This window comes from Actinomadura atramentaria DSM 43919 (assembly GCF_000381885.1).
In the GTDB taxonomy this organism is placed as follows: Bacteria; Actinomycetota; Actinomycetes; order Streptosporangiales; family Streptosporangiaceae; genus Spirillospora; species Spirillospora atramentaria.
The window spans coordinates 140,408-197,513 of the sequence record NZ_KB907209.1 but is presented as its reverse complement, the minus strand read 5'-3'; the positions used below and the strand labels follow the sequence as shown (position 1 = coordinate 197,513).

Annotated in this window: 50 protein-coding genes (2 of these 50 cut by a window edge); 19 read left to right on the top strand and 31 right to left on the bottom strand. The window is 75.3% G+C overall.

The window, feature by feature from the left end; all coding sequences use genetic code 11:
• On the top strand, positions 1-86 hold the end of the coding sequence (locus G339_RS0104850) for an endo alpha-1,4 polygalactosaminidase (protein ID WP_019629953.1). 805 nt of this gene lie to the left of the window's left edge; 86 of the gene's 891 nt are visible here — the last part of the coding sequence; its start codon lies beyond the left edge, outside the window; the stop codon is at positions 84-86.
• Between the two features lie 276 nt (positions 87-362).
• On the top strand, positions 363-1,535 hold the full coding sequence (locus G339_RS0104845; protein WP_019629952.1) for an aminotransferase class V-fold PLP-dependent enzyme: 1,173 nt from the start codon (positions 363-365) through the stop codon (positions 1,533-1,535).
• Here G339_RS0104845 and G339_RS36405 read toward each other — a convergent pair.
• Positions 1,525-2,526 (bottom strand): LCP family protein, encoded by a 1,002-nt coding sequence (locus G339_RS36405; RefSeq protein WP_019629951.1) that lies wholly within the window; start codon positions 2,524-2,526, stop codon positions 1,525-1,527. The two genes, G339_RS0104845 and G339_RS36405, sit on opposite strands and share 11 nt — an antisense overlap.
• Before the next feature lie 2 nt (positions 2,527-2,528).
• A complete protein-coding gene (locus tag G339_RS0104835) occupies positions 2,529-3,116 on the bottom strand; it encodes an RNA polymerase sigma factor (RefSeq protein WP_019629950.1) in 588 nt (195 codons plus the stop codon).
• A gap of 2,715 nt (positions 3,117-5,831) precedes the next feature.
• Here G339_RS0104835 and G339_RS0104830 point away from each other — a divergent pair.
• Positions 5,832-7,151 (top strand): D-alanyl-D-alanine carboxypeptidase family protein, encoded by a 1,320-nt coding sequence (locus G339_RS0104830; RefSeq protein WP_019629949.1) that lies wholly within the window; start codon positions 5,832-5,834, stop codon positions 7,149-7,151.
• A gap of 142 nt (positions 7,152-7,293) precedes the next feature.
• Here G339_RS0104830 and G339_RS0104825 read toward each other — a convergent pair whose 3' ends face one another.
• From G339_RS0104825 to G339_RS0104815, 3 genes are read right to left on the bottom strand one after another with little or no spacing between them, the layout of a single operon-like run.
• On the bottom strand, positions 7,294-8,727 hold the full coding sequence (locus G339_RS0104825) for a pyridoxal phosphate-dependent decarboxylase family protein (RefSeq protein WP_019629948.1): 1,434 nt from the start codon (positions 8,725-8,727) through the stop codon (positions 7,294-7,296).
• A complete protein-coding gene (locus tag G339_RS0104820; RefSeq protein ID WP_026341138.1) occupies positions 8,720-10,042 on the bottom strand; it encodes an MFS transporter in 1,323 nt (440 codons plus the stop codon). Before G339_RS0104820 ends, G339_RS0104825 begins: the two co-directional genes overlap by 8 nt.
• A complete protein-coding gene (locus tag G339_RS0104815; protein ID WP_019629946.1) occupies positions 10,039-10,677 on the bottom strand; it encodes a TetR/AcrR family transcriptional regulator in 639 nt (212 codons plus the stop codon). Before G339_RS0104815 ends, G339_RS0104820 begins: the two co-directional genes overlap by 4 nt.
• Positions 10,678-10,822: 145 nt before the next feature.
• Between G339_RS0104815 and G339_RS0104810 the strand changes: the two genes are divergently transcribed.
• Positions 10,823-11,614 (top strand): ATP-binding cassette domain-containing protein, encoded by a 792-nt coding sequence (locus G339_RS0104810; RefSeq protein WP_019629945.1) that lies wholly within the window; start codon positions 10,823-10,825, stop codon positions 11,612-11,614.
• 3 nt (positions 11,615-11,617) lie between these two features.
• Here G339_RS0104810 and G339_RS0104805 read toward each other — a convergent pair whose 3' ends face one another.
• From G339_RS0104805 to G339_RS0104795, 3 genes are all read right to left on the bottom strand, one after another.
• Entirely contained in the window at positions 11,618-12,847 is a 1,230-nt protein-coding gene (locus G339_RS0104805; protein WP_033322401.1) for a PucR family transcriptional regulator, read from the bottom strand.
• 133 nt (positions 12,848-12,980) lie between these two features.
• Positions 12,981-13,643, bottom strand: coding sequence for a TetR/AcrR family transcriptional regulator (locus tag G339_RS0104800; protein WP_019629943.1), 663 nt, complete (start codon positions 13,641-13,643; stop codon positions 12,981-12,983).
• A 206-nt stretch (positions 13,644-13,849) separates the two neighbouring features.
• Positions 13,850-14,401: a TetR/AcrR family transcriptional regulator gene (locus G339_RS0104795; protein ID WP_019629942.1), complete on the bottom strand. Its 552-nt coding sequence runs from the start codon at positions 14,399-14,401 to the stop codon at positions 13,850-13,852.
• Between the two features lie 140 nt (positions 14,402-14,541).
• Here G339_RS0104795 and G339_RS0104790 point away from each other — a divergent pair, with 140 nt between their 5' ends.
• The gene (locus tag G339_RS0104790; RefSeq protein WP_019629941.1) at positions 14,542-15,759 is read left to right on the top strand and encodes a sensor histidine kinase; all 1,218 of its coding nucleotides are present in this window, start codon (positions 14,542-14,544) and stop codon (positions 15,757-15,759) included.
• A gap of 305 nt (positions 15,760-16,064) precedes the next feature.
• Here the strand turns inward: G339_RS0104790 and G339_RS0104785 are convergent, their stop codons facing one another.
• Positions 16,065-16,304, bottom strand: coding sequence for a hypothetical protein (locus tag G339_RS0104785; RefSeq protein WP_019629940.1), 240 nt, complete (start codon positions 16,302-16,304; stop codon positions 16,065-16,067).
• A 1-nt stretch (position 16,305) separates the two neighbouring features.
• A complete protein-coding gene (locus G339_RS0104780) occupies positions 16,306-17,196 on the bottom strand; it encodes an RpnC/YadD family protein (protein ID WP_019629939.1) in 891 nt (296 codons plus the stop codon).
• Positions 17,197-17,345: 149 nt separating this feature from the next.
• Here G339_RS0104780 and G339_RS0104775 point away from each other — a divergent pair, with 149 nt between their 5' ends.
• From G339_RS0104775 to G339_RS0104760, 4 genes are all read left to right on the top strand, one after another.
• The gene (locus G339_RS0104775) at positions 17,346-18,011 is read left to right on the top strand and encodes a response regulator (RefSeq protein ID WP_019629938.1); all 666 of its coding nucleotides are present in this window, start codon (positions 17,346-17,348) and stop codon (positions 18,009-18,011) included.
• 89 nt (positions 18,012-18,100) lie between these two features.
• Positions 18,101-18,697: a response regulator gene (locus tag G339_RS0104770; RefSeq protein WP_019629937.1), complete on the top strand. Its 597-nt coding sequence runs from the start codon at positions 18,101-18,103 to the stop codon at positions 18,695-18,697.
• 195 nt (positions 18,698-18,892) lie between these two features.
• Complete coding sequence (locus tag G339_RS0104765) at positions 18,893-19,480, top strand: DUF6230 family protein (RefSeq protein WP_019629936.1); 588 nt, start codon at positions 18,893-18,895, stop codon at positions 19,478-19,480.
• Positions 19,481-19,484: 4 nt separating this feature from the next.
• Positions 19,485-20,603: a DUF6114 domain-containing protein gene (locus G339_RS0104760; protein WP_157407351.1), complete on the top strand. Its 1,119-nt coding sequence runs from the start codon at positions 19,485-19,487 to the stop codon at positions 20,601-20,603.
• A 29-nt stretch (positions 20,604-20,632) separates the two neighbouring features.
• Here the strand turns inward: G339_RS0104760 and G339_RS0104755 are convergent, their stop codons facing one another.
• The 3 genes from G339_RS0104755 to G339_RS0104745 form a co-directional block, all read right to left on the bottom strand.
• Positions 20,633-22,003 carry a serine/threonine-protein kinase gene (locus G339_RS0104755; RefSeq protein ID WP_157407350.1) on the bottom strand — a complete coding sequence of 457 codons (1,371 nt, stop codon included), beginning with the start codon at positions 22,001-22,003 and terminating at the stop codon, positions 20,633-20,635.
• 244 nt (positions 22,004-22,247) lie between these two features.
• Complete coding sequence (locus tag G339_RS32560) at positions 22,248-23,906, bottom strand: serine/threonine-protein kinase (RefSeq protein ID WP_019629933.1); 1,659 nt, start codon at positions 23,904-23,906, stop codon at positions 22,248-22,250.
• A 65-nt stretch (positions 23,907-23,971) separates the two neighbouring features.
• Positions 23,972-25,636, bottom strand: coding sequence for a serine/threonine-protein kinase (locus G339_RS0104745; protein ID WP_033322309.1), 1,665 nt, complete (start codon positions 25,634-25,636; stop codon positions 23,972-23,974).
• Positions 25,637-25,815: 179 nt separating this feature from the next.
• Between G339_RS0104745 and lysX the strand changes: the two genes are divergently transcribed.
• Both lysX and G339_RS39725 read left to right on the top strand, forming a co-directional pair.
• Positions 25,816-29,103 carry a bifunctional lysylphosphatidylglycerol synthetase/lysine--tRNA ligase LysX gene (gene lysX / locus G339_RS0104740; protein ID WP_019629931.1) on the top strand — a complete coding sequence of 1,096 codons (3,288 nt, stop codon included), beginning with the start codon at positions 25,816-25,818 and terminating at the stop codon, positions 29,101-29,103.
• Complete coding sequence (locus tag G339_RS39725) at positions 29,100-30,857, top strand: GNAT family N-acetyltransferase (RefSeq protein ID WP_019629930.1); 1,758 nt, start codon at positions 29,100-29,102, stop codon at positions 30,855-30,857. The genes lysX and G339_RS39725 overlap by 4 nt, the downstream gene beginning before the upstream one ends.
• On the opposite strand, the gene G339_RS0104730 is transcribed toward G339_RS39725, so the two are convergent.
• The 11 genes from G339_RS0104730 to G339_RS0104680 all read right to left on the bottom strand — a co-directional run bounded on the left by G339_RS0104730 (position 30,799) and on the right by G339_RS0104680 (position 41,824).
• On the bottom strand, positions 30,799-31,557 hold the full coding sequence (locus tag G339_RS0104730; RefSeq protein WP_026341134.1) for an AMP-binding enzyme: 759 nt from the start codon (positions 31,555-31,557) through the stop codon (positions 30,799-30,801). The genes G339_RS39725 and G339_RS0104730 overlap by 59 nt on opposite strands.
• 342 nt (positions 31,558-31,899) lie before the next feature.
• Entirely contained in the window at positions 31,900-32,766 is an 867-nt protein-coding gene (locus G339_RS0104725; protein WP_019629929.1) for an SDR family oxidoreductase, read from the bottom strand.
• 113 nt (positions 32,767-32,879) lie between these two features.
• Positions 32,880-33,644, bottom strand: coding sequence for a MerR family transcriptional regulator (locus G339_RS0104720; protein ID WP_019629928.1), 765 nt, complete (start codon positions 33,642-33,644; stop codon positions 32,880-32,882).
• A 53-nt stretch (positions 33,645-33,697) separates the two neighbouring features.
• On the bottom strand, positions 33,698-36,718 hold the full coding sequence (locus G339_RS0104715; protein WP_019629927.1) for a DEAD/DEAH box helicase family protein: 3,021 nt from the start codon (positions 36,716-36,718) through the stop codon (positions 33,698-33,700).
• Positions 36,719-36,889: 171 nt separating this feature from the next.
• Positions 36,890-37,105: a PspC domain-containing protein gene (locus G339_RS0104710; RefSeq protein WP_019629926.1), complete on the bottom strand. Its 216-nt coding sequence runs from the start codon at positions 37,103-37,105 to the stop codon at positions 36,890-36,892.
• 137 nt (positions 37,106-37,242) lie between these two features.
• A complete protein-coding gene (locus tag G339_RS39720) occupies positions 37,243-37,968 on the bottom strand; it encodes an HAD family hydrolase (protein ID WP_019629925.1) in 726 nt (241 codons plus the stop codon).
• Positions 37,965-38,609 (bottom strand): MBL fold metallo-hydrolase, encoded by a 645-nt coding sequence (locus G339_RS39715; protein WP_019629924.1) that lies wholly within the window; start codon positions 38,607-38,609, stop codon positions 37,965-37,967. The genes G339_RS39720 and G339_RS39715 overlap by 4 nt, the downstream gene beginning before the upstream one ends.
• Before the next feature lie 129 nt (positions 38,610-38,738).
• Positions 38,739-39,032 carry a hypothetical protein gene (locus G339_RS0104695; protein WP_019629923.1) on the bottom strand — a complete coding sequence of 98 codons (294 nt, stop codon included), beginning with the start codon at positions 39,030-39,032 and terminating at the stop codon, positions 38,739-38,741.
• 96 nt (positions 39,033-39,128) lie between these two features.
• Positions 39,129-40,088: an LLM class F420-dependent oxidoreductase gene (locus tag G339_RS0104690; RefSeq protein ID WP_019629922.1), complete on the bottom strand. Its 960-nt coding sequence runs from the start codon at positions 40,086-40,088 to the stop codon at positions 39,129-39,131.
• Between the two features lie 9 nt (positions 40,089-40,097).
• Positions 40,098-40,865 (bottom strand): SDR family oxidoreductase, encoded by a 768-nt coding sequence (locus G339_RS0104685; RefSeq protein ID WP_019629921.1) that lies wholly within the window; start codon positions 40,863-40,865, stop codon positions 40,098-40,100.
• A 74-nt stretch (positions 40,866-40,939) separates the two neighbouring features.
• Complete coding sequence (locus tag G339_RS0104680) at positions 40,940-41,824, bottom strand: LysR family transcriptional regulator (RefSeq protein ID WP_019629920.1); 885 nt, start codon at positions 41,822-41,824, stop codon at positions 40,940-40,942.
• Positions 41,825-41,904: 80 nt separating this feature from the next.
• On the opposite strand from G339_RS0104680, the gene G339_RS0104675 reads away from it, so the two are divergent.
• The 4 genes from G339_RS0104675 to G339_RS0104660 are packed head-to-tail and all read left to right on the top strand — an operon-like array spanning position 41,905 to position 45,499.
• Positions 41,905-43,113, top strand: a complete 1,209-nt coding sequence (locus G339_RS0104675; RefSeq protein ID WP_033322394.1) for an MFS transporter — start codon at positions 41,905-41,907, stop codon at positions 43,111-43,113.
• A 19-nt stretch (positions 43,114-43,132) separates the two neighbouring features.
• Positions 43,133-43,588: a Zn-ribbon domain-containing OB-fold protein gene (locus tag G339_RS0104670; protein ID WP_019629918.1), complete on the top strand. Its 456-nt coding sequence runs from the start codon at positions 43,133-43,135 to the stop codon at positions 43,586-43,588.
• On the top strand, positions 43,585-44,784 hold the full coding sequence (locus G339_RS0104665) for a lipid-transfer protein (RefSeq protein WP_019629917.1): 1,200 nt from the start codon (positions 43,585-43,587) through the stop codon (positions 44,782-44,784). The genes G339_RS0104670 and G339_RS0104665 overlap by 4 nt, the downstream gene beginning before the upstream one ends.
• 40 nt (positions 44,785-44,824) lie before the next feature.
• Entirely contained in the window at positions 44,825-45,499 is a 675-nt protein-coding gene (locus tag G339_RS0104660; protein WP_019629916.1) for a TetR/AcrR family transcriptional regulator, read from the top strand.
• 7 nt (positions 45,500-45,506) lie between these two features.
• Here the strand turns inward: G339_RS0104660 and G339_RS0104655 are convergent, their stop codons facing one another.
• Positions 45,507-45,908 (bottom strand): DoxX family protein, encoded by a 402-nt coding sequence (locus G339_RS0104655; RefSeq protein WP_019629915.1) that lies wholly within the window; start codon positions 45,906-45,908, stop codon positions 45,507-45,509.
• Between the two features lie 658 nt (positions 45,909-46,566).
• On the opposite strand from G339_RS0104655, the gene G339_RS0104650 reads away from it, so the two are divergent.
• Positions 46,567-46,866, top strand: a complete 300-nt coding sequence (locus G339_RS0104650; RefSeq protein ID WP_026341130.1) for a WhiB family transcriptional regulator — start codon at positions 46,567-46,569, stop codon at positions 46,864-46,866.
• Here the strand turns inward: G339_RS0104650 and G339_RS0104645 are convergent.
• Entirely contained in the window at positions 46,863-47,699 is an 837-nt protein-coding gene (locus G339_RS0104645) for an SAM-dependent methyltransferase (RefSeq protein ID WP_019629913.1), read from the bottom strand. The genes G339_RS0104650 and G339_RS0104645 overlap by 4 nt on opposite strands.
• A gap of 392 nt (positions 47,700-48,091) precedes the next feature.
• On the opposite strand from G339_RS0104645, the gene G339_RS0104640 reads away from it, so the two are divergent.
• The 3 genes from G339_RS0104640 to G339_RS0104630 are packed head-to-tail and all read left to right on the top strand — an operon-like array spanning position 48,092 to position 51,319.
• Positions 48,092-48,685, top strand: coding sequence for an ATP-binding cassette domain-containing protein (locus G339_RS0104640; RefSeq protein ID WP_019629912.1), 594 nt, complete (start codon positions 48,092-48,094; stop codon positions 48,683-48,685).
• Entirely contained in the window at positions 48,682-50,715 is a 2,034-nt protein-coding gene (locus G339_RS0104635) for a YhgE/Pip domain-containing protein (RefSeq protein WP_019629911.1), read from the top strand. Before G339_RS0104640 ends, G339_RS0104635 begins: the two co-directional genes overlap by 4 nt.
• 16 nt (positions 50,716-50,731) lie before the next feature.
• Complete coding sequence (locus G339_RS0104630; RefSeq protein WP_019629910.1) at positions 50,732-51,319, top strand: TetR/AcrR family transcriptional regulator; 588 nt, start codon at positions 50,732-50,734, stop codon at positions 51,317-51,319.
• Between the two features lie 39 nt (positions 51,320-51,358).
• Here the strand turns inward: G339_RS0104630 and G339_RS0104625 are convergent, their stop codons facing one another.
• From G339_RS0104625 to G339_RS0104605, 5 genes are all read right to left on the bottom strand, one after another.
• Positions 51,359-52,120 (bottom strand): amino acid ABC transporter ATP-binding protein, encoded by a 762-nt coding sequence (locus G339_RS0104625; protein ID WP_019629909.1) that lies wholly within the window; start codon positions 52,118-52,120, stop codon positions 51,359-51,361.
• On the bottom strand, positions 52,029-52,958 hold the full coding sequence (locus G339_RS32550; RefSeq protein WP_019629908.1) for an amino acid ABC transporter permease: 930 nt from the start codon (positions 52,956-52,958) through the stop codon (positions 52,029-52,031). The genes G339_RS0104625 and G339_RS32550 overlap by 92 nt, the downstream gene beginning before the upstream one ends.
• A gap of 157 nt (positions 52,959-53,115) precedes the next feature.
• Positions 53,116-55,092, bottom strand: coding sequence for an ATP-binding protein (locus tag G339_RS0104615; protein WP_019629907.1), 1,977 nt, complete (start codon positions 55,090-55,092; stop codon positions 53,116-53,118).
• Positions 55,093-55,096: 4 nt separating this feature from the next.
• The gene (locus G339_RS0104610) at positions 55,097-56,701 is read right to left on the bottom strand and encodes a carboxyl transferase domain-containing protein (protein WP_019629906.1); all 1,605 of its coding nucleotides are present in this window, start codon (positions 56,699-56,701) and stop codon (positions 55,097-55,099) included.
• A protein-coding gene (locus tag G339_RS0104605) for an MFS transporter (RefSeq protein ID WP_026341129.1) crosses the window boundary here: on the bottom strand, positions 56,698-57,106 show its end. The gene runs 785 nt beyond the window's last position; 409 of the gene's 1,194 nt are visible here — the last part of the coding sequence; its start codon lies off the right edge, out of view; the stop codon is at positions 56,698-56,700. The genes G339_RS0104610 and G339_RS0104605 overlap by 4 nt, the downstream gene beginning before the upstream one ends.

The following is a 57,106-nucleotide window of genomic DNA, read 5'->3' as shown; positions in this document are numbered from 1 at the left end:
CCCGAATCGCCGTCACCCGACGAGACCGGGACGTCCTCCCCACCGGAACCCCCGGCCACCGCTACCGCGCCTGCACGACCCCCTGACCGCCGCCCACGCCGGGCGTCCGGCGGCTGCCGGCAATCGACCTCGCGGTGCTCCGAACCCGCCGCTCAACCAACGACAAACCGCGCCCGAGATCGCGCCGCCGCCCGCCCGCGTCGGCGGGGCGGGCGCGGCGAAGGACCGGCGGGCTCGGTGGGCTCCCGCCCCTGTGGGGAGCGCACCGCGGCCGTCGAGCGCGCCGACGATGTCACACCGGTCGGACATTTTTCGGCGCCCTCGGGTGAGGTTGTATGGAACGGACCCACCAGGGAGTGCATGTGAGCATCGACATCGCCCGAGTGCGCGCGGAGACGCCCGGCTGCGCGCACGTCGTCCACCTGAACAACGCGGGTTCGGCGCTGCCCGCGCAGCCCGTGCTGGACGCCGTCGCGGACCACCTCAGGCTGGAGGCCGAGTCCGGCGGCTACGAGGCCGAGGACCTCAACGCCGACCGGATCGCCGCCTTCTACCCCGCCGTCGCCGCGCTGATCGGCGCGCGCCCCGACGAGATCGCCTACGTCGAGAACGCCACCCGCGCCTGGGACCTGGCGTTCTACGCGGTGCCGTTCGCGCCGGGCGACCGCATCCTCACCACGACCAGCGAGTACGCGAGCAACGCCATCGCCTACCGGCACGCCGCCGACACGCACGGCGCGCGCGTCGAGGTGGTCCCGGACGGCCCGGACGGCCTGGTGTCCCTGGACGCGCTGGCGGCGGAGCTGGCGCGCGGCGGCGTCCGGCTCGTCTCGCTGAACCACGTCCCGACGCACAACGGCCTGGTCAACCCGGTCGCGGAGGTCGGCAAGCTGTGCCGCGCGGCGGGCGTGCTGTTCCTGCTGGACGCGTGCCAGTCGGTGGGCCAGATCGCCGTGGACGTCGCCGAGATCGGCTGCGACCTGCTGTCCGCGACGGGCCGCAAGTTCCTGCGCGGTCCGCGCGGCACGGGGTTCCTGTACGCGCGGCGCGAGATCGTCCCGACGCTGGTCCCGCCGCTGATCGACCTCCAGGCCGCCCGGTGGGATCCGGCGGGCTCGTTCGCGCTGCGCGAGGACGCGCGGCGGTTCGAGACGTGGGAGCGGTTCGTGGCCGGGCAGGTCGGTCTCGGCGTCGCCGCCCGCTACGCGGCGGATCTGGGCATCGCGGCGGTCGAGGAGCGCGTCCGCGCGCTCGGCGCGGGGCTGCGCGCGCGGCTCGCGGACCGGCCGGGCGTCACCGTCCGGGACCGCGGGCCGAATCCGTGCGGCATCGTCACGTTCACGATCGACGGGCACGAGGCGACGGAGGTCCGCGACACGCTGCGCGCCGCGAGGATCAACGTGAGCGTCGCCGTCCCGAGCGGCCACGGCTACGGCACCGCGACCGCCCGGGACGTCGTCCGCGCGTCCGTCCACTACTACAACACCGAGGACGAACTGGACGCTCTCGTCGGCGCGCTCCCCGTCACCGCTTGAACGGGCGCAGCGCGGCGGCCGTCCGCGCCTCGTCCACGACGAGGGTGCCGGGATCGGCGGGGTTGATCCGGGTCGGAAGGACGGCGTAGTCCGACCGGTTCGGGTTCACCTTCTCCAAGCCCTTGGCGAGGCTCTTCAGCGCGACCGAGTCGTCCCCGCCCAGGACCGTCACGGACGACGACGCCGCGGCGACGAACCGCGCCATCGCGACGGGATTGCCGAACTTCTGGTGCGCGCGCGCCAGCAGCGCCTTCATCAGCCGCTGCTGGCGCTCGACGCGCGCCAGGTCGGAGCCGTCGTCGAGGCCGTGCCGCACCCGCGCGTAGGCGAGGGCCTGGCGGCCCTTGACCAGGTGGCGTCCGGCCCCGAGGCGCAGCCCGCTGTTCCGGTCGTCCACGGCCTTGGGCAGCGTGATCTCGACGCCGCCGAGCGCGTCCACCATCTTCGCGAACCCGGCGAAGTCCACCTTGACGGCCTGGTCGACGCGCACCGACGTCAGCGATTCGACGCGCTTCACCGAGCACGACAGGCCGCCGGTCAGCATGTACGTCATCCGCGGCGAGGCGAGCTTGGCGTTCGGGCAGGTGACCGGGCTGGACACGACGTCGCGCGGGATGCTGAGCACGCTCGCCCGGCCGCGGTCCGCAGGCAGGTGGACGAGGACGATCGAGTCGGCGTTCGACGCGCCGCCGTTCCGGCCGTCCGCCCCGATGACCAGGACGTTCACCGCGCGGGCCGGGCCGCTCTCGGTCCGCGCGACCGTCCCGAGCGCGTGCCGGCCGCCGTCCCCGCCGCGCAGCAGCACGGTCGGGACGAGCACCAGCGCGGCCGTCACGGCGGCGGCCGTCGCCATGATCGCCGGGGCGAGCCACCGGCGGCGGCGCGGCGCGGCCGCCCCGCCCGCCAGCCGGGAGCGCTGCCGGACCAGCGTCGGCGGCGGCTCGTGTTCGAGGTCGCGGCCGAGATCGCGGAGCAGGTTCAGGTCGTCCATCGCTACGCCTCCTCGCGCATCGGGTCGGTGTCGCCGAGCGCCGCGCGGATCTTGCGCCGCGCCCGGTTGAGCCGGGACCGGACGGTCCCGACGGGGATGCCGAGCGCCGCGGCGGTCTCCGCGTAGCTCAGATCCGCCCAGGCGACGAGCAGCAGGACGTCGCGGTCGCGGCGGGGCAGCGCGGCGAGCGCGCCGGCGAGCACCGGCCGGACCCCGGCGGCGGCGACGGCGTCGTCCACCGCGTCGTCGGGGAAGGGGACGGCGTGCTCGGCGGGGCTGCGGCGCAGCGCGCGGTAGCGGGCGGCCTCGTCGCGGTGGTGGCGCGCGACGAGCTTGGTGACGATGCCGAACAGCCAGGGCCGGGCGTCCGGGCGCTCGAGGTCGTACCGGGCGCGGCGGCCGAACGCGGCCAGGAACGTGTCGCCGACGATGTCCTCGGCCTGCTCGGGGCCGAGGCGGCGCGACACGTACCGGTACAGCATCGGCGCGTACCGGTCGAACAGGGCGGCGAACGCCTCCGGGTCGGCGTGCGACCTGCGGATCAGCTCCGCGTCGGTCTCCGTCTCCGGGACGGCGGGAGCTGCGGTCATCGCGCGCGTCCGGACGGCGCGGGGGCGGGTCGGGGGTCGTGCATGGGAGGGCCGGCCTTCCCGGTGGGGGGACATGACGGGGATGTATCGCCACGAACCCGCCCCGGAGTTCACGGTTCCGGTCATTTTTCCTTGATCGCTTATGCAGAACGAAGTGAACCTAACGGCTAAGCTGCGCATCCTTGTAAAGGAGGACACGGGGGGTTCGTCGGCGAGACCGCTGCGTCCGCGCGTGTGGATGGGGCAGCAGGTCGAGGAGGCAGCGCCGTGAACGAACCCGAGCGGAAGGCCGACCGGACGGAGACCGCCGAGTTCTCGGCGCCGCCCCGCCGAGGCCGCCACGCCCGCCCGGCCCCGCCGGCCGCCCCGGCCGCCGAGCAGCCGTCCGACGACCCGGCCCGGCCCGCTCCCGAGGAGCCCCCGGCCGCGGAGCCGACCCCCCTCACCGCCCGACCGGGGGAGCCCTCCCCCGAGTCGACCCCGCCGAACGACGACCCGGCGGAACCCGCCGCCCGACCGGCCCCGCCCGCCGATCGCCGCCCGGCACCCCCGAACGACGACCCGACGACTCCGGCGGACGACCACCCGACGACTCTTGCTTCCCAGGCGGCACCCCCAACCAGCGACCGGGCGACTCCCCCCACGGCTCAAGCAACTCCCCCGCCGAGCGACCCGGCAACTCGCCCCGCGGGTCACCCGACCACGCCCAACTCCGGGCCGGCCGACCGACTCCCGCACCCGAACGCCCAACCGGCGACCCCGGCACCACGGTCGACGCCGCCCGACGACCGCCCGCAAGCGCCCGCCCCCGCGACGACACCCCCCAACGACACCCGAACGACGCCCGCGCCCACAGAACCCGCCGCGCAGGACGCACCCCCGAACGGCCGATCGACAGCGCCCGCGCAGGACACACCCCCGAACGGCCAATTGACGCCCCCCGCAGGGGACGCACCCCCCGACGGCCGGTCGGCGGCGCCCGCGCAGGACGCGCCCTCGAACGGCCGATCGACGTCCCCCGCCGCGCAACCGACCACGCGCCCAGGCGACACGACCCCGCCGCCCCGGCAGACGCCCCCGGCTGCTCGTTCGACACCGCCCGGACCACCTCCGACGCCGCCCACCGCACAGGAAACGGACCCGGCCGACCGGCCCGCACAACCCGGCAGCCACCCGGCCACGCCCGCCGCGCAGCCCACCGCGCAGCCCGCCCCGGCCACGCCCCAGCCGACCGAAGCCGCCGCACACCCAGGCCCGCCCGCCAACCCGGCGACGCCGCCCAACGAGCAGGCGCCCCCGCGCGACACGCACCCCACCCTGACCGCTTCCCAGCGCTCTCCGCGACCGAGCCCGCCGAGCGACCAACCAGCCAGGCCCGACAACTCACCCCCACCCAGCGGGCAGCCCATTACAACCCGCCAGTCCACTCCACCCGGCGGGCAGCCCACCGCTCCCCGCCAATCCACGCCGCCCAGCGCGCATTCGGCCCCGCGCCCGGTGCCATCCGCGCCGGACGCGCCGCAGAAGCCAGAAGCCCCCGCGCAGACGGAACCGCCCGCCGCGCACACGACGCCGCGCACCGGGCACCCTGGCGCGCCCGGCCACTCCACACCGCCCGGCGAGCAGCCCAACGCCTCCCGCCACTCCACGCCACCCAGCGGACACTCGACCCCGCGCGCTGCACAGCCCACATCGGACGCGCCGCAAACGCCAGAAGCCCCCGCGCAGACAGAACCTCCCACCGCGCACACGACGCCGCGCACTGGGCACCCGGCCACGCCCGGCCGCTCAGCGCCGCCCAGCGGGCAGCCCATTACAACCCGCCAGTCCACTCCGCCCGGCGGGCAGCCCAACGCTCCCCGCCAATCCACCCCGCCCGGCGGGCACCCGGCCCCGCGTGCTGTGCCGTCCGCGCCGGACGCGCCGCAGATACCTGGAGCGCCCGCGCAGGCGGGGCCGCCCGCTACCCGCGCGACGCCGCCCGGCGGCCGACCGGCCGCGCCCGAGCGGTCGGCGGCGCACGGTGACCAGGCGGCCGGTCCCGAGCGGTCGACACCGCCCGGTGGGCGTCCCGTCGCGTCCGATCGGTCGGCGTCCCTCGGCGGGGAGCACGCTGCGCCCGCCGGGGGTGAGCAGGTCGCGGGAGATGTTCCCTCGAACGCTTCTCCGGCGGCCGATGGGCCGCTCGCGACGCGGCCCGAGCCGTTGCCGCGGGCTTCCGCGCCGGGGCGGCCGCCGTCGCGGTCGTCGTCGCAGGCGCAGCCGACCGTGGAGGAACGGCTACCCTCGGCCGGGTCGCCGCCCACCGCGCCCTCGGACCGGTCGCCGCGCCGGTCGCCCGACGCCGCCCGGCCCTACGGCACAACGGGCAGAGCGGGAGCGGACGAGCGGCCGAACGTCCGTGGTTCTGGACCGTACGGCACGGCCGGGCCGGACGGGCGGCCGGGGAACGGTGCGTCCGAGCCCTATGGCTCGACGGGCGCGGAAGCTCGGCCGAGCACCGGCGAGCCGTACGGCGCCGCTGACGTGACCCGTACAGACGGACGCCTGAGCGGCGGCGCATCCGGACCGTGCGGCGCCGCGGGCGCGACCGGCACCGATGAACGCGCTGGCGAATCTGGGCCGTTCGGCGCGACCAGCACGGACGAGCGGTCGGGCGTTGGCGCGTCCGGGCAGTTCGGCGCGGCCGGCACCGACGAGCGGCCGACTGCCGGCGTGTCCGGGCAGTGGAGCACGCCCTGGGCCGGGGGCGGGCAGGCCGCCGTGCCGCCTCGGGGGGCGGAGCCGCGCGAGTACGGCGGGTACGACGAGTACGGGCCGCACGACGGACACGACGACGAGCCCCGGCGGCGGCGCTGGCCGTTGTTCGCCGTGCTCGCGGCCGTCCTGGTCCTCGTCGGCGTCGTCGCCGCGCAGCTCCTGCGCCCCGTGCCCGCGCCGACGCTGGAGCTGGCGCTCCCCGCGTCGCACACGTTCGCGGGCGGCGCGCCCGTCCTGCCACTGCCGGCGGACGGGCAGGCCGCCGTCTACGTCGAGGGCCTCGGCACGATGGGCTCGTCCGGCGGCACGGCCCCGACGCCGACCGCCAGCGTCGCCAAGGTGATGACCGCGTACGTCTATCTGCAGGAGCACCCGCTGGCGACCGGCGAGGCCGGCCCCGTCAAGACGGTGTCGCAGCAGGGCGTCGCGGAGATGCCGGGCCGCCGCCAGCGCGGCGAGTCGCTGCTCGGCATCACGGCGGGCCTGCGGCTCAGCGAGCGCAAGGCGCTGGAGGCGCTGCTGATGATCTCCGCGAACGACGTCGCGCACGAGCTGGCCCGCTGGGACGCGGGCACCGACGAGGCGTTCGTCGCGAAGATGAACGCGGCCGCGCGGCGCCTCGGCATGACGTCCACGACGTACACCGACCCGAGCGGCTACGACGCGGGCACCGTCTCCACGGCCGCCGACCAGGTGAAGCTGCTGTCGGCGGCGATGCGCGTCCCGGCGTTCGCGGAGGTCGTCGCGAACCGCGCGTACGTGCCCGACGACGGCGGCCCGGCCCGCCCGAGCGGGAACCTGCTGATCGGCCGGTACGGCGTCGTCGGCGGCAAGACGGGCTACACCGACAAGGCGGGCGGCAACTACGTCTTCGCGGCGCGCAAGCGGGTCGGGGCGGTCACCACGACGATCATCGGCGCGGTCATGGGCCAGCACTCGCCGAGCGCGGTCGGCGCGATCCAGGTCGGCCAGCGGCTCGTCGCGGCGGCCGAGACGGCGCTGACGGCGGAGCGCGTCGCGAAGGCGGGCGACACGGTCGCGCGCGTGGACGACGGTCTGGGCGGGACCACCCCGCTGCGCGCGGCGTCGTCGGTGACGGTCGTCGGCTGGCGCGGCCTGACCGTCCGGCTCGGCGTCGCGGGCGACCCGCCGCGCACGGCGGCGGCGGGCCGCAGCGTCGGGACGCTGACGGCGGGCCCGGGCCGGTTCGCGCTCACCACCGCCGACGCGCTGACCGGCCCGTCCCTCCCCCACCGCCTCCTGCGCCTCGGCTAGACGGCGGTCTCGAAGTCGCGGCCCGCGGTCCTCGCCTGACGGCTCCGGGACTTGGCGGGCGCGGCATCGCTTCGCGATCCGGCCGGTGAAGCCCGCTTCCGGCCTCGCTTCACCGGCCGGGTGACGCGTTCGGGCTGAGGCCCTAGACGGCCCCCGCGTACAGCGCGGACAGGAAGCGGATCAGCAGGGCCTCGCGGGTGGCGGCGGGCAGCGCGTTCAGGACGGCGTTGACCGTCGCCATCCCGCCGCCCGAGCCGACGCCGCCCGCGCCCGCCGCCGCGAGGAGTTCGGCGAAGCCCGCGTCGTCGAGCGCGTCCAGGTCGAGCGACGCGAGGACGTCCGCGAGCCCGTCGGGAACCGGCGCGGGCCCCGCCGCGCGCGCGGCCGAGACGGCGGCGCGGAACGCGGCCAGCATCGCGTCCACGTCGGTGACGCCGGTCAGCGTGAAGTGCAGGTTCGGCGGAATCCCCTGGTAGGAGAGCTGCGGCTGGAAGAACCAGCCGAGCCGCCGCGCCTCGTCCGCGACGACGAAGACGTCCAGCGCGGGGTCGTCCGACGCGACGGCGACGAGCGGCGCGACCGGCGTCCCCAGCACCCGCAGCCCCGGAATGGCGGCGACGCCGGAGATGAGCCGTTCGGCGGCGGCCATCGCGTCGGCCGCGAGCCGCCGGTACCCGTCCGCGCCGAGCGCCCGCAGCGTCAGCCAGGCCGCGCCGAGCGGCCCCGCGCTCTTGCTGCTCTGCACGGTCGCGTTGATCACGGTGTAGCCGGGCCATTCGGCAGACGCGAAATACGCGCGGCGGCGCAGCGCCGCGTCGGCGAACAGCACGACCGACGCGCCCTTGGGCGCGTACCCGTACTTGTGCAGGTCGCACGAGATCGACGTGACACCCGGAACCGACAGGTCGAACGGCGGCACGTCCGCGAGCCACGGCAGCACCCACCCGCCGACGCACGCGTCCACATGACAGCGCACGCCCGCGTCCGACGCGAGGCGCGCGATCTCGACCACCGGGTCCATGACGCCCTGTGGATAAGACGGCGCGGACGCGACGACCAGCACGGTGTCCGGCGTGATCGCGGCGGCCATCGCGGCCGGATCGGCGCGGAACGTCACCCCGTCCACCGGAACGGCCGCGATGTCCATCCCCAGGTAGTGCGCCGCCTTGTGGAACGCCGGATGCGCGGTCGCGGGCACGACGATCCGGGGCCGCCCCGCGACGGGAGCGGCGTCCCGCGCCGCCTTCACCGCGAGCATGATCGACTCGGTGCCGCCCGAGGTGAAGATCCCCGGCGTGTCCGGCCCGCCGCCGAGCCGCCCCGCGACGGCCGCGACGACCTCGCGCTCCAGCGTCACGATGCTCGGGAACGCGGTCGGGTCGAGGCAGTTGACCTCCAGCATCTCCAGGTAGGCGCGCGCGGCCGCGTCATGGATCACGGCCTGACCGGTGTCGTACACGTACGCGGCGACCTTCCCGCCCCGGACGGGCAGGTCGCCCGCGCGCAGCGCGGCGAGGTCGGCGAGCAGGGCGTCGGCGGGACGCCCGGTCTCGGGGAGCGGTTCGGGCTCAGGCATCGGTCTCCTCGGTCGGGGCGAGCCGCCGGTAGGCGAGCAGCGCGGGGACGCTGGCGAGCAGCAGCAGCGCGGGGACGAGCGTGTACCCGGCGGTGAGGCCGGTCAGCGCGGAGCCCGGCTGCGCGACGGGGTCGTCCAGGTCGGACGAGCGGAACGCGGTGACCGCCAGCACGGCCGCGTACACGCCGGGCCCGAGCGCCATCGCGCCGGTCTCGGCGGCCGTCCACAGCCCGGTGAACGCGCCGGACTGCGCCTGCCCGGTGCGCGCCGCGTCCGCGCGGACGGTCTCGGGCAGCAGCGACAGCGGGAAGAGCTGCACGGCCGCGTAGCAGACGCCGACGAGCGCGGTCGCGGCGAGCACGGCGGCCCGCGCCCCGCCCGCCACGGCCGGGTACAGCGCGGCGGCCGCGGCGGCGAACAGCGCGACGGCGGCCAGGTAGCACGCGACCGTCCCGAACCGCCGCGCGAGCGCGCGCCACGCCGGGACGGCGAGCGCGCTCGGCCCGACCAGGCAGACGAACATCACCGAGGTCAGCCCGTAGTCGCCGAGCCGGTACGTCGCCGCGTACGGCGCGCCCGCGAGCATCACCGCGACGGCGAGGGACTGCGCGGCGAACGCGGCGAGCAGCGCGAAGAACGGCCGGTTCCCGCGCGCGGCGCGCAGCGCGGCGGCCAGCCCGAGCGGGCGCGGGCCGGGCCGGGCGGCGATCCACCGCGTCGAGCGGGCGCTGGCGAGCATCGCCGCGCCGAGCACCGCGCCGATGACGACGCCCATCAGCGCGTAGCCGCCGCGCCCGCCGCCCGCGCCGTCCGCGACGGCGGGCGCGAGGCCGCCCGCGAGCAGGATGCCGACGGTGAGGCACACGACGCGCCACGCCATCGCGCGCCCGCGCTCGCCGGGGCTGTCGGAGATTTCGGCGGGCAGCGCGACGTACGGCACCTGGAAGCACGCGAACGCGGACGCGGCGAGCAGGAACGCGCCGCCCGTCCAAACGGCCGCGAACGCGGGGTCCGCGACGGGCACGGCGAACATCGCGGCGAACAGCAGCGGCAGCGCGGCGGCGCCGAACGTCAGCAGCCGCGTGCGGCGGCCGGTGCGGACGGCCTCCCGGTCGCTGGCCGCGCCGACGACCGGGTTGAACAGGACGTCCCACGCTTTCGGAACGACGAGCACGGCCCCCGCGACGGCGGCCGCGACGCCGAGCACGTCGGTCAGGTAGTAGAGCAGCAGCAGACCGGGCACGGCCGAGAAGATCCCGGTTCCGATAGACCCGACGCCGTAGCCGAGGAGCCGGCCGCGCGGCAGCCCGCTCACGCGCGCGCCCCGCCGCCGCCCGGCACGCCGCACCCCGGGCCGAGGCCGAGCATCGCGTCGTTGAGCCGGTGCAGGTGCGCGCGGAACCGGGCGACCTCGGCGGGGTCGTCGATGCCGCGCCGCCCGTCCGGGCCGGGGACGCCGCCCCGGCAGAAGCCGTGCGTACACCAGATGACGGTCATGACGGCGTACTCGGCGTCCGCCGCGCCGTCCCCGGCCGCCGCGCGGACGAGTTCGGCGGTCCGCTCGATGAGCGGCCGCGCGTACCGGCCCTCCAGGTCCGCGATGTCGGCGGCGTCGGACTGCCAGCGGTGGACCCACAGCGCGGGCACCTCCGGATGCGCCACGCAGAAGTCCACGTAGGCGTCCAGGAGTCGGCGCAGTCCCGCCGCGTCGGCCGCGCAGGACGCGGCGGCGGCGTCGAGCGCGGCGCGTTCGGCCTGGTGGGCACGTTCCATGACGGTCAGATAGAGGTCGCGCTTGCCGCCGACGTGGTACGCGACGGTCGCGATGTTGAGCCCGGCGGTCTCCGCGATGAGGCGCGTGGACGTCCCGTCGTAGCCGAACGACGCGAACAGCCGGGTGGCGACGGCGATGATCCGCTCGCGCGGATCGTCCGGGGACGGGGAGGTCATGGCTCACCGTAGGCGGCGCCGCGTATCCCAGTCAATCGCTTGATGGAGACCATGACGGTTTGCTCTTTGTTTACTACGCTCCGTGTTCAGAGCCCATCCATGCGGGAACAGGCCCGGCGGACGCCCCGAGGGCTCGGAGAACCCCATGACGCACGAACCCCGCACCCCGTTCCCCTACACCGAACCCGGCGTGGCCACGCTCCGCTCGGGCTCGCTCGTCGCGGCCGCCGCGCCGGGCCCGCCCGAGCCCGCGGTCCTCCGCGCCACCGGCCTCCGCAAGACCTACGACCCGGCCGCCGGACCCGTCCTGGACGGGATCGACGCGGCGTTCCGCGGCGGCGAGCTGTGCGCGCTCACCGGGCCGTCCGGCGCGGGCAAGAGCACGCTGCTCGCCTGCCTGGCCGGGCACGAGCCGCCGAGCGGCGGCGGCGTCCGGCTCGTCGACGGCCCCGGCCCCGGCACGCCCGTCCGCGGCCCGTGCCGGACGCTCGTCGGATACGCGCCCGCGCACGCGCGGCCGTTCCCCCGGCGGACGGTCGCCGCGTTCGCGCGCTGGACGGCGGCGCTCGCCCGCGTCCCGTTCGACCCGCACCACCTCGCGCGGATCGCCTGGCTGCTCGGCCTCGGCGACGCCCTCGACACGCGGGCCGCCGACCTGCCGCCCCGCGACGCGCGGCTCGCGCTGTGCGCGGCGGCGCTGCTGCCCCGCCCCCGGCTGCTCGCCGTGGACGCGGCACCGGCCGGGCCGGGCGGCGCGGACGCGGCGTTCCTGGACCGGCTGCGCCGTGCGGCGGGCGGCCTCGGCACGGGCGTCGTCGCGGTCGCCGCCGACGCGGCCGCGGCCGCCGTCGCCGACCGCGTCGTCGCGCTCGCGGACGGCCGCCTCACCGAATCCGGCGCGGCGGACGGCGCCGACGACGCGGCCGAGGCGGGCTGACGCTCAGTCGCGCGCGTCCGCCTCGGCGTCGCGCGCGGCGTCCGGCCCGTTCAGCCACACCGTCAGGACCATCTCCATCTCCAGCCGCGTCTCCGGGTCGTAGAGCTGCTCGCCGAACAGCTCCTCCAACTGGTGGAGGCGGTACCGGACCGTCTGCGGGTGGACGTGCAGCCGCGCCGCGACCTCGGTGGCGTTGAACCCGTTCTGCAGGCACGACAGCAGCGTCCGCACCAGCCGCTCGCGGTGCCGCGGCCGGACGCCGCGCAGCGGCGCGAGCCGCAGTTCGGCGACCGCGCGGACCAGTTCCTCGTCCTTGAAGACGACCAGCGTCGGCATGTGGTCGGCGCACCGGACCAGGCCCTCGGACGGCAGCACGCCGCGCCGCGCCAGCGGCAGCGCCTCGCGCGCCCAGCGCATCGACTTGGCGGCGTCCTCGACGCGGACGGTCGGGCCCATCGCCGCGACCCAGTCGCGCAGCGCGCCCTCCAGCATCCGCGCCCGGCCGGGCCCGTCCGGGTCGGGGACGAGCAGGCACGGCTCGCGCCGGTTCAGGTCGGCCAGCACGTCCGGCGGCAGCGACGGGTGCGAGAACGTCTCCCCGCTCCGCTCGTGCAGCACGACCGCCGCGACGGTGCGCGGCACCCGCCACTGCGCGAGCCGCGCCAGGTCCGCGACGGCCTGCGGCGCGGCGGCGGGCTCGGCGAGCAGCAGGTCCAGCAGCCGGCGGCGGCGGTGCTCCAGCTCGCCCGCCTCCTGCTCGCGGGCCTTGGTGTAGCCCTCGGTGGCGGCGCGGGCGATCTCGTCGAGGAACGCGAAGATGCCCTCGGCGATGCTCGCGAGCGTCCGCCGGGAGATGTTGTACCGCTCCGATTCGGCGGCCAGCCGCCGCCACGCGACGCGCGCGCCGAGCCGCAGCGACGTCTGCAGCACGTCCAGGCTGCGCCCCTCGCGCGCCTCCGCCCAGCCGATCTCCCGGTAGACGGCCGCGACGGGCTCCCAGGAGCTGTCCGGGTCCATGATCAGGTCGACGAACTGGCGCAGCGCGCCCTCGACCGCGAGCCGGACGAGCCGCGCGTACTCCTCGTCCTGCGGGCGCGCGTACTCGGGGACGCCGGCCAGGATCTCCTCGATCATCTCCTCGGCCAGCCCGTCCAGATGCGGGCGGAACAGCTCGGAGATCTCACCGGGCACGCCCACCCAGGGCTTGAGCGGCGACCGCTCCTCGATCGACATCGTCACCGTCGGCACCTCCCGCCCCTTCGTGGGTCCGGGGCTGCGAGGGACGGTACCCGCGCCGTTGCGCGGAGGCTGCGGTCTCACCGACGCATTAGGCCGCCGGTGTTGTCAACGGGATGACAAGTGCCGCTCAGGGCGCGGCGGCGAACGCCCCGCGCAGCACGAGCCGCCCCGAAGTGCGCACGAGCGCGCCGACCTCGTCCGGCGGGCGGCGCAGCGACGTCAGGCTGACGAGCGCGGCGAGCAGCACGTGCCCGAGCACGACCTCGACGTCGTCGCGCTCGGGGACGGGGTCGCCGATCGCCGCGGACAGCCGGTCGCGCAGGTAGAGGAACAGTTCGGTGCGGGCCTCGTCGACGCTCGGGTCGTCGGACGTCGCCGCCTGCACGATCGCGGACGCGAGCGTCAGGTTGTCGGCGGCGACGAACACGATCCGCTCCAGCAGCGCCGACAGCCGCTCGACGGGCGTGTCGCCGAGCGCGTCGCCGAACGACGGCCCGGCGCCCGCGTCCAGGCCGTCGATGACGCTGCGCGCCCACGCGCCCGCGACCTCGGTGAGCAGGTGGTCCTTCGTGGCGAAGTACCGGTAGACGGTCGCGCGCGCGACGCCCGCGCGGTCCGCGACGTCGTGCATGGTGACGGCCGGGTAGCCGCCCTCCTCGGCCAGGTCGCGGGCCGCCCCGATGAGCCGTTCCCGGCGGGCCTGCTGGTCCCGGGAGAGGCTGCGGGTGACGGTGATGCGCATCTGCGCACCGGTGCTGTGCGCGCTGCTGTGCGCGTCCGGCTCGGTCATTGGGGTTGTCTCCTCGCGGTGGCCTCTCATTGTGGCGCACCGCGAGGACGGGCCGGGCGCGCCCGGCGCCGAGCGCGCCGCGCCGCGCGCAGCCATGTGCAGAGCGTTCTGAACAAGCTCGGCGTCCGCTCGCAGCGGGAGGCGGTCATCGAGGCCGCGCGGCACGGGCTCGTCAGCGTCGGGAACGGCTCGGCTGAGCCGGGCGGTCAGCCGTCCAGGACCGTTTCGGCGAGGCGGCGGGCGGCCAGCGCGGGGTGCGCGCCGGGGCGCGTGACGGCGTGCGCGAGGACCCCGTCCACCAGGACGACGAGCTGGTTCGCGCCGAACTCCGGATCGGGGTGCCCGGACCGCGTCAGCTCGCCCGCGAACAGCGCGTGCAGGTCTTCCTTGAACGCGCGGATCTCGGCGTGCGCGGGATGCCCGGGATCGGTGATGGCCAGTTCCGCCGCCGTGTAGCGGCAACCGTGGAAGTCCGGCCGCGTCGTGATGTCCTCCAGCGCGTCGAAGACGGCGAGGACGCGGGCGCGCGGATCGTCCCCCGCCGACCGCATCGCGCGCCGGTACCGCTCCGCGCCGCCGGAGACGCGCAGCACCTCGGTGATCAGCCCGTCCTTGCCGCCGAAGTGCTGGTAGAGCGACCGCCGCGCGACGTCCGCCCGCTTGAGGATCGCGTCCACGCCGACATGGACGCCCTGCTCGTAGGTGAGGTCGCGGGCCGCGTCGAGCAGCCGTTCGCGAGGTCCCGGTCGCGCGTTCACGCACCGATTGTGCCACCGGCGCGGCGATAGACGGACCGTTCGATCTCTCGACGCGCGCCGCCCGTACGCCGCGCGGCGTATCCGCGAAGCAGCCCCCGGGCTGATCCGCGCGCCGCCCGCGCGGCCGTACCGTGGCGGGCATGGACGAGACGGCGGGCGCGCGGCGGTTCCCCGCGCCGTGGCGGTGGCCCGTGTGGGCCGTCCCGGCGGTGCTGCTCGTCGTCCAGGTCGCCGGCTCGTTCGCGGCGCAGCGGCAGAGCGGGCCGTGGCACGAGGCGCGCGCGCCGTTCACGCCGCTGGACCCGCTCGGCGTCGCGCTGCTCGCGGCGGGGCCGGCCGTCCTGCTCCTGCGCCGCCGCGCGCCGGTCCGGGTCGCCGCCGCGGTCGGCGCGGTGACCGTGCTGTATCTGCTGCGGGCCTATACGTACGGCCCGGTGATGCTGTCGGCGCTGGCGGCGATCGTCGCGGCGGTCACGGCGGGACGCCGGACGGTCGCGTGGGCGGGGTCGGCGGCGTTCCTCGCCGGGTACCTCTCGCTAACGACGCTCATCGGCGTCGACACGGCCGAGCGCGGGCACACCGGCGCGCTGTTCCCCGTCGACCGGCCGGGTCTGGACGGCACGGCGGGCTCGGTCGGCTGGGTGCTGGTCGCGCTCGTCACCGGGGAGCTGCTCCGCGCGACGGCGCAGCGCGCGGCCGCCGCCGCCCGCACGCGCGCCGAGGAGGCCCGCCGCCGCGCGAGCGACGAGCGGCTGCGGATGGCGCGGGAGCTGCACGACGTCCTCGCGCACAACATCTCGATGATCAACGTCCGGGCGGGCGTGGCCCTGCACCTCCTGGACGACGACCCCGAGGAGGCGCGCGGCGCGCTCGCCGCCATCAAGGAGGCCAGCAAGGAGGCGCTCACCGAGATGCGCTCGGTGATCGGCGCGCTGCGCGCGGACGGCGAGCCCGCCCCGCGCGCCCCGACCGCCGGGCTGGCGCTGCTGGACGACCTGGTCTCCCGCGCCCGCGCCGCCGGGCTGGACGTCACGACGCGCACGCGCGGCGCCCCGCGCCCGCTCCCCGCCGGAGCCGATCTCGCGGCGTTCCGAATCATCCAGGAGTCGTTGACCAACGTCACCCGCCACGCGGGCCCGCCGCCCGTCAAGGTGGACGTGTCCCTCGCCTACGGCGCCGACGCCGTGGATGTGCGCGTCACCGACGACGGCCGGGGTCCGTCCCCGCTCAACGACCCGCCCGCGGGCAGCGGCCTCCTCGGGATGCGGGAACGCGCCACCGCACTCGGCGGGACGTTCCGCGCCGCTCCGGGCCCGCACGGCGGCTTCCGCGTCGAGGCGACCCTGCCCGCCCCCTGAAACCCGTTGCCCGCCGCGCCACCGTGACCGCATCCAGCCCCACGAGCGGCGTTCTGGCACGCGGCGGTCCACGTCCAGTGGGACCCCCGAGCGGCCCCTGCGCGGCGCGCGCAGCATCCAGGTCGGTAACAGCCGCCACGTGATCGACCGATACGCCGACGAGTAGGTCCGCGAGATCACCGACCTGACGCTGCTCGTCCGCAAGGTCGACCCGCTCGTCCGCGACGGGCACACCGCCCGCGCCGCCGCGCTGCTCCCCCGCGAACGCCCGTATCCCTACCGCGCCCCGCACCTGCTCTGAGCGGTCAGGCGAAGAGGTCCTCCACGCTCTCGACCACGACCGCGCGCGAGACCCAGCGGTCCAGCTCAGTGCCGTCGGTGCAGGCCGAGATCCGCGCCCGCGCCCAGGACGGAACGGTGATACCGCGCGTCGCGAGCACCACGAGAATCACGCGCGCCTGACCCTCCGCACGGCCCTCCGCACGGCCCTCCGCACGGTGCTTCAGCGCGAAGTCGCTCTGCCACTGATGGTTGCGCAGGTCCACGTCACCGGAAGAGTTCGTCGATGCCGTCGACCACGACGGCACGCTGAACCCAGCGGCGCAGCTCGTCGCCGTCCGTACCGGCCGTGATCCGTTCCCGTGCCCAGTCAGGGACCGCGATCCCCCGAGTCGCCAAGATGGCGAGAACCGACTGCGCCTGGCCTTCCGCGCGGCCTTCCGCACGCCCCTCCGCACGGCCCTCGGAGCGGTGGTTCCGGGCGAACTCGCTCTGCCACTGGTAGTCGTCGAGCTTCAAGGTCTCCTCCAGGAGCTTCTTGGCGGCAGCGGGAAAACGCGACCCGACGTAGTCATAGTAGGCCGCGCCCAGGTCGCGGTCGACGGCGTCGATCGCTTCGGGGAGGCAGCGGATCACCTCGCGCGCACGGGCGTCGTCGGCGGGGGTCCGGAGGAGGGCCAATGCGCCGAAGAGCGCGACTTCGGGGTGCTCGCGGGCCTCGGACCGGTCGGTGACGGGCGGGATGCGGCCGGGCCAGACGGCGAGCGGTTCGAGGACCCAGCCGGGGTGGCCCATCGCGATGGGCTCGCCGCAGCGGCGCGCGGTCGTCTCGTCGGGGCACAGCACGAGCAGCGTCACGGGGCACTCGTGGCGGGCACGGAGCGTGGACAGGTACGCGGGCCAGCTGAACGTCTTGCGGCGCGCGTAGGCGGTCTGGGCCTCGACGATGATGCCGAGTTCCGGTGCGGCGGGGTCGCCGAGGAGGACGGTCGCGTCGCAGCGCAGTTCGGCGGGGCCGGTTTCGGCGAAGGACTCGGAGCCGAGGACGGCGGGCGCGTCGGGCGTCGCGACGCCGAAGACGGCGCGCAGCAGGTCGGGGGCGAAGCGCGGCTGGGTGCGGACGAACTCCAGCGGGAGTTCGTGCTCGATGGAGGGCACGCACCGAACACTAACGGTAACTGCCCGGTAACACACAGCCCAAGGGGAGGCCAAGGGGCGCATTGTCACTCGGGTGCGGAATCCGTTGGGGGAATTGGGAGCGGGTGGGGGTTTCCGGGCGTTGGAGGGGTAGACGGGTGGGAGGTCGCGTGATCAGGGTCGTGCTGGCCGACGACCAGGCGCTGGTGCGCGCCGGGTTCCGGGCGCTGCTGGACGCGCAGGACGGCGTCGAGGTCGTCGGCGAGGCCGGGACCGGCGACGAGGCCGTCGAGCTGGCCCGCCGCCTCCGCCCCGACGTGCTGCTGATGGACGTCCGGATGCCCGGTTCGGACGGCCTCGCGGCGACCCGCCGCATCGTCGCGGACGAGAGCTGCGCGAACGTGCGCGTCGTCGTCCTGACGACGTTCGAGCTGGACGAGTACGTCTTCGACGCGCTGCGCGGCGGCGCCTCGGGCTTCCTGGTGAAGGACACCGAGCCGGTCGAGCTGATCGCGGCCGTCCGCGCGGCGGCGCGCGGGGACGCGCTGCTGTCGCCGGGCGTCACGCGCCGCCTCATCGCCGAGTTCGCGGCGCGCGCGAAGGAACCGGTGCCCCCGCAACGGCTCGCCGCGCTGACCGGCCGCGAGCGCGAGGTGCTGGCGCTGGTCGGGACGGGCCTGAGCAACGAGGAGATCGCGGACCGGCTCGTGGTCAGCCCGGCGACCGCCAAGACGCACGTGAGCAGGACAATGATCAAATTGGGTGCCCGGGACCGCGCGCAACTGGTGGTCCTGGCGTACGAGTCGGGACTGGTGAAGCCGGGCTGGCTGCCGTGAGGCGCGGCCGCTCGTCGGGCTGTCGCCGGGTCGGCTGACATGACAGGGTGGGGCGCGGCAGGAACGCCCCCGACACGCGGAGGACAACGGTGCAGGCGAGTTCCGCGAAGATCCTGGCCGTGGACGACCGCGACGAGAACCTCGTCGCGCTGACCGCCGTGCTCGACGCCCTGCCGGTCGAGGTCGTCGCGGTGAACTCCGGCCACGCGGCGCTCAAGGAGCTGCTGAACGACGAGTTCGCGGTGATCCTCCTGGACGTCGTGATGCCCGGCATGGACGGTTTCGAGACGGCGGCGCACATCAAGGGCCGGGCGCGGACGCGGGACGTCCCGATCATCTTCCTGACGGCGGCGGGCGACGCGGGCGACGACGTCTATCGCGGCTACGCGGCGGGCGCGGTCGACTACCTGACCAAGCCGTTCGACCCGTGGCTGCTGCGCGCGAAGGTGTCGGTGTTCGTGGAGATGCACCGGCGCGAGCTGGAGGTGCGCCGCCGCGCGGAGCTGCTGCGCCGCGCGCTGCCCGACGAGGGCGGCGAGAACATCTGCGCGCTGCTCCAGCGGCAGGTCGGGCAGGTCGAGGCGGCGATGGCGCGGCTGCGGACCAAGGGCGCGGACCTCCCGCTGAACGATCTCGAAGAGCACGTCGCGGAGCTGCGGACGACGGTCCGCACGCTGTCGTCCTGACGGCGGCCCGCGGCCCGGCGGCGCGGGGCCCGCGCCGCATTGCAGAACGTCCCCGCAGGTCAGCGGCCAGATTTCTTTACCTTCGCGCGTTTGGTGCAAGTAAGTACTTGAGGGTAACTTGCGAGGAGTTCGTCACCTTTTGTGACGGCGATCACCGGTGTCCGCACACCGAACCCCTCGTACGGAGAGTGCCCCATGACCGACTCCACCCCGGCGTCCCTCGGCCGGGTCCGCTGGCGGCGGTTCGCCGCCCTCGCCGCGCCGGCCGCGATCGGCGCGGGCGCGCTCGTCTTCATGACGGGCCAGGGCGCCATCGCCTCGTCCTTCGCCGTCTCCGGCGGCAGCTTCAAGGTCAGCGCCGCGTCGCTGGAGGGCGACGGCTTCGTCCAGTACGGCGGCGCCGACCAGAGCAAGGACGGCAAGCAGCACCCCGTCCAGATCTCCGGCATCAAGAACGCCACGATCCGCGACATGTGCCAGTCGGTGAAGGTCGGCCCGTTCACGCTGCGCCTCACCGCGGGCACCGGCAAGGAGCCCGTCGAGGCCACCGACCTCGTGCTGGACGTCGAGCAGCTCGACGCCGACGCGGAGTTCAGCAACATCGAGATCGGCCGCGACGCCAGCACGCTCGACCAGGGCCCCGTCAAGGGCTCGGCGGGCATGTTCGGCCAGCAGGCGACGCACGTCTCGCTGACCAAGGTCCACCAGGTCGCGTGGGCGACCACCGCCGGAACCTTCAAGCTCAAGAACCTGAGCATGAAGCTCGGCGACGAGTGCTTCTAGGGACATGACGAAGACGACACCGCGAGGCTTCCGCCGCTGGCGGCGGACACGCCCCTTCTGGGGCGGCGTGTTCGCCGTCCTCGGCGGCCTGGAGCTGATCTCGATCCCGCTGGCGCCGATGCCGCTGGTCATCCACCAGGGCATGGCGGGGGTGGCGAGCTGGCTGCTCGGCGCGCTGCTCATCGTCGCGGGCGTGCTGCTGTGGTTCCAGCCCGCGCAGCGCGTCTTCTACGGGGTGCTGGCCGTGCTGCTGGCGCTGGCGTCGTTCCTGACGTCGAACTTCGGCGGCTTCCTGCTCGGCATGGTGCTCGGGCTGGTCGGCGGCGCGCTCGGGTTCGCGTGGACGCCGACCGGCGAGCCCGGCGCGTCCGACGAGCGCGACGGACCCGAGGAGCCCGCCGTCGTGCGGGCGACGCGGGCGCCCCGCCACGGGCGCGCGTACGCGTTCGCCGCGCCGCTGCTGCTGGCGGTCGGCCTGCCGTTCGCGCCGACGCCCACGCCGTCCGCCGCCCCGACCGCGACCGCCACGCCGGCGCCGACAGCGACGCCGACCCCGACCACGACGTCGACGCCATCCGCGACGCCCACCCCCAGCGCGACGCCGACCACCGCGTGCCCGACGCCGCCCGCCGCGACGTCGGAGACCGCCGTCCGCGCCTACCTCGACGCCCTCGGCAAGGCACCCAAGACCTGCGCCCCCGCGCCGAAGACCGCGACCGGCACGGCGCCGGCGTTCTCCGTGGACGCCACCACGCTCAAGGCGTCGTCGCTGACGATGACCGGCCTCAGCTACGACGGCGTCGCGTCGCTCAAGACTTCGACCGGCACCGTGAAGGCGCTGAAGTTCACCATGAGCAAGGCCGTCCTGACGGGCGTCGACCAGCGGACGACGCACGGCGGCGCGCAGTCGGTGCTGACCACCCCGTCGCTGACGTTCGGCGGCAACGTCGTCATGTATACGACGAAGATGTCGTCGAAGCTGCTCGGCATCCCGCTGACGTTCACGCCCGAGAGCCCGCCGCCGCTGGTCCTGCCGGTGATGCGGATGACGGACGTGGTCTCCGAGCAGCCCGCCGTCACGGCCGGGACGACGAGCATCAGCGGCCTGTCCCAGCGCGTCTGACCACCCGACCGGCAGCCACGTCCGACCGGCTATGCCGAGGAAGTCGCCGAGACGTCGGGCCGTACGCCGCCCAGCCCGTCGGTGTGCGTCAGCCGCGAGCGGATCAGGAACGCCCCCGCCAGCACCGCGACCACCGCGACGATCACCGCGACCGTCACGATGATCATGGTCTTGCGGCGCTCCTTCTCGTAGTCGGAGCGCGGGTCGCGCCACTGCTGGTACTGCGCCGACCCGCCGTCCCAGCTCCCGCCGGAGTTCCCGCCGGAGCTCCGCCCGTCCCAGGCGTTCGGGTCGTACAGCGTCCGCGCCTCCTGCTCGGCCGGGGCCTGGAACGGCGGCGGCGTCGCGGGCCGCTCCGGCGGCGCGGGCGGCGGCGTCGGCTCGGGCGTCCAGCGCTCCGGCGCGCTGCGCGGCGCGCGGGCGAGCCCGCCCGGGTTCCGCGCCGGGCCGGGGTCGCGGCGGGTCAGCGGCTCGACCTCCGCCGAGTCCAGCACGGTCGACGCGGGCGGCTCGTCGGTGACGGTGCGCTCGAACCGGCCCGACAGGTCGTCCAGGACGGTCTCGTCCACGAACGTCTTGGGCGGCGGCGGCATCGACGCGACCTGCGTCAGCAGCGGCCGCGCCAGCTCGCCTGTCATGCGGTGCCGCGGCTCGCGGGCGAGCAGGCCGTTGAGGACGGGCGTGAGCGGCCCCGCGTTGCGCGGCACCGGCACCGGCTCGGTCAGCGCGGCTTGCAGCGAGGACATCGCGTCCGACCGCTCGTACGGCGAGTGCCCCTCCAGCGCCGCGTACAGCGTCGCGCCGAGCGCCCACAGGTCCGACGCGGGCACGGCGCGCTCCCCCGCCGCGCGCTCGGGCGGGATGTAGGCGGGCGAGCCCATGACGAGACCGGTCTGGGTGAGCGTCGCGTCGCCCTCGACCTGCGCGATGCCGAAGTCGGTGAGGACGACGCGGCCCGTCTCGGTGATCAGCACGTTGCTGGGCTTGACGTCGCGGTGCAGGATGCCCTTCTCGTGCGCGGCGCGCAGCGCGGCGAGCATCTGCAGGCCGATCTCGGCCACCCGCCGGTGGTCGAGCGGCCCGGTCTCCAGCAGGTCCTGCAGCGACCGCGCCCGGACCAGCTCCATCACGATCCACGGCCGGTCGCCCGCCTCGACGACGTCGTGGACGGTGACGACGCCGGGATGGTTGAGCCGCGCCGACGCCCGCGCCTCCCGGAACGTCCGCTCGTAGAGGACGCCGCGCTCGGCCGCGCTGAGGCCGGGCGGCAGCACGACCTCCTTGATCGCGACCTCGCGGTCGAGGGTGAGGTCGTAGGCGCGCCACACCGTGCCCATTCCGCCCCGGCCCACCACCGCGTCGAGGCGGTAGCGCCCGCCGAGGAGACGCTCCTGTGTCATGTTCCGCCTGGTCTCCCCGTCGCCCGCCGTCTTCCCCCGCCGGCGGCGCGCGGGCACGCCTGCCGTTGACTCCTGCCGTCTGCCGTGGGTCGGACGCGCGGACGCGCCCGACGGTTCAATCGCACACCCGGGACGGGCGCGCGTCCACGTCATTGTTCACGGTCTCGCGGGCTCCGCTCCACCGGACCGCCCGAAATACGCAGCATGTCCCGGTTCATGGGTATCGGTTCGGACGGCGGAACGGTTACGCGCGGAACCCTTCGAGGCAGTCGAGCAGCAGCGCCCGCCGCCCCGCCGCCCGGTCCGGGTACGCGATCATGACCGCGTAGTGGCGGGCGCCCGCCGCGACGCCGCGCGACACGGCGTGCATCCGGCCGTTCAGCCAGGTGTACTCCAGGTCGGCCGCGCGCGGCGACGTGCCGTCCGCCCAGTTCAGCGACGTGCGCTGGTAGCCGGGCAGGCGGTTGTTCGCCCGCACCTCGGACTCGAACTGCTCCCAGTGCGCGTACGGGTCGCCCTCCCACGGCGTCCGGTCGACCAGGACGTACGCCTTGGTCGCCGGGTCCGTCCACGAGCGCCGGTACGGCGGGTCGTCCTTGCGCGTCCACCCGGCGGGGACGGGCAGCCGGTAGCCGTCGCCGCCCGAGATCCGCGTGCCCGGCGGCGCGGTCGGCGTGGTCGGCGTGTCGGACGCGGGCGCGGTCGCGTCGGTGGACGGGTCCGCCGCCGGGCCCGTCGGCCGTCCCGTGTCGGCGGCGGCCGCCGCGTCCGTCCGCCGCGGATCGGGGCCGGGCGTCTTCCCGTCCGGCCAGAGCACGAACGCCAGGACGCCCGCGGCGACGGCCGTCGCGGCGACGCCCGCCGTGACCGCCAGCACGGGCGAGCGGCGCCGCGCGGGAGCGGACCACGTCGGCGCGGACGGCGCGGGGACGGGCGCGGACCACGTCGGCGCGTGCGGCGGCGGCACGGGCGCGGACCACGTCTGCCCCGGCGAGACCGGCGCGGGCGCGATGCCGTGGTCCTGCGCGGTCGCGTCCGGCGCCGCCGGAGCGCGCGGCGGCGGCACCGCGTCGGTCGCCTCCCCGGACTCGACGGCGGCCAGCGCCGCGTCGGCGGCGTCCGCGGTCGGCCGCCGCACCGGATCGGCGTCCAGCAGCGCGAACAGCACGCCCGCGAGCGGCCCGGCGCGGCGCGGCGGGTCCGGCGGCTGCGTCATCACGGCCGCCAGCACCGCCATCGCGTCCGTCCGGTGGTGCGGCGGACGGCCCTCGACGGCCGCGTACAGCGTCGCGCCGAGCGCCCACAGGTCCGACGCGGGCAGCGCCCGCTCCCCGCGCACCCGCTCCGGCGACATGTACGCGGGCGAGCCCATGATCAGCCCGGTGCGGGTCAGCGTCGCGTCGCCCGCGACCTGCGCGATGCCGAAGTCGGTGAGGACCGCGCGCCCGTCCCGCGCCAGCAGCACGTTCGCGGGCTTGACGTCGCGGTGCAGGATGCCGATCGCGTGCGCGGCGCGCAGCGCGGCGAGCATCTGGCGGCCGATCCCGGCGGCGCGCGCGGGCGTCAGCGGCCCGTCCTCGTCCAGGACGTCCTGCAGCGACCGGGCGTCGACCAGCTCCATGACGATCCACGGCCGGTCGTCGAAGTCCACGACGTCGTGGACGGTGACGACGCCCGGATGGTTGAGCCGCGCGGACGCCCGCGCCTCCCGCAGCGTCCGCTCGTGCCGCTCGCGGCGCTCGGCGTCGCCCAGCGCGGGGTGCAGCAGCACCTCCTTGACGGCGACCGCCCGGTCCAGGACGTCGTCGTGGGCGCGCCACACCGTGCCCATCCCGCCCCGGCCGAGCACCGAGTCGAGCCGGTACCGCCCGCCCAGCAGCGTCCCCCGCGCACTATCCGACATGACGCGCGACCCTACCTTTTCCCCGACACCGACGGCATTGGACGTTCCTGCGGCGACCGCCCGCCTCAGCCCCCGGCGGGCCGGAAGAAGGAGAACACCGGCTGCATCCGCGCCAGCGTCGCGTCCCAGTCGGCGTCCGGGGCGTACAGCACGATCGCGTAGCCGTGCCCGTTCATCACGAAGCCCCGGTTCAGCGCGTGCATCCGCCGCGAACCGGAGTTGTACGTCCACTCCCAGTCCGCCGACTTCTTCCCGCTCGGGTCGCTGACCGGCGCGCCGTTCTCCACGGGCGCGATCCTGACGAGCGAGTAGCCGGGGAACCGCCCCTTGCCGGTCGGCTCGTAGTCCTTCCAGTCCTTGAGCGCACTCGGGTTGGGGTGCGAGGTCTGGCCGACCTGGATGTAGGAGACGCGGCCGGGCGCGTAGAAGAAGTCGCCGCCGTCCTTGCGCTGCGGGCCGGACCAGCCGTCCGGGACGGCGACCTTGTAGCCCGTCCGGTCGCTGTGCAGACGGAACCCGGCGGGCAGCGCGGGCGACCCGGTGGACGCGGGCCGGGTCGTGACCGGCGACGACGCGGGCGTCGTCGCGGGCGCGGACGCGTGCGGCTTCGCCGCGCCGCTCGGCCTGCCGTGCGGCTTGTCCCCGCGCGTGCTCGCGAACACGATGCTGGCGATGGCGACCAGGACGACGACCGCGATGACCCCGATGAGCAGCGCGTTCCGGCCGGGCACGGCCAACCCCGGCCGGGCGGGCTCCGGCTCCCCGGCGGACGGCGCGGGCTCGGGCGGCGCGGCGCGCGTCCGCGCGGGCTTCGGCGCGTCCGGGCGCGTCCGGCCGGGCCGGGTCTCGGCGGCGGGCACCTCGACGGTCATCGTGCGCTGGTCGTCGACGGTCTCCTGGCGGACGATCTCGTCCAGCAGCGCGCCCGCCTCGATCGCGTCCATCCGCACGTCGGGGTTCTTGCGCAGCAGTCCCTCGATGACGGGCAGCAGCCGTCCCGCCCGCTCGGGCCGGTCGGGCTCCTCGGTGATGACGGCGACGAGCGCGGCCATCGGCTCGTTGCGCTCGAACGGCGACCGCCCGTGCAGCATCGCGTACAGCGTGACGCCGAGCGACCACAGGTCGGAGGCGGGCCCGGCGGTGCGGCCCCGCGCGCGCTCGGGCGCGATGTAGGCGGGCGACCCCATGACGAGGCCGGTCTGGGTCAGCGTCGCGTCGCCCGCGGCGGTCGCGATGCCGAAGTCGGTGAGGACCGCGCGCTCCCCGCCGGGCGTGGAGCTGACCAGCACGTTGCTCGGCTTCACGTCGCGGTGCAGGACGCCGGCGTCGTGCGCGGCGTGCAGCGCGGCGAGCATCTGGCGGCCGATGTCGGCCGCGCGGCGGACGTCGAGGGGGCCGTCCTGCTTGATGACCTGGTCCAGGGAGCGCGCGTGGATCAGCTCCATGACGATCCAGGGGCGGCCGTCCTCCTCGACGACGTCGTACACCGTCACGACGCCGGGGTGGCCGAGCCGCGCGGCGGTCCGCGCCTCGCGGAACGTCCGCTTGTACTGGACGGTGCGCTCCTCGTCGGTGAGGCCGTGCGGCAGGATGACCTCCTTGACCGCGACGTCCCGCCCGAGGACCTCGTCGTGCGCCTGCCAGACCGTTCCCATGCCGCCGCGCCCGACATGCGTCACCAGTCGGTAGCGACGGGCGAGCAGACGCCCGCCGGTGGTCTCATTCGGCATATCCGCGACCATATCGACTTTTGATGACACCCTTGGACCCGCCCCGCACGCCATAACCCCCTACCCGTAGGACGCCCGGAACCACGAGAAGGTTCGCGGGCCCCACCCCTGATTGAAGCGCGATGGACGACGCACCCGGTACAAAGAAGACGACACGGCAGAGCCACGACGGGGGGCGCATGGCGAGGAACGGGCTGCGCGGCGAGGGGAAGAGCCTGATCGAGGCGTCGCCCACCATCTTCTTCTGGTTCACCCGGCTGTCCGGTGTCCTCTCGCTCCTGTCGTGGGTCTCCTACGGTCTCATCATCGAGCTCACCGACATCTGGGCTTTGCGATGGATCGGGTACCTCGGATGGTTCCCGAGCGTCCCCATCGGCCTGCTCTGGATCCTCCTGTCGATGGGCGTCCGGCGCCGCAAGAAGGCGGCGTGGCGGCTGCTCGTCGCCGTGTTCGGGTTCTACTCGGCGCTGAGCGTCGCCGGAGTCGTCGGCGGCCTCTTCGGCGCCGACGAGCCGGAGCCGTACGGCCCCGCCGTCACCGCCGTCGTGTACGGCGCGGCGCTGTGCCTCGTCGTCGCGTCGCGCGGCCAGTTCACCACGCTGCCGGACCGGCGCAACCGGCGACTCGCCGTCGTCGTCTTCACCGGCCTGCTCATCGTGACGGGCGGCGTCGGGACGCTGCTGGTCACCGTCTTCGACCGCGACCCCGACGGCGACTTCTGGACGCACCCCGTCTACGCCATCGCGCAGACCGTCCTCGGCCCGCGCGTCACCGGCAAGCCGATCGACGTCAACGTCCCCTGGTGGGTCGACGCGATCCTGTGGCTGCTCGGCACCGGCCTGCTCGTCGTGACGTTCTGGGCGCTGTTCCGGCCCGGCCGCCGCGACCCGATCCTCAGCGCCGAGGAGGAGCTGGCCGCGCGGCGGCTGCTGGCCGAGTACGGCGACCAGGACTCCCTCGGCTACTTCGCGCTGCGCCGCGACAAGGACGTGATCGTCGCGCCGAACGGCAAGGCGGCCATCGCCTACCGCGTCGAGGGCTCGGTGTCGCTGGCCAGCGGCGACCCGCTCGGCGACCCCGAGTCGTGGGACCAGGCGATCGAGGCGTGGCTCGGCGAGTGCCGCGCGCACGCGTGGATTCCCGGCGCGGTCAGCGTCGGCGAGCGCGCGGCGCACATCTACCGGCGGCACGGCTTCGACGCGCTCGAACTCGGGGACGAGGCGATCATCGACCTCGCCGAGTTCAGCCTGGACGGCCGCGAGATGCGGCAGGTCCGCCAGGCCGTCCGCCGCGTCGAGCGGGCCGGGTACACCGTCCGCATCCGCCGCCACGCGCAGATCCCCGACTGGGAGATGAGCAAGCTCATCCGCAGCGCCGACGCCTGGCGCGGCGAGGAGACCGAGCGCGGGTTCTCGATGGCGCTCGGCCGGCTGGGCGACCCGACGGACGGGCGCTGCGTGATGGTCGAGGCGTTCGACGCCAAGGGCGAGCTGCGCGGGCTGCTCAGCTTCGTCCCGTGGGGCCGGAACGGGCTCTCGCTGGACCTGATGCGCCGCGACCGCGCCGCCGAGAACGGGCTGAACGAGTTCATGGTCGCCAAGCTCGCGGAGAAGGCGGCGTCGGTCGGCGCGCAGCAGCTCTCGCTCAACTTCGCGATGCTGCGGTCCGCGTTCGAGCGCGGCTCGCAGATCGGCGCGGGGCCCGTCGCGCGGCTCTACTACAAGCTGCTGTCGTTCGCGTCGCGGTTCTACCAGCTCGAATCGCTGTACCTGTCGAACGCCAAGTACCTGCCGCTGTGGCGGCCCCGGTTCATCTGCTACCGGCAGAGCCGCCACCTGGTCCGGCTCGGGCTCGCGTACGCGCGCGCCGAGGGGTTCCTGCCGAGCCTGAACCGGCCGAAGCTGGACCGCGCCGCGCACATGGCGCCGTCGCCCGCGCTCGCCGAGAAGATCCGCGAGATCGAGGACGACGCCGACGCGCGGCGCGCGCCCCGGCGCAAGCTGTCGGAGCAGGAGCGCGTCCGGCACGCCAAGCTCGACAAGATCCGCGCGGCGGGGATGGAGCCGTACGCGCCCGGCTTCCCCCGGACCGACTTCGCCGCCGACGTCCGCCGCCGCTTCGCGGGCCTCGCGCCGGACGCGCGCACCGGCGAGACCGTCGCGGTGGCGGGCCGCGTCGTGCTGGCCCGCGAGCACGGCCGGCTGATCTTCGTGACGCTGCGGGACGAGACCGGCGACCTCCAGGTCATGCTCACCGCCGACGCGACCGGCGCGGACGCCCTCGCGCGGTGGAAGGAGCTGATCGACCTCGGCGACCAGGTCGGCGTCGCCGGCGAGGTCGTCGCCTCGCGGGCCGGGGAGCTGTCGGTGCTGGCCGCGTCGTGGCGGCTCGCCGCCAAGTGCCTGCGCCCGCTGCCGGACAAGCGCAGCGGCCTGGCTGATCCGGAGGCGCGCGTCCGGCAGCGGTACGTCGACCTCATCGTCAACGACGACGCGCGCGCGATGCTGCGGCGGCGCGGCGACGCCGTCGCGGCCGTCCGCGACGAGCTGCGCGCCCGCGCGTACCTGGAGGTCGAGACGCCGATGCTCCAGCCGATCCACGGCGGCGCGGCGGCCCGGCCCTTCACGACCCGCATCAACGCGTACAACATGCAGCTCTACCTGCGGATCGCGCCGGAGCTGTACCTGAAGCGGCTGCTCGTCGGCGGCGTCGGGAAGGTCTTCGAGCTGAACCGCAACTTCCGCAACGAGGGCGTGGACGCGACCCACAACCCCGAGTTCACGATGCTGGAGGCGTACGAGCCGTACGGCGACTACGACACGATGGCCGCGCTCACCCGCGACCTGGTGCTCGCGGCGGCGCGCGCGGCGCTCGGCACGACCGTCGTGGTGCGGAACGGGCGTGAGTACGACCTGGCCGAGCCGTGGGGCGAGATCACCGTGTACGGGTCGGTGTCGAAGGCGCTCGGCGAGGAGGTCACGCCTGGCACGCCGCTCGGGGACGTCCGGCGGCACGCCGAGGCGCACGGGATCAACGTCGACCCCGAGTGGGGGCAGGGCCGGATCGTGCAGGAGCTGTACGAGGAACTGGTCGAGGGCACGCTCGACGCGCCGACGTTCGTCCGCGACTACCCGGCGGAGACGTCGCCGCTGACCCGCCCGCACCGCGACGACCCGCGGCTGGCCGAGAAGTGGGACCTCATCGTCTTCGGGACGGAGCTGGGCACGGCCTACTCCGAGCTGATCGACCCCGTCCTCCAACGCGACCGGCTCACCGAGCAGTCGCTGCGCGCGGCGGGCGGCGACCCCGAGGCGATGGAGCTGGACGAGGACTTCCTGCGCGCGCTGGAGTACGCGATGCCGCCCGCCGGGGGCATGGGGATGGGCGTCGACCGGCTGCTCATCACGCTGACCGGGCGGTCGATCCGCGAGACCGTCGCGTTCCCGCTGGTCCGCCCCGGGCAGTGACGGACGTCGCCGTCCGCGCGGCGCGGCCCGGGGAGGCGGCCGCGCTGAGCGCGCTCGCGCTGCGCTCCAAGGCCCACTGGGGTTACGACGACGCGTACCTCGCGGCGTGCCGCGCGGAGCTGACGCTGCGGCCCGGCGACGTCGCGGCGCGGCGGACGGCCGTCGCGGAGCGCGGCGGGCGGGTGCTGGGCCTGGCGACGCTCGACGGCGAGCCGCCGGACGGGGAGCTGGGGCTGCTGTTCGTCGAGCCGGACGCGATCGGCGGCGGGATCGGGCGGACGCTGTACCGGCACGTGCTGGCCGAGGCGGCGCGGCTGGGGTTCGAGCGCGTCCGGATCGTCCCGGACCCGCACGCGACGGGGTTCTACCTCGCGCTCGGCGCGGAGCGGGACGGGCGCGACCTGGTGGCGCGGCCGGTGCTCCCCGAGCCCGCGTGGGCGGCGGCGTGGGACGCGGGCGGCCCGGCCGTGCGGATCGGGAACGCCGCGGAGTTCAACGGCCAGTTCGGCGGCGTCGTGCGCGGCCCGGACCACTACGCGTGCCTGACGGCGTTCTGCGGGGCGCGGCCCGCCGCGCTCGTGCTGCCCGAGCCGGTGCCGGACTGGTGGGCGCGCGAGACCGCCGACGCGCTCGGCTGGGGCGACGTGCCCGTCCACTCGGGTGTCGCGCCGGACGGCCGCGTGTCGGCGGCGGTCGCGGCGCGGCCGGAGCTGCGCGCGCTGCTGACGGACGCGCCGGGCGTGCCGTGGGGGCGGTCCGCCGCGTTCGGGCGGCTCGTCCCCGCCGCGCCGGAGCTCGCGGCGGCGATCCGCCGGTACGAGTCGAAGCGTTCGGCGCACACGCTGTTCCGGGCGCTCGGCCCGCAGGTCCCCGGCGTCGCGGTGCCCGCGCAGCGGCCGGTGCGGTCGCGGCGCGTGCTGGCGCGGGAGCTGGCCCGCGCGGGGGACGCGCCGGTCGTGGTGAAGTCCGAGTACGGCGTCGGCGGGTCGGGGACGCTCGTCGTCCCGCCGGACCGCGCGGGGCGGCGCGCGGCGCTGCGCGTCGCGGGCCGGTGGCCGCGCGGCGGCGCGGTGGTGGAGGAGTACGTCGCGAAGGCCGACGTGTGCGGCGATCCGACGTTCGACGCGGTGATCGGCGGCGACGGCGCGGTCCACCCGGTCGGCGTCGGGAGCATGGCGGTGGCGGGGACGGGCTACCGGGGCGTGACGGTCGGCCCGGGCGCGGTCCCGGACGCGGTCGCGGCGACCGCCACCGCCTTCGGCACGGCGGTCGGCCGCGCGCTGGCGGCGGACGGCTACCGGGGCTGGTTCGACGTCGACTTCGTGCGGGGCCGGTCGGGCGCGCTGGCCCCCGCCGAGATCAACCTGCGGCTCACCGGACCGGCCGCCGCGTTCTGCGTCGCGGCGGCGCTGGACCGGCGGCGCGCCGGCCGCCACCTGGTCCGGACGCTGGACCGGCTGCCGCTCGGCGCGCGGCTGCCCGACGAGGCGCTGCGCGAGCACGTCGCGGAGCTGACGGCGGCGTGCGGCGCGGCGGGCGCGACCGCGCTGGTCACGATCCCGACCGCCGCCTTCGACCCGGCCCCCTACCTGGGGCTGGCGCTCGCGGCGCGGACGCCGGACGCGCTGGACGCGGCCGAGGCGGCGGCGCGCGCGGCGAACACCGCGCTCGGCGCGATGTTCCGCGACCTGGACGTCAGTCGTCGTCGGCGCGCTCGCGTTCGCGTTCGGGATCGGCGAACGCGAACGCGATGAGCACGGCCGCCGCGATCATCAGCGTGATGTTGAACGCGTAGACGCACGCCGCCTGCCCGCCCCAGTCGGTCTTGGCGGTGAGCCGGTAGAAGTTGTCCTGCGGCCACCAGGCGATGAGCAGCCAGGCCAGGGCGACGTGCGCGAGCGCCGTCAGCCACGCCGGCCGGCCGAGCCGTTCCAGCCGCGAGTACCCCATGAACAGGTACGCGACGCCGACGCCGAACGCCGCCGACTCGGCCCAGTAGAGCACCTGGAACAGCGTCGCCCACGGCTGCGGGACGCCGCCGAGGAACGTCGAGCCCGGCCAGAACGCGTCGGTCAGGCCCCGCGACACGAGCGTGAGGACCAGCGCCGCGCCGAGCACGCACAGCGCGAGGACGCCGTCGCTCATGTCCGCGAAGACCTCGGCCTTGCCGCGTTCGCGGTCCGACAGGACGGGCAGCGGCAGCCGCTTGCGGCGCAGCCTGCCGTTCGCGTCGCGGGGCAGGCTCTTGACCAGGATCACGGCGCGCGGGATGCGGCGGCGCGGCAGCCGCGGGCGGCCGAGGAACGCCCGGATCTCGGCCGCGTCGACAGGCCCGTCGGCCACGACGTACGCGACGAGCGTGGGGCGGCGCTCCCCCGCCGGGATGCCGACGACCGCGCAGTCCTCGACGCGCGGATGGGCGCGCAGTTCCGTTTCTACGTCTTCGTAGGACATGGACCTCCCCGCGTGACGGAAATGGACGGTCAACCGGCGGTCAACACCATCGTGTCACGAAGGGGAGGAACATTCCTATGCATTACTTACCGGAAAGAGCCGTATATCCATCCAGCAATTACGCGCCACACCACACCCGCCGCCGCACCGCACCAGAAGCCCGGCCCACGTCCCGGCGCAGCCCGTCCCTAGCGGCGCGTCCCCGCGCACCCGGCCCAGCGCAGCGCGGACCGACGCAGCCCGGCCGACGTAGCTCAGCGCAGCCCGACGCAGCTCAGCGCAGTCCCGGCCCGGCGCAGCCCGCCGCCTCGCGCGGGCTGCGCCGGGCCGCGGTGTGGTGGCTCAGCCTGCGTCCTCGGTGGTCTTCGCGCGGGTCGCCGCCGCGCCGCCCGCGCCGACGAGACGGTTGTTCCCGCCCGCCGCGAGCCAGCGGCGCTCGAACTCGGCCAGGTGCTTGCGGGCGTACCGGGTGACGACGACCGGCACGAGCGCGCGCCCGGCCTGCAGCGCGGGGAGCCACGCCTGCCCGTACACGTGCGGGCGGCGCTGGACGAGCCCGCGCACCAGCCGCTCGGCGGTCGGCTCCAGCGGGTAGGTCCGGTTGGTCGGGAACGGCAGCGACGCCCGCATGTCGCGCAGCGCCGCGTCCTGGTCCGCGCCGCGCACCATGTCGGTGTCGGTCCAGCTCAGGTACCCGATCCCGACCGTGACGCCGTGCGGCGCCAGCTCGGCGCGCAGGCAGTGCGCGAACGCCTCGACGCCGGACTTGCTCGCGCAGTAGGCGGCCATCATCGGCGCGGCGCACAGCGCGGCCAGCGACGCGACCTGGAAGAAGTGCCCCTTGCTGCGGCGCAGCTCCGGCACGAACGCGCGCGCGGTGTTGACGCTGCCGAGCAGGTTGACCTCGATGACGCGGGCGAAGGTCTCGGGGTCGGAGTGCTCGACGGGCGCGCCGGTCGCGATCCCCGCGTTGGCGACGACGATGTCGATCCGCCCGTAGTGCTCCGCGACCTCGGCGGCGACGCGGCGCAGTTCGGCGTCGTCGGTGACGTCCACGGTCCAGTGCCGCGCGCCCGGCCCGCAGGTCTTCGCGGCGGCGGCCAGTTCCTCGGGCTCCAGGCCGAGCAGCGCGACGCGCGCGCCGCGCCGCGCGAGCGACTGCGCCAGCAGCAGGCCCAGCCCGCGCGCCGCACCCGTTACCACCGCCACCTGGCCGGAAACGCTTCCCGATCGCGCCACTTCGCTGCACCTACCTCTGGTCGAACGCTCGTTCCCAGTTGGAACTGTAATCGTCGTGAGCGTAGACCATGCGGCGGACCGTGTCAGCCCCCGGGGCGCGGCGGCCGCAGCCGGGCCTTCAGCTCGGTCACGTCGCGGCCGATCCGGCGGTCCATCGCGCGGCCGAAGTGCTCGTCGGCGACCGTCCGCACGACCGGGCGCAGCCGGTCCACCACGGCGGCGAGCCGGTCCAGGCCGTCCGGCGACGGCGGGCCGGGCACCGCGTCCAGCAGATGCGTCCGGGCGAGCTGAACGAACGCGAACGCCATCCGGTCGTAGGCGGCCTCCAGCTCCCACGACACCGCGAGGACGGCCCGCAGCGGGATGCCCGCGCGCACCAGCTCGACGGTCGCGTCCAGCAGCCGGCGGCTCGTGTGCAGCAGCCGGTCGCCGTCCACCACGAGGTAGCCCAGCTCCACCGCCTCCGCCACGGCCTCCTCGGTGAACTGGTCGCCGAACAGCTCCGCCAGCTCGTCCGGCCGCAGCTCCACCGGCGTCTGCTCCGCCCACGGCGCCGACGCCGCCCACTCCAGGCCCAGCAGCTCGGTGACGTCCCGGCCCTGCCCGGCGGCGGCCAGCAGCTCCTCGATGCCGTCCAGCCGGTAACCGCGCTCGATCAGCTCGCCGATCAGCCGCAGCCGGTCCAGGTGCGCGGCCGAGTACCAGGCGGTGCGGCCGCGCCGGACCGGCGGCGGGAGCAGCCGCCGCTCCTGGTAGTACCGCAGCGTCCGGACGGGCACGCCCGCCGCCGCCGCCAGTTCCTCGACCCGGTACTCGCGCTCCGCGCCGTCGTCGCCCGCCCCGCCCACCGCGTTCTCCCTCGTCCGTCCGGCCGCGTCCATCTTGCCGCCGCCGGACGGGCTCAGGAGACGCTGGCCCGGTACGTCTCCACCGCGAACCGCAGCCGCGCCTCGACCAGTCCGTCCTCGCTCGGCGGGCACGCCAGCTCGCGCCGGGCGCGCGCCACCAGCGCGTCGTCGTCGGCGGTGCGGTCCTCGGCGGCGAGCTGCGCGACGAGCGCCAGCAGCTCCGGCCGCTTGTAGGTGACGATCGAGCGGCCCTGGCCCTCGGGCGCGGCGTCCGGCTCCGGCTCGGGGCCGGGCTCGTCCGCGAGCGACCGGACCTTGGCGAACCGGGACCGCAGCAGCGTGTAGAGCGTCGTCGTCGGGGTGACGAGGTCGCGCAGCGGGCCGGGCAGCGCGTCCGGCGCGGGCGACCGCTCCGGCGGCGGCAGCGGCGCGCCCGCCTCCCCGACCAGCACGACGCGCGGCGCGAGCCACAGCAGGAACAGCGCCTCCGCGCCCGCGCCGTGCTCGCCGTCCACCACGACGACGTCGAAGGAGTCCGGGCCGGGCGGCAGCACGTCCGGGACGCGCCACAGCGGGACGATCCACGCGGGGATCACCCCCGGCCGGTCGCTCCACGCCGCCCACGCCCGTGCCGCGGTCAGCTCGGCGTCGAGGGCGCGGCGGTGCTCCTCGGCGTCCGCGACCGCGCGGCGCAGCCGGTCCGGCGGCGGCGTGCGCGGCGCGGCGGGCGGCCGCACCGCCGTCTTCCACGCCGTGTCCCAGGTCGCGACGCGGTCCGGCCAGTCGTCGCCGGGGTCGCGCAGCAGGTCCGCGAGCGCCGGGTGGACGGCCCGCAGCCGCGCCAGCAGCTCGTCGCGGCGGAGCTGCGCCGCGCGCCGGTGCCGGGCGTCGGCGAGCCCCGACAGCGCCCGCCCGTACGCCGCCGCGTCGCGCGCGTCGATCGCGGCGCGCGCGGCGGTCAGCTCCGGCGGGTCGCTGCGCGACACCGGGATGGAGTCGCGCAGCGCCGCGAGGTCGGCGGCGGCGCGCTCGATGCCCTGGCCGAGCAGGACGTGCTCCAGCCCCGCCGAGTACCCGTACCACTGGAGCGGGTGGGTGAGCTGGATGGGCAGCCCCGCGTCCGCGATCAGCGCGACGGTCTCCGCGACGGCGTCCTGGACGGACCGGACGCGCGCGAGCCGCAGGTGCGCCCGCCGGAACCGCGCGACCCGCTCCGGCAGCGGCACGTCCGTGGGGAACGACACCCCCGCGTCCTCCCACGCGGCCTGCAGCTCCCGGCATGTCAGCAGGATCATGAGGTAGGTGTGCAGGACGTCGAGGCGCTCGGGCGTCACGGCGGCCTCGCCGTCCACGAAGACGGCCGCGAGCAGTTCGGTCGGCCGCGGCCCCTGCACGCGCAGCACGCCCCGGCGCGGCGTGAACCCGGCCGCGAGCTGGTCGCGCAGCTCGCGGGCGTCGGCGGCGAGGAGCCGCAGCGGCGGGTCGCCCGGCGGCAGCTCGACGTGCCGGCCCGCGATGGCTTCCAGCGCGGCGGCGGCGTCCTCGACGTGCCCGGTCAGCTCCGCGACGCGCGACCACACGCCGGGCCGCCGCCGCGCGAGCAGGTCGGTGAACGCGCGGACGGTCGGGTCGGTGTGCTTCCAGCCCGCCGGATGCCCGGTGAGCCCGAGGTCGCGCAGCGCCGCGTTGACGACCATCGCGCGTCCGTCGAGCTGCGCGAGCAGCCGCGCGTCGCAGCGGCGCAGCGCGGCGGAGACTTCGGTGTCGGCGCGGCCCGCGCGCTCGGCGGCGGCGGCCTCCGCCTCGATGAGCGTCCGGACGTAGGGCGCGCTCGGCAGCGCGCCGGGGTCCACGTCGCGGTGCCGGGTGCGGTCCGGGCCGCGGTCGCGCAGCAGCCGGACGAGCTCGGCGGCCTCCGGCGCGGTCAGCGGCGGCTCGTCGGGCAGGTCCGGCGCGTGCGGAATCCAGGACGGCGCGGCGTCCGGCCCGCCGTCGGCCTCGGCCCGTTCGAGCCGGTCGCGCAGCCCTCCGGCGGCGCGGATCGCGTCGGCCGCGCGGCGCTCCAAGTCCTCGACGCGGCGGTGCTCCGCGTCCGGGTCGGTCCCGGCGGCGCGGCCCCGCATCGTCTCGGCGACCAGGCCCGACGTGGTCGGCAGCGCGCACATCTCGGCGATGTCGGGGGCGAGCGCGGCGTGCAGCCGCGCCGCCGACGCCGCGTCGGCGGTGACGGCCAGCACCCGGCTGCCCCGGCCGAGCAGCTCCGCGACGAGCTTGGGGGTGTCCCGCTCCTCCGCGCTGAGCAGCGGCGAGGGCGCGTCGGCGGTGAGCAGTGCGCCGAACCCGGCGGGCGTCCACGGCTGCGCGGCGATCTCGTCGTAGTAGGCGGCGACGGCGGCGCGGCCCGGCGGGCGGACGACGAGCGCGGGCGCGAGCCGCAGCCGCGCCGCGTCCGGGGCGGGGTGCTCGGGCGACCAGTCCTCGCGGAACGCCACCGCCTCCCCGTCGAGCGCCGCCGCGCCCCACGCGCGCAGGACGTCGCGCGCGGACGGGTGCAGCCCCGCGCCCTCGCCGCGCGCGACGGCGTCGCGCAGCGGCGCGGTGCGGTCGGGGTCGAAGCCGGGGACGCCGTCGAGGAGTTCGCGGTCCCGCAGCACGGCCGGCCCGGCGAGGACGACGTCGACCCGCTCGGACCGCTCGTCCACGGCGACCCGCACCGGGGTGGCGAGCAGGTGGTCGCGGACGGGCCGCCGGGTCAGCAGCCCGGTCCCGAGGACGATCTCCGCGCCGCGGACCCCGGCGAGGCCGCGCAGCGTGCGGTACCAGTGGCGCAGCGCCAGCCAGCCGTCGAACTCCTCGATGACGGCGGGCGGGCTCAGCGGGATGACCGGGACGCTGAACAGCACGTCCCCCGGCCCCGCGTCGGTCTCGACGTACACGTCGGGGGGCAGTTCGGCGAGCCAGTGGACGCGCTCGTAGGCGGCCAGGTCGCGCGCGGGTCCGCGGCGGGCGCGCGCGAGGTCGCGCAGGAACCGCAGCAGCGTTCCCGGACCCCGGTCCCCGCCCCCCTCCGGCACGTCGGCTCCCTTCCCCGGACGTCGCTGAGCCGATCTAACACCCTGGGCCAGCGGCTTCCAAGAGACGTCCAATGATCTTGCGGCTCCGGACGGTACCCCCGCGCGGGACTGTTGCGCGCGTGTCTGGCGCGCGGCCGTTCCGCCGTGGTATTGCGTCCGCGCCGACGCAGGTCAGCGCCCCGGCCACGGGCTCGGCCGGCCCGCCGAACCCTCCGTCGGAAGCATGATCCACAGGACGAGGTAGACGACGAACTGCGGGCCCGGCAGCAGGCACGACAGCAGCGCCAGCGCGCGGACCGTCCACGGACTCATGTCGAAGCGGAGCGCGAGCCCGGCGCAGACTCCGCCGATGACGCGGCCCCGGCGCGGTCGGTACAACCCGTTCATGGTGCGGTTCCCCCTGGTCGTCGGTCGCGCGGCCGGAGTCCCGGCCGCACGACTCCAACGCTACGGACGCGGGCCCGCCCGCCGCATCGGCCGCCGGACCCATCCGCACCCCCTACCCGGGGGTTACGGGACAACCCCTAGGGGGCGGTGCGCGCGTTGTGCGCGGCGACGAGCGGGGGCAGCGACGCCAGGTCGTCCAGCACGAACGACGCCGCCGCGAGGACGGGCGCGTGCGCGGGGTCGTCGCCGTGGACGTGCCCCCACGGGCCGCGCCGCAGGAACGCCGCGCGCATCCCGGCCGCCAGCGCGGGCCGCAGGTCGTTGTCGATCCGGTCCCCGACGTACAGGACGCGGCCGGGCGGGACGTCCGCGAGCCGCGCGCACCGCGCGAAGAACTCCGGGTCGGGCTTCTCCACGCCCCACACCGCCGAGATCCCGATGGCGTCGGCGGCGAGGCCGAGCGCGGCGGTCTGCTCGGCGGCGGCGGGCGGCTGGTTGCCCGCGATACCGACGTACAGTCCCTGCGCGCGCAGCGCGGCGAGGCACGCGCGCGCGTCCGGGTACAGGTCGGCCTCGCCGAACCCGTTGGGGACGCCCGCCTCGGCCCGGCGGCGCTCCTCGGCGTCGAGGTCGAACCCGGGCCGGAAGTACTCGAACAGGTCCATGTGGCCGCCGCCGCGCGCGAGGATCGCGCCGAGCTTCACCAGGAACGTGTGGCGCGGCACGCCGAGCCAGTCGGCCCAGCGCCCGTAGATCTCGCCCTCGTTGACGATCGTCTCGCCGATGTCGAAGAACACCGCGTCGATCGGCGCGGGCCGCTCGGCGGGCGCGGGCTCCGGCGCGGGGGCCGCCGGGGCGGTCACGGCAGGTCCACCGTCTCGCCCGCGGCCAGGCGGCGGAACTCCGCGCCCAGCTCGCCGCCCGCGGTCTCGACGTGCCGGTTCATCACGCCGAGCCCGTCGTCGTTGAGCAGGCCGTCGTGGACGACGTACGCGCGGCGCGGCGCGACCGCGCGGGCGTAGGCGTACATCTCGGGGACCTTCATCCACGGCGCGTTGGCCGGCAGGCACAGCGTCGGGACGGGCTCGTCCGGCACGGTCAGCGCGTCGCCCGGGTGGAACACCTCGCCGTCCACGAGGAACCCGGTGTTCGGGATCGGCGGCACGTCCGGGTGCAGGATCTCGTGGTCGCGCCCGTACACGTGGACGTCGAAGCCCGCGACGGTCACCGCGTCGCCGTGGCCGACCTCGTGGACGCGCCCGCCGACGTCCGCGAGCAGCGCGGCGACCTGCCGCGACGCCCACACCTCCAGGCGCGGGTCGGCCGCGAGCGCCTCGCGGACCCGCTCGGGCAGGAAGTGGTCGAAGTGCTCGTGGGTGATGAGGATCGCGTCGGCCCCGTCGAGGACGCCGGGCTCGCGGGTGAGGGCGCCCGGGTCGATGACGATCGCCCGGTCCTCCTTCTCCAGCCGCACGCAGGCGTGGCCGAACTTGGTGAGGCGCATCCCCGAATCCTTTCACGCGGGCGTTCCGCCGCAGCGGAGAGGGTCGGGACGGCATCGCCGTCCCGACCCTCTCCGGGCACCCGGTCGAGCGGGGTGCGGACCGGGTGCCGCGCGCGGGTCGGACGCGGGTCAGATCGGCGCCGCGCCGTCCGCGATGGTGAACGCCACGTCGCCCTGCGGGTCGACCTGGGCGTCCAGCGTCTTGTCGTCGAGCAGGAGCGCCACCTCGGGCTCGAGGTACACCTTGGCGCCCTCGGACTCGACGACCTCGTCGCCCGCCTCGGGCGCCGGGGCCACCGAGAGGCGCAGGGCGTCCGAGCCGTTGAGCCCGGACTCGATGCGGATGCCGGTGTCGGGCGGCAGCTGCGGGTCCGAGGTCACGGTCCGGATCACCTGGACGGCGCCGGTGGTGAGCGTCAGCATGTGCGACTCCCTACACGTCGGGGTCGGGTCTGGTCTGGACCCGACCCACCCTCCCCGGCGCTCCCGGCCCTAAACACCCTGTTCCGCGCGGGCCGTTCAGCCCGCGGACGGGGCGAGCGCGCGCACCGTCTCGGCCGGGGACAGCTTCCCGCCGGGCACGACCGCGAGGACCGGCGTGGTCAGCCCGTTGTCCACGTACTCGCGGACGCGGGCGCGGCACCGCTCCGGCGACCCGTGGACGACGAGGTCGTCGACGACCTCGTCCGGGATCACCGACAGGGCCTTCTTGCGGTCGCCCGCCGCCCACGCCTCGTTCATCGGCGCGAGCGCGTCGCCGCGGCCCAGCCACTCGTGGAACGCGCGGTAGACCGGCACGGTCATGTACGCGGCGATCATCCAGCGGCCGATCGCGCGGGCCTCCTCGGCGTCCTCGGTCGGGCAGACGAACAGGCGCGCGATCAGCTCCGGGCCGTCGCCGAGCGCCTCCCGGACCGTCCGGACGTCCTTCGGCGCGAGCCAGTTGGTGATCGCGCCGTCCGCCTCGCGCGCGGCGAGCCGCAGCATCCCCGGCCGCAGCGCGGCCAGCACGATCGGCGGCGGGACGTCGGGGGCCTTGTCCAGCCGGAAGCCCTTCACCGAGAACGTGTCGTAGTCCTCGGTGACCTTCTCGCCCGCGAGCGCGCGGCGCAGGAACCGCAGCGTGTCGCGCGTCTTCTTGTACGGCTCCTCGAACGGGATCGCGTTCCACGCCTGCACGATCGCGGGCGAGGACGTCCCGATGCCGAGCATGAACCGGCCCGGCGCGAGGTCGGCCAGCGTCGCGGCCTGCTGGGCGAGCAGCCCGGGGCCGCGCGTGTAGACGGGCACGATCGCGGGCGCGAGCCGCAGCGACGGCGCCCACTGCGACGCGAGCGCGAGCGGGGTGAACGCGTCGGGCCCGTTGGTCTCCGCCGTCCACACGTCGGTGTAGCCGAGGTCGGGCAGCTCCGCGACGATCTCGCGGTGGTCGGCGAGCGGCAGCCCGTTCAGCGGAATGGTCAGTCCCCAGCGCGACATGGGTCCTCCTCAGGCGATGGCGGGACGGATGATCGAGCCGCCGTCGACGACCAGGGTCTGCCCGGTCGTCCACGACGCGGCGTCCGAGGCGAGGAACACCACGGCCCCGGCGATGTCCTCGGGGACGCCGAGGCGGCCGAGCGGCAGCTCCTTGGAGATCGCCTCCTCGTTCGGCTCCCACAGCGCGCGGGCCAGGTTCGTCTTCACCAGGCCCGGCGCGACGGCGTTGACGCGGACCTTCGGCGCGAGCTCCACCGCGAACTGGCGCGTCAGGTGGATCACCGCGGCCTTGGTGGCGTTGTAGTACCCGATGCCGTGCTCGGTGACCAGGCCGCCGACGGACGCCATGTTGACGATCGCGCCGCCGCGCTCGCGCATCGACCGCGTCCACGCGAGCTGCGTCCACTGCACGATCGCGAACTGGTTGACCTCGACGGTCTTGGCGGCGCGGGCGGCGTCGATGTCCACCATCGGGCCGTAGTACGGGTTGGTGCCCGCGTTGTTGACGAGCACGTCGAGCCGGCCGAACTCCGCGACGGCGGCGTCCACGCACGCGGCGGCCTGCTCGGCGTCCCCGACGTGCGCGGCCTTGGGGAGCACGCGGGCGCCGGGGTGCGCGGCGCGGATCTCGGCGGCGACCGCGTCGAGCGCGTCCTGCTTGCGGGACGAGACGACGACGTTCGCCCCCTCGGCGGCCAGGGCCAGCGCGGTGGCCTTCCCGATGCCGCGGGAGGCGCCCGTGACCAGGGCGGTCTTCCCTTCGAGTCCTGTCCGCATCCGCACTCCTCGCTGTCTCATACCCGTCGAATCCGGCTCGGTCTCCCATCTTAGCGAAGTGACTGACGCGTCAGTTATTTGGTGTCGGCGGCGAGGACGAAGGCGCGGAACGCCTCGGCCGCCGGGGGCCGCCGCCGCGCGTCCGTCCAGATCAGCCCGATCGTGCGGGCCGCCCCGGCATCGGTGAGCGCCACGTGCCGGACGCCGTGCGGGACGTCCTGGTCGCCGCCGGGCGGCGCGACGACCGCGACGCCCAGGCCCGCCGCGACCAGGCCCCGGACCGTGCCCGTCTCCTCGCCCTCGAACGCGATGTCGGGGACGAACCCGGCCGACTCGGTCAGCGCGTCGAAGATCGTCCGCAGTCCGGCCCCGGCGCGGAACGCCACGAACGGCTCGGCGGCCGCGGCCGCGAGCCGGACCCGCGTCCGTCCGGCGAGCCGGTGCCCCTCCGGGACGGCGAGCTGCAGCCGCTCGGTGAGCAGCGGCCGCCACGCCAGCGCGGGGTCGCCCGGCGCGGGACTGGTGATGCCGAGATCGGCGTCGCCCGCCGCGACGGCCGCGCCGACCCGCTCGGCGCGGTCCTGGCTGAGCCGGAACCGCACGCCGGGATGCCGCTCGCGGAACCGGCGGATGAGCCCCGGCACGACGGACGGCCCCTGGGTGTGCAGGAACGCCAGCGACACCTCGCCGTGCTCGGGGTCCGCGGCCTGCGCGAGGGCGCGCCGGGCGGCGTCCTCGGCCGCGACGAGCCGCCGGGCGTGCTCGGCGAACACCGCGCCGTACGCGCTGAGCGCGACGCGGCGGCCGACCCGGTCGAACAGCGGGCGCCCGAGGTCGGCCTCCAGCCGCGCGATGGCGCGGGAGAGCCCGGGCTGGGAGATCCGCAGTTCTGCTGCGGCGTTCGTCACATGGCCGAGGTCGGCGACGACGAGGAACCACCGCACGGTCGTGGTGTCCACCCCTCCATTACTAACCCGCATCATGTCCCGCGAAACAGTGCATTGGACGCATAAGCCGTGTTCGGCACATGTTGGTGGTCATGACTCTCACCGCCGAGGACACCCGCCACCGCACGGGCTCCCCCGGCCTGCGGCGGATCAACCTCGCGCTGTTCGCCGCCGGCCTCACCACGTTCATGTCGCTGTACTGCACCCAGGCGCTGCTGCCGGAGCTGTCGGACGCGTTCGCGGTGCCGCCCGCGCGGGCCAGCCTCCTGGTCTCGCTCGCGACGGGCGCGGTGGCCGTGGCGGTGATCCCCGTCAGCTCGCTGTCGGAGCGGTACGGGCGAACACGCGTGATGATCGTGTCCTCGCTCGCGTCGGCGGCGGTCGGGCTCCTGATGCCGCTCTGCACGAGCTTCGGCGCGCTCGCCGCCGCCCGCGCCGCGCAGGGCGTCGCGCTCGCGGGCGTCCCGGCCGTCGCGATGGCCTACCTCGCCGACGAGGTCCACGCCCCGTCGCTCGGCGCGGCGATGGGCCGGTACGTGGCGGGCACCGGCATCGGCGGCGTCCTCGGCCGGCTCGTGCCGAGCACGGTCAGCGACGTGGCGGGCTGGCGCTGGGGCCTGGCCGCGACCGCGCTGGCCGCGCTCGGGTTCACGCTCGTGTTCTGGGCGCTGCTGCCGCCGTCGCGGCACTTCTCGCCCGCCCGCGTGGACTACCGGCCGCTGCTCGCCCACCTGCGCGACCCCGGCCTGCGCCGCCTCTACCTGATCGCGTTCACGGCGATGGCCGGGTTCGTGACGGTGTTCAACTTCCTGACGTACCGGCTGCTGGACGAGCCGTTCCACCTGCCGCAGGCCGTCGTCGGCCTCATCGCGGTGACGAACCTGGCGGGCTCGGCGGCGTCCGCGCGCGCCGGGGCGCTCGCGGACCGGGTCGGCCGCCGGACCGTGCTGCTCGGCGCGGGCGCGCTCGCGGCGGGCGGCCTCGCGCTGATGTTCCCGGCGTCGCTGCCGCTCGTCGCGGCCGGGCTGCTGGTGTTCACCTGTGGGTTCTTCGCGACGCACGCGGTGGCGAGCGGGTCGGTGGGCGCGCGGGCGGGGGTCGGGCGCGCACAGGCGTCCGCGCTGTACCTGTTCGCGTACTACCTCGGCAGCAGCGTGGGCGGGACGGCGGGCGGCCTGGCGTTCGAGCGCGCGGGCTGGACGGGCACGGGCCTGTACGTGCTCGTCCTGTACGGCGTCGCGGTCGGCGCGGCGCTCACCCTTGATTCAAGCAGGCGCTTGGTTGGTAAGCTGGCGCGGTGATCCCCCGAGGGAGGCCCGCGTGACGAACGGCGCGAAGAAACGCCGAACCCCCGCGATCGACGGCTGGTTCGCCCCCGAGCCCGGCGGCGGCGTGCGGCTGCTCGGCACCCGCTGCGCCGCCTGCGGCACCCCCTACTTCCCGCGCAACGACCTCGCCTGCCGCAACCCGCGCTGCGACGGCCCGCGCGACGGCTCCGAACTCGCCGAACACCGGCTGTCGGACCGGGGCCGGATCTGGTCGTACGCCGACGCGCGCTACAAACCACCGCCGCCGTTCGTCGCCGATGAGCCGTTCCGCCCGTTCGCCGTCGCGGCCGTCGAGCTGGCCGCCGAGCGGATGATCGTCCTCGGCCGCGTCGTCCCCGGCGTCACCGTGGACGATCTCGCCGTCGGCATGGAGATGGCCCTCACCGAAGGCGTCCTCTACGAGGACGACGACACCGAGTACACGGTCTGGATGTGGCAGCCCGCATGAGCGTCGTGGTGCTGGGTGCGGGGATGCACCCGTGGGGAAAGTGGGGGCGCAGCTTCGTCGAGTACGGGCTCGTCGCGGCGCGGGCGGCGCTCGCGGACGCCGGGCTCGACTGGCGCGACGTCCAGTACGTCGCGGGCGCGGACACCATCCGCAACGGCTACCCGGGCTTCGTCGCGGGCGCGACGTTCGCGCAGGCCCTCGGTTGGACGGGCGCGCGCGTGTCCAGCAGCTACGCGGCGTGCGCGTCCGGCGCGCAGGCCGTCGCCGCCGCCCGCGCGCAGATCCTCGCCGGGCTCTGCGACGTCGCGCTGGTCGTCGGCGCGGACGCCGCGCCGAAGGGCTTCTTCGCCCCGGTCGGCGGCGACCGCCCCGACGACCCCGACTGGCTGCGGTTCCGGCTGCTCGGCGCGACGAACCCGATCTACTTCGCGCTCGCCGCGCGGCGGCGCGTCGACCTGCACGGCGCGACGCTCGAGGACTTCGCCGCCGTCAAGGTCAAGAACGCCCGGCACGGCCTCGCCAACCCCAACGCCCGGTACCGCAAGGAGGTGACGGCGGCGGACGTCGCCGCGTCGCCCGTCGTCGCGGACCCGCTGCGGCTGCTGGACATCTGCGCGACGAGCGACGGCGGCGCGGCGCTGGTGCTGGCGTCCGAGGACTTCGCGCGCTCGCGCGGCGCGGCGGACGCGGTGCGGATCGCGGCGCTCTCGACCGCCACACCGACGTTCCCCAAGACCGTCCTGGACCTCCCCGACTTCGCGACGGACTCGGCGGCGGCCGTGCCCGAGCCCGAGCACCCGTTCCGCGCGTCCATCGCCCGCGCCGCCTACGCGGAGGCCGGGATCGGCCCGGAGGACCTGTCGTTCGCCGAGGTGTACGACCTGTCGACCGCGCTCGAACTCGACTGGTACGAGGACATCGGCCTGTGCGCGCCCGGCGGCGCGGAGGACCTGCTGCGCTTCGGCGCGACCGCGCTCGGCGGCCGCGTCCCCGTCAACCCGAGCGGCGGGCTCGCGTCGTTCGGCGAGGCGGTCCCCGCCCAGGCCATCGCGCAGGTGTGCGAACTGACGTGGCAGTTGCGCGGAACGGCGGGCGAACGGCAGGTTCCGGGCGCGCGAACCGGGATCGCGGTGAACCAGGGCCTCTTCGGGCACGGATCGGCGATAATCGCCGTTCAGGGCGGGCATCGGTCATGAACCGGCCCGCGCGGACGCACGAACGAGCGACGGAGCGACCATGCCTGACGACCGGGTCGACGGGGCCGCGCCGGGGGACGTGGAACGCCTCCCGTCCGGGCGGCACCGGCTGTCGCGCGCCTTCGTCGCCGACCACCAGGTGCGGCGCATCCTCGCCGCCGTCGTCGAGGTCGCCGGGGCGGACGGTTTCGGCCAGTTGACGGTCGACGCGATCATCGCGCGCGCGGGCGTCTCCCGCGCCACGTTCTACGTCCACTTCCGCAACAAGGAGGACGCGTTCCTCCGCGCCTACGACGCGCTGTTCACCCGCATGATGGAACGCGTCGTCGAGGCGTACCGGGGCCGCCCGGACGCGCTCGGCAGGCTGCGCGGCGGCATCGGCGCGCTGCTGGAATTCCTCGCCGAGGACCCCGCCGCCGCGCGGACGTGGGTGGTGGAGTCGATGGCCGCCGGCCCCGCCGCCGCCGTCCGCCGCGACGAGGCGCTGGCCGCGCTGAGCACGATCGTCGCGGACAACATGCGCGAGCTGTACCCGCACTACCCCGACCCCGACCTCACCGCCGAGACGATCGTCGGCGGGATCTACCAGGTCGTCTACACGCGCATCCAGCGCGGGGAGGCGGCCGCGCTGCCCGAGCTGCTGCCCGGCCTGCTCAACGCGTTCGCCTCGCCCGACCTGGACCGCTGGGGCCCGGGGGCCGCGGCCGGGGCCTGAGCGGCGCTCAGTCCGCCGCGCCGCGCGCCCGGCCCGCGTCGCGCGCGACCTTCAGCGCCCACGCGATCATCGGGGCCTGCAGCGGCAGGCGGCCGTACGCCCCGGCCTTCAGCGGCAGCGGCTTGTTCCGCCAGTCGTAGGCCATCTTCACGTTCGCGGGGAAGACGCCGACCATCAGCGCGGCCGTCGCGAGGCCGCCGGCGCGGCGCGTCCGGGGGACGGCGAGCGCGGCGGCGCACGCGAGTTCGGCCGCGCCGCTGACGTGCGTCCAGGTGCGGGGCGAACCGGGGAGGCGGCGCGGGATCAGCGCGTCGAACGGCCGGGGCAGGGCGAAGTGCAAGGTCCCCATGACGGCCATCGCCCCGGCGAGCCGGAGCGCGGCGCGCGAGGAGCGCGGTGTCTCGGTCATGGCGGGAAGTCTGCCCTATTCGACGCACCGTCCGGTACGGGGGCCGGGCAGTGCGGTGACGAGGGCTTCCGGTGGCGCGCCGCGTTCCACTTTTACGGAAACGTCCGCATTTCTCATCATGCGGGCCGCGATATATCGCGGCCGGCGCGTCCGGTGTGCGCCATTGCCCGGTGGCGACGGGCGTCGACTCGCCCCCTTTCTCAAAGAGACGGGATTGGTCATATAACCCCCGAACTCGTATATCACCAGGAGAGCGGGTGCAATGATCTTGAGCGGGCCGGGCCGGGGCGGTCCGAAGCCGCCGATCCGCCCACCCGCTCTCCGAGCAGGGACGTTCCGGAAGCCGCCTGCGGACGGGCCTCCGGCCCCCTGGCGAACCACAAACACCCCACAGACGTACATCTTTCACAATACGGACGAACCTCGCGTCAATGGATTCCGCGCTCCGGCCGCCCGCAACTCGAACTGCGGTTCGGCGGAAATCCGGCGACCACCCAATACCACTCCCCGGCACCGCTTCGATAGCCATCGGCGACATAGCTCCAACGGGGGGTTGTCACCCCGAGGAGATCTGCGTACGGTCATGTCCACGCCAGCCGCGACCGCGCCCGCAGCCGGCTTTACCTACACTCGCCCTCCCGGAGTCAAGAGGGGACTCATGCTCACTGGGGATCTGGCCTTGCAGGCCGCCTGTAGGAACTCGGACCCGGACGCCCTGTTCGTCCAAGGCGCGGCCCAGAACCGGGCCAAGCTCGTCTGCCGGGGCTGCCCGGTGCGGACCGAGTGCCTGGCCGACGCCCTCGACAACCGCATCGAGTTCGGCGTCTGGGGCGGGATGACCGAGCGCGAGCGCCGCGCGCTGCTGCGGCGGCGGCCCGAGGTCGCCTCCTGGAGCGACCTGCTGGCGTCCGCGCGCGAGGAGTTCGAGCGGACGCGGGAGCTCGTCCAGGCGGGCTAGCCCGCCGTGCGGGCCACGCCCGCGTAGACGCCGGGCAGGTCGTCCTCCGGGACGGCCGGGTCGGGCCGCCACCGGGTCGTCCAGGTCAGCCCCGGCTCCACCAGCTCGACGCCGTCGAAGAACCGGGCGATCTCCGGTCCGGACCGCAGGAAGAGCCGCTCGGACGCGTTCCGGTACGCCCGGCCCGCCTCGTCGGCCTCCTGCGGCAGGACGTCGCCGGTGCCGTGCGTCAGCACCAGGTGGCTGCCGGGCGGCAGCTCGGCCAGCAGGGCGGCGACGAGGTCGTGCGGGCGGTCGGCGTCCGCGACGAAGTGCAGCACCGCCACCAGCAGCAGCGCGACCGGCTCGGTCAGGTCCAGCACGTCGCGGACCTCCGGCCGGCGCAGCAGGTCCGCGCCCTCGCGCAGGTCCGCGTCGATGATCACGGTCCGGCCCTGCCCGGTCGTCTCGTCGGCGAGCAGCGCGCGGGCGTGCGCGAGGACGATCGGGTCGTTGTCGGTGTAGACGACCGACGAGCCGGGCGCGTGCCGCGCGGCGACCTGGTGGACGTTGTCGGCGGTCGGCAGCCCGGTCCCGATGTCGAGGAACTGGCGCACGCCCTGCTGCGCGCAGTACCGCACCGCCCGCGTCAGGAACCGCCGGTTGGACGCCATCGTGGCGCGGACGAGCGGGTTGTCGGCCATCAGCTTGTCGCCGATGGCGCGGTCCACGGCGAAGTGGTCCTTGCCGCCGATCATGTAGTCGTAGATCCGGGCCGGGCTGGGCGTGCTGGTGTCCACGCCGCTCGGGGCGTGGTCCTCGTCCCGACGCCACCGGGTGCTCTCCGAGCCCATCCGCGACCTCCACACCGTTCCGAGCACTTCGCCCGAATGATCGCAGTTGTCGTCTGCGGGCGGTGTGCCGTACGCCGAACCGGCCGCCCGGCGATCATCGCCGTGCAGGTCGCCGCCGGAACACCTCGCGCCCGCGGCCGCATCCGGCCAAACGTGTAGCGCCGTGACGCGCGTCTCGTGGCCGACCTCACCGTTCCCGGATCGCGACAAACCGGGCGACCCGCCGTATTTTTGAACTGACCGGTCAGTTCAAAAGTGGGAAGGGGCGACCGAGAGTGGCCGAGCGCGACGAGGGTTCCCGGGGCGCGGGCGTCGAAACGACAGCGCTGGAGTTGCGGGGTTCTCGGGGCGGGGCGGATCGCCAGAGGCGGTTCGTCTACCGGGACGTCGGGATGAGCGTGCCGCCGGGCGGGCTCGCCGCGCTGACGGGCATCGCCGGGTCCGGGCGCACGGCGCTGCTGCTCACGCTCGGCGGGCGCATGCGGCCGTCCGGCGGCGAGGCCGTCGTTGGCGGGCACGAGCTGCCGCGCGAGATGCGCGCCGTCCAGCGGATCGCGGGCCTCGGCGTCGTCGCCGGGGTGACGGACCTGGAGCCCGCGCTGACGGTACGGGAGCACGTCAGCGAGGCGCTCGACCTGCGCGAGGGCCTGTTCGGGCGGTGGCGGCACCGCGCCCGGCGCGTCCAGGAGGCGCTGGACCGCGTCGGGCTCGACGTGCCGCCGCGCACCCGCGCCGACGACCTCGCGCCCGACGAGGCGTGCCTGCTCGGGGCCGCCCTCGCGCTGGTCGGCGAGCCCCGGCTGCTGCTGCTCGACGACGTCGACGAGGGCCTGCCGCACGACCGGCAGCGCGCCCTGTGGGAGCGGCTCGCCGCGCTCGCGGGCGACGTCACGGTCCTGGCGACCTGCCACGATCCCGCACCCGCGGAAGGGCTCGCGCGGATCGTCGCGCTGCCCGACCCGCACGCGGTGGAGGCCGTCCGATGAGACTGCCCGCCCTGGCGTCCGGCGGCCTGGAGCTGCGCCGGTTCGGCCGCAACCGGCTGACCCGTGCGGCCCTCGCGTCGCTCGTCCTGCTGCCGCTGCTCTACGCCGGCCTGTACTTGTGGTCGTTCTGGGATCCCTACTCGCGGCTCAGCCACGTCCCCGTCGCGCTGGTGAACGAGGACCGGGCCGTCAGCTCCGGCGGCCGGACGATCCACGCCGGAGCCGACCTCGCCGACGAGCTGAAGGACCGGCGCGTCTTCGCGTGGAAGTCCGTGGACGCGGCGGCGGCCCGCGACGGCCTCGCGCACGGCCGCTACTACATGGCGCTGACGATCCCGTCGGACTTCAGCGCCCGCATCGCGAGCCCGGACGGCGACGGCACGCCCTCCCCCGCCGGGCTCCGCCTCGAACTGGACGACTCCAACAACTACGTCGTCGGGACGCTTGCGCAGTCGGCGTTCAAGGAGATCAGCGCCGCCGCCGGGGCGAAGGCGTCGCGGACGTACTTCGACCAGATCTTCGTCTCGTTCGGGAAGCTGCACGACAAACTGGACGAGGCTGCCAAGGGCGCGGACAAGCTCGCGGACGGCTCCGGGCAGGCCGAGGACGGCGCGGGGAAGCTCGCGGACGGCCTGAAGACCGCGCGCGGCGGCAGCGCCAAGGTCACCGCCGGGCTGGAGACGCTGCGCGGCGGCACCAAGCAGGTCGCGCAGGGCACGGGCCGGCTCGCCGCGTTCGTGGACAAGGCGGGCGACGTCGTCGTGCCGCTGCTGCGCGACAACGCGCCGCAGATCCGGCAGGCGGCGCTGCTCGTCGCCAAGGGCGCGGACGCCCTCGCGGACGGCGCCGGAACGCTGCCCGCCCAGACGAAGGCGGCCGTCGCACGCGCCGAGCAGGCCCGCGACGAACTGGCCGCCTATCTCAAGGAGCATCCGGAGATCGCCGCCGACGTGCGCGCCGACCTGCTGCGCGCGTCCGGCGAGGTCGTGTCCGTCGCCCGGCAGGTGGACGGCTACGTGCGCGAGCACGGCGCGGACCTGGCCAAGCTCGCGCACGACGCCCGGACCGTCGAGGCGCAGGCGAAGCGGGTCGCGGCGGCCGCGCCCGGCCTGGCCGCGAAGGTCGACGGCGCGCGCCGCGACATCGACCGGCTCAACGCGGGCGCGCAGCGCATCAACGCGGGCACCGGCCAGCTCCTCACCGGATCGGCGCAGCTCACCGGCGGCCTCGGCACGCTGTCGGGCGGCGCGGTCACCCTCGACACCGCGCTCGCCCAGATCGCGGACGGCAACCGGACGCTCGCGACCGGCCTCGGCGAGGGCGTCGCGCAGGTCCCGCACTACGGGGCCGACGAGCGGTCGGGCCGCGCCGACATGATGAGCGACCCGGTGCGGCTCGCCGCGAGCACCGACAACCCCGCGCCGAACTACGGGACGGGCTTCGCGCCGTTCTTCATCCCGCTCGCGCTGTGGGTCGGGGCGATGTTCGTCTACATGATGCTGCGCCCGCTGACGCCGCGCGCGCTCGCGAGCACCGCGCCCGCGTGGCGGGTGGCGCTCGCGGGCTGGCTGCCGGGCGCGGCGGTCGGCGCGGCGCAGGTGCTCGTCCTGCTCGGCGTCCTGCGGTTCGGGCTCGGGTTGGAGGCCGTCCGCTGGCCGGGCCTCATCGGGTTCCTGATCCTCGCGGCCGCGACGTTCCAGGCGATCGTGCAGTGGGCGAACGCCCGGTTCGGGCCTACCGGCCGGGTCATCGCGCTGGCGCTGCTGATGCTCCAGCTCACGTCGGCGGCCGGGACGTACCCGATCGAGACCAGCCCCGGCTTCTTCGGCGCGATCCGACCGTTCCTGCCGATGTCCTGGGTCGTGGACGCCGTCCGCCGGCTGATCAGCGGCGGCGACCTCACGCCCGTGTGGCAGGGTGGTGCGGTGCTGGCGGCGTTCCTCGCGGGCGCGCTGGTCCTGACCGCGCTCGCCGCCCGCCGGAACCGGGTCTGGACGATGACGCGCCTGCATCCGGCGCTGAAACTCTGAGCGGGAGGCGGGACGAGTGGGCCGGGACGCGACGCGGGAGCGGCTGTTCACCGCGGCGATCGAGCTGATCGCCGAACGCGGTTTCACCGGGACCGCCGTGGACCAGATCGCCGAACGCGCCGGGGTCGCCAAGGGCACCGTCTACTACAACTTCGGCAGCAAGGCCGGGCTGTTCGACGCCCTCCTGGACTACGGGATCGGACGGCTCGCCGGAAGCCTGCGGACTGCGGCGGCCGGGCTGGACCCGTCGGCGGCGCTGGACGCCGTGGTCCGCGCGGAGCTGCTGTTCCTCGCGGAGCACGAGTCGTTCGCGCGGCTGCTCATCGCGGAGACGTGGCGGCGCGGCGGCGACTGGCAGCACGCCGCGCTGATGATCCGCGAGCGGGTCGTCGGGGTCGTCGCGGACGTGCTGCGCGCGTCGGTGGACGCGGGCCTGCTCCGCGCCGACCTCGACGTCGGGACGGCCGCGTCGGCGGTGTTCGGGATGGTGCTGGTCGTCGGACTGGACTGGCAGGCGCTCCAGCCCGCCCGGCCCCTGGCGGAGGTCGAGGCGACGCTGCTGGATCTGCTGCGCGGGCGGCTCGCCGGGTCCGTCCCGTCCTGACGCGCCCGCGCGCTCACAGGGCGCGGTCACGGGACGCGCTCACAGGACGCGGTCGAGGAACGCGCGGGTGCGCTCGTGCCGGGGCGCGGTCAGCACCTCGGCCGGAGGGCCCGACTCCACGACGCGGCCCTCGTCGAGGAACACCACGCGGTCGGCGGCCTCCCGCGCGAACCCCATCTCGTGCGTGACGACGACCATCGTCATGCCGGATTCGGCGAGGTCGCGCATCACGCCGAGGACTTCGCCGACGAGTTCGGGGTCCAGCGCGCTCGTCGGCTCGTCGAACAGCATCACGGCGGGCTCCATCGCGAGCGCGCGGGCGATGGCGATGCGCTGCTGCTGCCCGCCGGAGAGCTGGCGCGGGTAGGCGTCCTCGCGTCCGGCGAGCCCGACGCGCGCGACGAGCCGCCGCGCCCGCTCGGCGGCGTCCGCGCGCGACAGCCGCCGCACGGCGACGGGCGCCTCCACGATGTTCTGCAGCACGGTGAAGTGCGGGAACAGGTTGAAGTTCTGGAACACCATCCCGATACCGGCGCGCTGCCGCGCCACGTGCCCGGGCCGCAGCTCGTGCAGCGCGTCGCCGTGCCGCCGGTAGCCGATGAGGTCGCCGCCGACGCGGACCGTTCCCGCCTCGACCTTCTCCAGGTGGTTGACGCAGCGCAGCAGCGTCGACTTCCCCGAGCCCGACGGCCCGATCAGGCAGACGACCTCACCGGCCGCCACCTCCAGGTCGATGCCGCGCAGCACGTGCGCCGAGCCGAAGTACTTGTGCAGGCCGCGGATCGAGATTCCGGCGCTCATGGGGGTTCCTTCGCCTCGGGCCGGAGCCTGCGCCCCGCCCGTAGTGCCGTTCCAGCAGGTACTGGCCCGCCGACAGCACCGACGCGACGACGACGTACCAGAGCGTCGCGACGAGCAGCAGCGGGATGATCAGGAAGTTGCGGCCGTAGATCAGCTCGGCCGAGTAGAGGACGTCGCCGACGCCGATCACGCTGACGAGCGTCGTGGACTTGAGCAGGCTGATGATCTGGTTGCCGGCGTTGGGGAGGATCGTCCGCATCGCCTGCGGCAGGACGATGCGCCGCAGCGTGCGGAACCGGCCGAGGCCGAGCGCCTGCGCCGCCTGCGTCTGCCCGGGGTCCACCCCGAGGATGCCGCCCCGGACGATCTCGGCGGCCAGCGCGGCCTCGTGGACGGTCAGCCCGATGATCGCGGCGGTCGTCGCGCCGATGAGGTCCTTGACGTCCGTCTGCACGAACGTCGGACCCCACGGGATGCCGAGCCCGAGCTTCGGGTACAGCGCGCCGATGTTGAACCAGACGAGGAGCTGCACCAGGAGCGGCGTGGAGCGGAACAGCCAGATGTAGCCGAGCGCGGCGGTCCGCAGCACGAAGTTCGACGACATGCGGCACAGCGCGAGGACCGTGCCGAGCAGGAAGCCGAGCGCGAACGTCAGGCCCGTCAGCCACAGCGTCATGTAGAGGCCGCGCACGATGGACCGGCTCGTGAAGTACGACGCGACGACGTCCCACTGGATGGCCTTATTCGTCGCGAGCGACTGTGCGGCGAACACGATCAGGAACAGCACGACCGCCGCGGACACCCACTGCCCGGTCCGCCGCGTCGGAACGATCCGCAACGGCGACTCGGATTCCGTGCGCCCGGACGCTGCGGCATCCCCCACAGCCGCATCACGCGGAACGCCTTCGGCCGACGTGGGTTCGGGCGGGGCGGTGTTGGGCGGGTCCGCAGCAGAGGGTGCGGAGTCGGGTGGGGCGGTTTCGGACATCGGGGCCTCAGTCGGGTCGCGGGACGGGTTCGAGGACGACGAGCACCTGGTCGGCCGCGACGACCTCGCCGAGCGCGCAGCGGATCTCGGCGACGGTCCCCGCGTCGCCGGCCAGGACGCGGTTCTCGGTCTTCATCGCCTCGACGATGGCGACGGTCGCGCCGCGCTCCACCGCGTCGCCGACCGCGACGGGCAGCGCGACGACGGTGCCGGGCATGGGCGCGGCGATCGACCCGGCGTCCGCCGCGTCGTCATCGGCGGCGCCCGCGCCGGGCGCGAGCCGCACCCGCGTGCCCGCGACGACGAGTTCGACGGCGTCGGGCGTGCGCAGCGCCGACCAGGGCAGCGCGCCGATCCGGCCGTGGAACACGCCGCCGTCCTCGGCGACGCGGACGCGGTGCGCGTCGCCGTCCACGGTCACGTCCACGGCGACGTCCGGCCCGCCGCGCACCGCCGTGACGGCGGCCTCCAGCCGGCGCGACCCCGCGCGCGTCACGACGCGGCCAAGCGGGGCCGCCGGGTCGAGGTACGCGCGGTCCAGCGGGCCGACCGCGCCCGCCCACGGGGACCGCGCCGCGCCCGCCGTCCGCCGGACCTCGATCGCGGCGGCGACGGCCGCGCCGACCGGCGCGAGGTCGGCCCCGGCGCGTGCGGCGGCGAACTCCCCGACGACCTCGGTGTCGAGCGCGCCGGTGCGGACGCGCCGGTCGTCGAGCAGGTCCGCGAGGAACCCCAGGTTCGTGGTGAGCCCGAGGACGGTCGTGGTGCGGACGGCCCCGGCGAGCCGCCGCAGCGCCTCGCGGCGGCTCGACCCGTGCGCGATGATCTTGCCGAACATCGGGTCGTAGAACGACGGGACCTCGCCCGCGCCGTCGAACGCGGCGTCCACGCGGACGGAGCCGGGCCAGCGGACGGCCGCCGCCGTGCCCGGCGCGGGCCGGAACTCGGCGTCGGGGTCCTCGGCGTACACGCGGGCCTCGACGGCGTGGCCCTCGCGGCGGATCTCGTCCTGCCGCAGCGGCAGGGGCTCCCCGGACGCGACGCGGAGCTGCCACTCGACCAGGTCGACTCCGGTGATCGCCTCGGTGACGGGGTGCTCCACCTGGAGCCGCGTGTTGGCCTCGATGAAGAAGAACCGCTCGTCGGCGTCCAGCAGGAACTCGAACGTCCCCGCGTTGACGTAGCCGATCGCCGCCGCGCCGCGCACGGCCGCGTCGAGCAGTTCCGCGCGCGTTCCCTCGCTGAGCCGCGCCGCCGGGGCCTCTTCCACGATCTTCTGGTGGCGGCGTTGGAGGGAGCATTCGCGTTCGTACAGGTGGACGACGTTGCCCTCGTCGTCGCCGAAGACCTGTACCTCGACGTGTCGGGGGCGCGGCACGTACCGCTCCGCGAGCAGCCGCCCGTCGCCGAACGCGGCACGGGCGAGCCGGACGGCCGCCTCGGCGGCGGCGCGCAGGTCCTCGGGCCGCTCGACGATCTGCATGCCCTTGCCGCCGCCGCCCGCGACGGGCTTGAGGATGACGGGATAGCCGAGGTCCGCGACGGCGGCGGCCAGCTCGTCGGGCGACTCGGTCGGGTCGGGCGTGCCGGGCAGGATCGGGACGCCCGCCTCGGCCATGAGCGCCCGCGCCCCGGCCTTGTCCCCGAGCGCCGCGATCGTCGCCGGGCGCGGACCGATCCACGTCAGGCCCGTTTCCGCGACGGCCGCCGCGAACTCCGCGCTCTCGGACAGGAACCCGTAGCCGGGGTGGACGCCGTCGCAGCCGGTGCGGGCGGCGGCGTCCAGCAGCGCGCCGATCCGCAGATAGCTTTCGGCCGCGGCGGCGGGGCCGATATCGACCGTCTCGACCGCGCCGTCGAGATGGGCGGCGTCCCGGTCGGCCTCGGAGTGGACGGCGACGTACTCGACGCCGAGCAGGTCGCAGGTGCGGGCGATCCGGCGGGCGATCTCGCCCCGGTTCGCGATGAGGATCCGTTTCAGCATGTCGTCACATCCGGAAGACGCCGAAGCGCGTCTCGCGTCGGGGGGCGGTGGCGGCGAGCGCGAGCGCGGGGGCCAGCCACTCGCGGGTCTCGGCGGGGTCGATGACGGCGTCCACCCACAGCCGCGCGGCGACGTAGAGGGGGCGGCCCTGCCGTTCGTAGTCCTCGCGGATCGGCCGCTTGAACTCCTCCTCCTCGGCGGCGTCCACGGCCTTGCCCTGCTTCTCCAGTTGCTCCGCGCGGATCAGGGCCATGACGGTCGCGGCCTGCTCGCCGCCGATGACGGACGTCTTGGCGTTCGGCCACATCGCCATGAGCTGCGGCCCTATCGCGCGGCCGCACATCGCGAGGTTGCCCGCGCCGTAGCTGCCGCCGATCAGCACGCTGAACTTGGGGACGCGCACCGTGGACGCGGCGTTCACCATCTTCGCGCCGTGCTTGGCGATGCCGCCGGCCTCGTACTCCGCGCCGACCATGAACCCGTTGATGTTGTGGAGGAACAGCAGCGGGATGTCGCGCTGCGCGCACAGCTCGATGAAGTTCGCGGCCTTCTGCGCGCTCTCGGAGAACAGAACGCCGTCGTTGATCAGCACGCCGACGGGATAGCCGCCGATGTGCCCAGTGCCGCACACGATCGTCGTGCCGTATCCGGCGCGGTACTCGGTGATCTCGCTGTCGTCCAGCAGCCGGGCCAGAATCTCGCGGGCGGGGATCGGCTCGCGCGGGTTCGCGCTGATGATCCCGGCGATCTCGCGCGGGTCGTGCCGGGGCGGTCGCGGGGTCCGGGCGGGCGGCGCGAGCGCTCCCCGCCCGCGCCGCGCGGTGATCTCGCGGACGAGCGCGAGCGCGTGGTCGTCGTCCACTGCCAGGTGGTCGGCGACGCCGCTGGTGCGGGTGTGCAGGTCGGCGCCGCCCAGCGTCTCGGTGTCCACGACGACGCCCGTTGCGGCCTTGACGAGCTGCGGACCGCCGAGGAACACCGAGCCGGTGCCGCGCACGATGACGGTCTCGTCGCTCATCGCCGGGATGTACGCGCCGCCGGCCGTGCAGGAGCCCATGACCGCGGAGATCTGCGGCAGCCCGAGCGCGGACATCTCCGCGATGTTGCGGAAGATCCGTCCGAAATGGTGCTCGTCGGGGAAGATGTCCTCCTGCATCGGCAGGAAGACGCCCCCGGAGTCCACCAGGTAGATGCTCGGCAGGCCGTGCTCGCGGGCGATGTCCTGCGTCCGCAGATGCTTGCGGACGGTCAGCGGGTAGTACGTGCCGCCCTTGACCGTGGCGTCGTTGGCGAACACCGCGACCGGCTGGCCTTCGACGACGCCGATCCCGGTCACCAGTCCCGACGACGGGACCGGCTGGTCGTACACCTCGTGCGCGACGAGCTGCCCGATCTCCAGGAACGGCGTGCCCGGGTCCAGCAGGCGGGCGAGGCGTTCCCGCGCGGTCAGCTTGCCGCGCGCGGCGTGCCGGGCGCGGGCCTTGGCGCCGCCGCCCGCGACGGCTGCCGCGCGCGCCGCCGCGATCGGCGCGCGCAGCTCGTCGTAGGCGGTGAGGTTGCGGCGGAAGTCGGGTGCGGCGGGGTTGACGCGGGAGCGGAGCAGCGTCATCGGTAATCCCTTCGAACGAGGACCCAGGCGAGCGCGCTCAGCGCGGCGGCCGTGACGGACCAGGCGAGGTTCGCGCGCAGCGGCGTCGCGGCAAGCGCGGCGAGTCCCGCGGTGGACTGCTGGAGGAATCCGCACAGCGCGATGCCGTACGCGCCGTGCTCGCGGACGGCGCTCGCGGCCGTCGCCATCGTGTTGGGGAAGAGCACGGACTGGCCGAACGTCGTCACGCAGTACAGCGCGATGAACAGGGTGAGGGCGGCGATCCGGCCCGCGCCGGTCGTCCACAGCAGGACGGTCGCGACGCCGGACGCCGTCATGATCAGCGCGCCGATCCGCATCAGACGGGCCGCGCCGAACCGCGCCACCGTCCGGTTGACGGTCAGCGCGCCCGCGAAATACGCGGGG

What these genes read in the sequence shown, in the direction of transcription:
- G339_RS36405 (WP_019629951.1), bottom strand. Translation starts at nt 2,526, where the DNA reads ATGGACGACCTGAACCTGCTCCGCGATCTCGGCCGCGACCTCGAACAC.
- G339_RS0104835 (WP_019629950.1), bottom strand. Translation starts at nt 3,116, where the DNA reads ATGACCGCAGCTCCCGCCGTCCCGGAGACGGAGACCGACGCGGAGCTG.
- G339_RS0104825 (WP_019629948.1), bottom strand. Translation starts at nt 8,727, where the DNA reads ATGCCTGAGCCCGAACCGCTCCCCGAGACCGGGCGTCCCGCCGACGCC.
- G339_RS0104815 (WP_019629946.1), bottom strand. Translation starts at nt 10,677, where the DNA reads ATGACCTCCCCGTCCCCGGACGATCCGCGCGAGCGGATCATCGCCGTC.
- G339_RS0104810 (WP_019629945.1), top strand. Translation starts at nt 10,823, where the DNA reads ATGACGCACGAACCCCGCACCCCGTTCCCCTACACCGAACCCGGCGTG.
- G339_RS0104805 (WP_033322401.1), bottom strand. Translation starts at nt 12,847, where the DNA reads ATGTCGATCGAGGAGCGGTCGCCGCTCAAGCCCTGGGTGGGCGTGCCC.
- G339_RS0104800 (WP_019629943.1), bottom strand. Translation starts at nt 13,643, where the DNA reads ATGACCGAGCCGGACGCGCACAGCAGCGCGCACAGCACCGGTGCGCAG.
- G339_RS0104790 (WP_019629941.1), top strand. Translation starts at nt 14,542, where the DNA reads ATGGACGAGACGGCGGGCGCGCGGCGGTTCCCCGCGCCGTGGCGGTGG.
- G339_RS0104765 (WP_019629936.1), top strand. Translation starts at nt 18,893, where the DNA reads ATGACCGACTCCACCCCGGCGTCCCTCGGCCGGGTCCGCTGGCGGCGG.
- G339_RS0104760 (WP_157407351.1), top strand. Translation starts at nt 19,485, where the DNA reads ATGACGAAGACGACACCGCGAGGCTTCCGCCGCTGGCGGCGGACACGC.
- G339_RS0104755 (WP_157407350.1), bottom strand. Translation starts at nt 22,003, where the DNA reads ATGACACAGGAGCGTCTCCTCGGCGGGCGCTACCGCCTCGACGCGGTG.
- G339_RS32560 (WP_019629933.1), bottom strand. Translation starts at nt 23,906, where the DNA reads ATGTCGGATAGTGCGCGGGGGACGCTGCTGGGCGGGCGGTACCGGCTC.
- G339_RS0104745 (WP_033322309.1), bottom strand. Translation starts at nt 25,636, where the DNA reads ATGCCGAATGAGACCACCGGCGGGCGTCTGCTCGCCCGTCGCTACCGA.
- lysX (WP_019629931.1), top strand. Translation starts at nt 25,816, where the DNA reads ATGGCGAGGAACGGGCTGCGCGGCGAGGGGAAGAGCCTGATCGAGGCG.
- G339_RS0104730 (WP_026341134.1), bottom strand. Translation starts at nt 31,557, where the DNA reads ATGTCCTACGAAGACGTAGAAACGGAACTGCGCGCCCATCCGCGCGTC.
- G339_RS0104710 (WP_019629926.1), bottom strand. Translation starts at nt 37,105, where the DNA reads ATGAACGGGTTGTACCGACCGCGCCGGGGCCGCGTCATCGGCGGAGTC.
- G339_RS39715 (WP_019629924.1), bottom strand. Translation starts at nt 38,609, where the DNA reads ATGCGCCTCACCAAGTTCGGCCACGCCTGCGTGCGGCTGGAGAAGGAG.
- G339_RS0104695 (WP_019629923.1), bottom strand. Translation starts at nt 39,032, where the DNA reads ATGCTGACGCTCACCACCGGCGCCGTCCAGGTGATCCGGACCGTGACC.
- G339_RS0104690 (WP_019629922.1), bottom strand. Translation starts at nt 40,088, where the DNA reads ATGTCGCGCTGGGGACTGACCATTCCGCTGAACGGGCTGCCGCTCGCC.
- G339_RS0104685 (WP_019629921.1), bottom strand. Translation starts at nt 40,865, where the DNA reads ATGCGGACAGGACTCGAAGGGAAGACCGCCCTGGTCACGGGCGCCTCC.
- G339_RS0104675 (WP_033322394.1), top strand. Translation starts at nt 41,905, where the DNA reads ATGACTCTCACCGCCGAGGACACCCGCCACCGCACGGGCTCCCCCGGC.
- G339_RS0104665 (WP_019629917.1), top strand. Translation starts at nt 43,585, where the DNA reads ATGAGCGTCGTGGTGCTGGGTGCGGGGATGCACCCGTGGGGAAAGTGG.
- G339_RS0104660 (WP_019629916.1), top strand. Translation starts at nt 44,825, where the DNA reads ATGCCTGACGACCGGGTCGACGGGGCCGCGCCGGGGGACGTGGAACGC.
- G339_RS0104655 (WP_019629915.1), bottom strand. Translation starts at nt 45,908, where the DNA reads ATGACCGAGACACCGCGCTCCTCGCGCGCCGCGCTCCGGCTCGCCGGG.
- G339_RS0104650 (WP_026341130.1), top strand. Translation starts at nt 46,567, where the DNA reads ATGCTCACTGGGGATCTGGCCTTGCAGGCCGCCTGTAGGAACTCGGAC.
- G339_RS0104645 (WP_019629913.1), bottom strand. Translation starts at nt 47,699, where the DNA reads ATGGGCTCGGAGAGCACCCGGTGGCGTCGGGACGAGGACCACGCCCCG.
- G339_RS0104640 (WP_019629912.1), top strand. Translation starts at nt 48,092, where the DNA reads ATGAGCGTGCCGCCGGGCGGGCTCGCCGCGCTGACGGGCATCGCCGGG.
- G339_RS0104635 (WP_019629911.1), top strand. Translation starts at nt 48,682, where the DNA reads ATGAGACTGCCCGCCCTGGCGTCCGGCGGCCTGGAGCTGCGCCGGTTC.
- G339_RS0104625 (WP_019629909.1), bottom strand. Translation starts at nt 52,120, where the DNA reads ATGAGCGCCGGAATCTCGATCCGCGGCCTGCACAAGTACTTCGGCTCG.
- G339_RS0104615 (WP_019629907.1), bottom strand. Translation starts at nt 55,092, where the DNA reads ATGCTGAAACGGATCCTCATCGCGAACCGGGGCGAGATCGCCCGCCGG.
- G339_RS0104610 (WP_019629906.1), bottom strand. Translation starts at nt 56,701, where the DNA reads ATGACGCTGCTCCGCTCCCGCGTCAACCCCGCCGCACCCGACTTCCGC.